We start from the raw sequence: 57,391 nt of genomic DNA, 5'->3' as shown, positions 1-57,391 counted from the left end.
TCAGCATGTTCGGGATGGCCGGATTCGTGCTGGCGATCGCGTACGTGCCGAGCTATGCCGCGGTCGTCGTCGTGGTGGCGCTGGCCGGTGCGGTCGGGCAGTTCTATCGGCCGGCTTCGGCCGCGCTGCTGACCGAGCTGACGCCGCAGAACCGGCAGGTGATGACGTTCGCGATCTACCGGCTGGCGATGAACCTCGGTACGACGGCCGCGCCGCTCATCGGTGCCGCTCTCGTCGCGGTGTCGTGGAACCTGCTGTTCATCGGCGAAGCGGTCGCCGCTCTCGCCTATGCAGCAGTCGCCATCGTCGCGTTGCCTCGGCGGACGAAACCTGTCTCCGAGGTGTCGGCCGCGGAACCACAGCCGAAGGGCAGCTACGTCGCCGTACTGCGGGATCACAAGTACGTGCTGTTCCTCGTCTGCATGTTCATCAACGCGGCGATCTACATGCAGTACCTCGCGGTGCTGCCGCTGCACATGAACGTCGAGGGATTCTCGACCTGGTGGTACAGCGCGATGGTCGCCCTGAACGGGTTCATCGTGATCACCTGCGAGTTGCTGGTGACCAAGGTCGTGCAGAACAAACCGGCCCGGACGGTCGCGATGGTCGGCTTCGTGCTGCTCGGTGGTGGACTCGCGTTCTACGCGCTGCCGGGCGGGCTGGCGATCTTCGTGATCGGCACACTGCTCTGGACACTGGCCGAGATCGTCGGCGGCCCGACCATGTTCGCCTATCCCGGCATGGCCGCGCCCAAACCGTTGCTCGGCCGGTACGTCGGTGGGGCGCACGCGATGTTCGGTCTCGGATCGGCGCTCGGCCCGTTCCTCGGGGTCTGGGTGTGGAACAGCGCCGGGACCCAGGTGTGGCTGTGGTGCGGTGTGCTCGCTGCGATCGGACTCGTCCTCGCGTACTTCGGGATGGCTCCGGCGCGGGCTGAAGAGACCACCGAGCTCGCACCCATCACCGAAGTTGCCGAAGTCGCCGAAGGAGGCAAGGCATGAGCGAATACACGATCATCGTGGATCCGTTGTCCACAGGTCAGGAGTATCCGGCCGCGTTCCGTGCGGCGGGGCGGAAGCCGGTCGCCGTACTGAGCGGTCTGGAGCCACCACCGGCGTACACGACTTCGTGGAACCCGGAGGATTTCGATCACGTCCACTACTTCACCGGTGATGTGGTGGCGTTGGCCGAGGAGCTGCGGCAGTACGAGCCGACGTACTTGGTGCCGGGCGCGGAGAGCGGGGTCGAACTTTGTGATCAGCTGATCGAGATCCTGCTGCCGGGGACGGGCAACGTGCCGGCGCTGGCATCGGCCCGGCGCGACAAGTGGGAGATGGCGCAGGCTCTGTCGGCGGCGGGTGTGCCGCGGCTGCGGCAGGTGCTGACCGCCGACGAGGCCGAGGCCGAGGAATGGTTGCGGGCCAACGACCTGCTCGGCCGCCGGCTGGTGATCAAGCCACCGAAGAGTGCCGCCGGCGACGAGGTGTACGTCGTCTTCGAGGGCGGCGACTGGCGCGAGCGCTTCCACCGGGTGCTCGGCCGGGCGAACAAGATGGGGCTGATCAACGACGCCGTCCTCATCCAGGAGTACGCCGAAGGAACGGAGTACCTGGTCGACACCTACAGCGTCGACGGCGTGCACGCGCTCGTCGACGTCTGCCGGTACACGAAGGTCGGGCGCGGCGACAAGATCGGCATCTACCGCCGGATCGACTTCCTCGCCGAGGACGACCCGGAGGTCCAGGCACTCTGGCCGTACACCCGCGACGTCCTCGACGCCGTCGGCATCCGGATCGGCTGCGGCCACGTCGAAGTGATGATGACCGCCGAAGGCCCCCGGCTGATCGAGGTAGCCGCCCGACCCGCCGGCGGCGGTCACCAGATGGTCAGCGAACTGGCCACCGGCGACAACCACATCAAGCGAACCGTCGCCCACCGCGTCCGCGGTGAGGTGCGGTCCGGCTTCGACCTCGTTCAGCATCTGCGCGGCATCTTCATCATCGCGCCGTCCGAGGGCTACTTCCGCAACCGCGAGGTCTTCGACGGCATCGAAGACCTCAAGTCGTTCCACTGGTGGAAGGTCCTCCACGAGGAAGACGCGGTCGTCCCCGCGACCGTCGACCTCTTCACCTGCCTGGCCTGGGTCATCCTCATCCACAGCGACCCCGAGACCCTCGACGAGGACTACCAACGTGTACTGGAAATGGAGGCCGACATCATCATCGAGACCCCCTAGTACGCCGTACGGGTCCGGGCGGACCACCAACCGCCCGGCCCCACTCTGCGAGAATCTTGTTTATGCCAGGCCCGACCACGCCCTGCCCTTGCGGCCTACCCGCGACCTACGCCGAGTGCTGCGGCGCCCTCCACAACGGCACCCGTACGGCGACCACCGCCGAGCAACTGATGCGCTCCCGCTACACCGCCTTCGTAGTCGGCGACACGGCGTACCTGCTCCGCACCTGGCACTCCACCACCCGCCCACCGGTTTTGGAGCTCTCCCCCAACATCCGCTGGACCGGCCTAGAGATCCTGGCGACCACCAACGGCACCCCCTTCCACACCGAAGGCACCGTAGAATTCCGCGCCAGCTACGCGGGCGGCGCGCAACAGGAAAACAGCCACTTCACCCGCGAAAACGGCGACTGGACCTACGTCAGCCCCGTCCGCTGAAGGTGGTAAACCCCACCCGCGGGCGCTTGTCGCGGCGCGAGTGATGTTCCCCGCCCACGCCCGGCGGCCGTGACCCGCCGCGGGCAGCTGAAGGCGGGTGGGTGGTGGCGACGCCAACGACACGTAGTAGTCCCGGAACCAGGCGCTCGCTGAGCGTGCCCGGCACGCACCGGCACCGCCCACGAGGTACTACTACGTGTCCGTACCGACACCGCCGGACGGAACTGCCGAACGACAGGACGTATACGCCCAGTAGATACCGCCGACACGCTCACCGAGCCAAGTGCCGACACCAGATCCAGCCACACCTCCTGTCCTTCGGCAGATCGCCCACCGAAGGTGTGTTGCGCTCAGCAACGACCTTGCGGTGCCGGGTCCCGACGCTCCCCCTCGAGGTCAATCCCGCAGCCGACGCCGTCGGCGCCGTCGGGCGTCTACGGCTGGGGCAACACCAAGGGCACCGGCCCGATCGGCACCTTCCAGAAACTCGTCGTACCAGTGCTCAGCGACTCCGGCGGTCCCTTGGTCCTGAAACGGCCGTTGACCCACCCGGCCGGTCACCAGTCCGGTTGGAAGCCTTTGCCACACAGGCCTCTGGGTTACACAGACCCCGCCCGCGGGCGGGGTCTGTGCGTGCCTCTACAGCGACGGCGCCGGGACGTAGCCGGTGGTTCGGGTGGTGAAGGTTCCCCGGCCCTGGGTCCGGCTGCGCAACTGCGTCGCGTAGCCGAACAACTCAGCCAGCGGCACGGTGGCGACGATCACCATCGCCCCGGACCTCGCGGTCGAACCCGAGATCCGGCCACGCCGTGCCGCCAGGTCGCCGAGTACGCCGCCCATGGCATCCTCAGGCACGGTCGCCGTGACCTCGGCGACCGGCTCCAGGAGCACCATCGCGCTCGCACGCAACGCTTCCCGGAGCCCCAACCTGCCCGCCGTACGGAATGCCAACTCCGAGGAGTCCTTCGGATGGGTGGCCCCGTCCGTCAGGGTGACGCGCACTCCGGTCACCGGGTGCCCGCCGAGGGGTCCTTCGGCCAGAGCATCCCGGCAGCCTGCCTCGACTGCGCGGACGTACTCCTGCGGCACTCGCCCACCGACCACGACCGACTGGAAGGCGAAGTCATCAGTGACCTCCAGCGGTTCGACATCGAGAGTGATGTGGGCGAACTGACCGGCACCGCCGTCCTGCTTGACGTGCCGATACACCAGCCCGGACACCCCGCGAGCGACTGTTTCGCGGTAGGTCACCTGTGGCCGACCGACTCCGATCTCCAACCCGTGAGCACGACGTACCTTCTCCACCGCGACCTCGAGATGCAGCTCGCCCAGGCCCGACAACAGCGTCTGACCGGTCTCGGAATCGGTCCGGACCGTCAACGACGGGTCCTCCTCGACCAGCCGCGTCAGTGCTGCCGCAAGGCGGTCGTTGTCGGTGCTCCTGCGAGCCTCGACTGCCACGGAGACGACCGGGTCGGTCACCACTGGTGCCTCGAGCAACAGGGGTGCCGCCGGCGCGCACAGCGTGGCGCCGCTGCGGGCGGACTTCGGTCCGACGACCGCGACGATGTCACCGGCGACCGCCTGCTCGACCTCAGCGTGCTGGTCGGCCTGCACCCGCAGGATCCGGCTGATCCGCTCGGTGCGTCCCGCGCCTACGTCCACCACTGTCCCTCCCTTCCGAATCGTTCCCGAATACACCCGCAGGTACGTCAGCCGGCCAGTAGCGGTCGAGTTCACCTTGAACACGAGTGCCGCGAACGGCGCCATCGGGTCGGCAACCCGCTCCTGCACCACTCCATCCGCCGTACCGCGCACTGCCGGAACCTCGGCCGGAGAAGGTAGATAGGCGACGACGGCGTCCAGCAACGGCTCGATCCCGCGGTTGCGGTACGCCGATCCGCACAGGACCACGACTCCGGCACCGGACCGGGTCAGGTCCCGCAGCGCGGCAGTCAGCGTCTCCGCCGAGACCGATGACCGCTCATAGAACTCCTCCAGTACGTCGGGGTGGAGCTCAGCGACTGTCTCCTCGAGCAGCCGGCGCCGTCGCCTCGCCTGTTCCAGCAGGGCTTCCGGCACCGCGATCTCCGCGAAGGTGTCGTCGTTCCAGACGTACGCCCGCATCGTGACCAGGTCGATCACTCCGCTGAACTCGGTCTCGCTCCCGATCGGCAACTGCACCACGAGCGGGGTCACGTGCAACCGCTCGCGGATCGACGCCACCGCGGTATCGAGATCGGCGCCGGGGCGGTCCATCTTGTTGACGAACGCGATCCGCGGTACGCCGTACCGGTCGGCCTGCCGCCAGACCGACTCACTCTGCGGTTCGACTCCCGCGACCGCGTCGAGCAGTGCCACAGCACCGTCGAGCACCCGCAGCGACCGCTCCACCTCGTCGGAGAAGTCGACGTGGCCCGGAGTGTCGATCAGGTTGATCGAGTGCCCGTCCCAGTCGCAACTCACGGCGGCGGCGAAAATCGTGATCCCACGAGAGCGTTCCTGCGGGTCGAAGTCGGTGACAGTCGTGCCGTCGTGGACTTCACCGCGCTTGTGAATGGTGCCGGTCAGATACAGGACCCGTTCGGTGACGGTGGTCTTACCGGCATCGACGTGGGCGAGGATGCCGACATTGCGCAGGCCGGCGAGCGGGTGGTGTTGTCGACAGTGGTCAAGGTTCGTACGCATGGCCGATGGCCTTTCGGATGATCCGGATCAGGGCAGCGCAATTCGCGGACGAACCGGCCTCCGGGCAGCAGCCAGGATCAGTTCGTCACGAACAGGTGCCGGCCGCGCAGCCGGGACCTGACGCACGAAGACACCAGGATCACGTCGTACCGTGACAGGGGAACTCGCACAGCGATGCTGTAACGCACGGCCGAGCTCCCCTCAGTAGTCGAACGCCCACCGCGCTGTCGCGGCAGTACGGACTTCGGTCCAAGCGTAGGAGCAACGGCGACACCGAGCCACCGAATTCCCGCCGTACCGGGGAATGCCGGGGCCCGACTGCTGGGCGTTGGAGCGGATTCGCCCAGCAGTCTGAGCCCACTTGGGTCTCGTCGGTCAGCGGCGGGTTACGGCGGCCCAGGCGTCGACGATGCCGTGGCCGTAGAAGCCGTTGAAGTTGCGGGTGCCTTCGCAGAGTGCGTTGAACTCCGCGGGACGTCCCTCGTTGGTGTAGGTCAGCAACGGTGGGTTCGGGCAGGCACGGGACTGGGCGGTGTCCATCAGAATCCGGCCGACCTTGTCCGGGTCCATGCCGAAGCCACCCGGGCGCCCCTTGCCGTACTGGCTGACGATCAGGGCAGCCACACCGGTGGCGTGCGGTGATGCCATCGAGGTGCCTTGGAGCGGGAAGTAGTAGCCGCACTTGGTGTAGTCGGTGACTCCGGCCGGGCACTGCTTCTGTGCCCCGAGGGCGATACCGGCGGGAGTGAGCTCGCCGGCGGCGTCGACGCTACCGTTCGCCTGCAGGGTGTTGACCGGGTACGTCGACAGGATCAGGTTGCCGTTGGTCCGGAACTGCGGCGTACCGAAGAAGTCGCGGAACCAGCCGCCGGGCGCGGACACCTCGATCTGCTCGGTGCCGTAGTTGGAGTAGTCGGCCTTGGTGCTCGACGGACCGAGCGCCGACACACCGATCACGTGCGGACCCTCGACTGGCAGGTCGACACAGGTCGCGTTGTCGATCGGCCGCGGGTACTCCGTGCCCGCCGGGAAGTCCGGGCTCGAGAGGTCAGTGCGCGGTTTGCCGAGATCCTCGTGGTTGTTGCCGAGCGAACCGACCAGCGTCACACCATGCCGGTGCGCGTAGTTCAGGGCGCGGGTCATCGCCCGGATGATGGTGCGCTGTTCGGCCTGTGCCTCCGGGCTGTCCGCCGGGTTGGCGGTGCAGTTGTAGAGCCACGGGTCGACGTAGAACGACATGTTGACGACATCGAGTCCGACATCACCGGCGTACGTCAGAGCATCTGTGACCGGGCCGAGGAACAGGTACCCGCTGTCCTGACCACCGCGGATCTCTACCAGCGTCACGTTCGGCGCAACCCCGGAAACGCCAACACCGTTGACCGCGGCACCAATCGTGCCGGCCACGTGCGTCCCGTGCCCGCTGTCGTCCCAGCCAACCGGGTCGACACAACCACTGAACTCACACACTCCGTCGATCTCGGGAATGTCCGGCGCGAAGTTCCGCGACAACTTCCAGTCGAAGTTCGGCGCGATGTCCGGGTTGCGTGCATCGATCCCCGAATCGAGCACACCGACCTTGACCGCCTTCTTGCCCGGCTGAACCCGTCGCGCCAAATCCGACCGAACCATCCGCAGCCCCCACAACTGCGCATCCAGCGGATCCATCCCAACAACCTTCTTGCCCGCGGCGGCCTTTCCACTTCCGCCGTTCTCAGACTCCACACTGAGCGGCTTCTCCACCCGCGGCACAGTCCCGATCGGCCGACTACGCGCCGCCCCCTCAATCGCACTAGAAGCCGACACCCGACCAACAAATCCAGACGCGGCCGCACGCACAGTCAACGTGCCCAGGTTCGCGTTCTCCTTAACAACTTCACCGCCAGCCGCCTTAACCGCCGCAACGGCCTGACTCCGATCCGCACCCTCCTCCAGCAGAACCAGGTACTCGGTGTCGCCCCCAGCAACACCCGCCCCAGCCCCAACCGGCGCCACAACCGCACCAGCCACCAGGACAAGCGCCCCAGTCATCGCCAGCAACCCTCTCCGAACATCTCGCATGAGCGAATCCCTCCCCTGAATACCCACGGACGAGCCTCACGCTAGGTCCACATACCCCACCCGAGAAGACGACGACGTTGTCACCACGTACCGCACTCGGCCAACCACCCAAGGTGGATGAGTTCGCCAACGACAGGACGTATACGCCCAGCACATGCCGCCGTCACGCTCACCGGGCCGAGTTCCGACACCGGATCCGGCGACACCTCCTGTCCTTCGGCAGATCGCCCAGCGAACGCCTGCGAGTAGGCCCACAGACGGGGAGCTCCAGGTGCGTGGTTGAGCAGCGCCGGTACGACGGCGGCGGAGCCCTCGGCGTACTGCTTGATCGCCGAGGGGTCCGCGGGGTGGCTCAGCCCTTGAAGCGGCGGCAGGGGTCGCCGACCCAGGCCGTCCTACCGCGGTCGACGGTGACGTCGCGAGAGCCGAGAAGGTTGCCGCCCTTGGTGTAGCAGCTCAGCTTCCAGCTCTCCTTGACACCGGTGTACGACGCGGGCGTCGGCGGGGCGAACTCGACCGAGCCGGTCCAGTCGGCCGTCTCACCACCGTCGAAGTTCTCCACCTGGACCGTGTACTGGCCGGGCACCGGGTCGAGCAGGACAGCGACCTCCGGGTCGGCCAGCGACGCCGCCTGGGCGACCCGTTTGCCGTCCGGTCCGTAGATGTAGACGTCCCAGTCGACGTCCGGCTTGTTCCAGCCGATCTTGATCGTGGCCTTGCCGTTGTCGGCCTCCGGCGGCGCCTTGATCGTGAACGTGGCAGTCTCGGACTGGCCCTTGACCGGGATCCCGTCCGGGTTGGTCAACGTGACCGACGGCTGGGTCGGTGCGACCGGGTCACGGCCCCAACGGCCGGCGACGTACGGGCGGGTGGACGGGTTGACCGACCACTTGAACGCGCCGAGACCGGTGGTCAGCGTCGACTCGAGCTTGTCGGTGTAGATGATCGGGTCCTTCGCCGTGCCGTCCGGCTGGACCACCGGCGAGGTCGGCGTCTGGAAGGTCTTCGCGATCTTCAGCGTGCGGCCGGGTGTGGTCGCGCCGAGGAGGGTCGAGTGCAGCTTGGCGTTACCGGTGGCCTCGCTCATCGTCAGCAGGGCCTCGCGGTTACCGCCGGTACCCGCACCCGGCGCCGGCGCCTGGCCGAGGTAGTGCGCGATGACCCCTTCGGCGTACGGCGGATGGAACGACGAGCCGATCTCGAACGTGAACCCGAAGCCGCCGGTTGCCCAGTAGCTCCAGTCCTCGGTCGAACCGGTGGTGTCGTACAGCTGGTAGCTCGGCTGGTTGGTGTAGCCGTTGTCTACCGCCAGCGATGCTCCGAGAGCCTTGTACGCCGGCTCGTCCGGGGGTGCGCCCACGGCCATCACGCCCGGCGGACGCAGGATCAGGTTCCCGAAGGTGTGCAGGGTGATCAGTCCGGTCACCTGGCGGTTGGAGACGACCCAGCGGACGTTCTGCACCTCGGGCAGGATGGACGGCCCGTCACCGCGGTAGGTCTCGCTGCGGTAGTTGGTGCTCGCGCCCGGTCCACCCCAGAAGCCCGGGTAGTTCCGGTTGGGGTCAGTACCGCGCTGCACGCCCTGCGGGTTGTTGCCGCAGTCGCCGCCGAGCTCCTCGGGCAGCGTCTTGGCCGTCACCTCACACGTCTTGCGCTTCATCTCGTAGTCGAACTTGCTGAAGTCACCCTTGGGAGCGGCCTCGCGCGAAGTGTTGTAGCCGTCGACGTTGATGATCGGTACGACGATGGTGCGCGTGTTCTGCACGATCGACGTGATCCGCTTGTTCTTGCCGTAGTTCTTGGTGAGGTCGAAGGCGTACTCGATCGCGGTCTCCGCCGACGGCCACTCGCGGGCGTGGTGCGCGCCGATCAGGAGGAAGACGGGCTTGCCGTCGCTCACGTTCTGCGGGTTGGTGGTGATCTCGACACCCCGGACCGTGCGGCCCTCGCCGGTCTTGTAGGGCAGCGTGATCGGCTTGACCAGCCTCGGGTACTTCTTGGCCAGCAGGGTCAGATCCGCCTCGTAGTCGGCCAGCCGACGGTAGGTGTCGCGCCCGCTGGGCAGCGGTGAGACAGCGGTCTTGGCCGCATAGTCGGCGTCCTTGGCGCGGTCGAGACGGTTCTGCTCCTCAACATCGGCGACCTTGACGGTCCACTCGTAGCCGGCGGACTTCAGCAGGCTCCGCTCGCGGGCGTCCCCGGCGAACACCGTGACGGAGTCGGCGTCGGCCTGCTCGGTGACGTCGAATCCGAGCTTGAGCAGCTTCTCTTTGTCTGCGCGGGTCGGCGTGCTCACGTCGAGCAGCTGTGACCTGTTGTCCGGCGGCGGATCGGCCTGGGCCGGGGCAGGCAGCCCCTGTAACCCGGCGACCACCGCGGCGACGGCGGCCGCGCAACCCACCACGGCGGTGCGACGGCGCATGGTCCAGTTCATTTCGGGCGTACCCCCACTCTGTCGGACCGCGGGCGGCAGGCTGCCTGTCAGGCGGCGCGGTGCGACTCGTCCGCACATGCTCACCCGAGACGGACCCGAAGTCGAGCCGATTCACGAGATCCACGCAGAACACCGCTGGACGCGGTCACCCCGCCGCATCTGCCTACGGACAGGACGTATAGACCTACTACCCAGCACGCGCACGCTCAGCGCGTCCGGCAGAGGCGTGGAACCGACCGACACCTCCTGTCGTTCCGCAGATCGTCAGGCAGGCTGGAGGTTCTTCAGGTCGGCGAGGAGTCCAGGGTGTTTGGGTTCCCAGCCGAGGGTTCGGCGGGTCTGGTCGCTCGACGAGGGCTGGTCGGCGGCGAAGATCTGACCCAGCGGGCCGAAGTCTTCGATGGAAACGGCTTTGACGGGGAGGTTGAGGCGGCGGGCGATGACGTCGACGATGTCGGTGACTCGGTCGCCTTCGTCGGCTACGGCATGCCAGTAGGTGCCGGGCTCGGCCTTCTCCAGGGCGAGGCGGAAGAGGACGGCTGCGTCGAGGGCGTGGACGGCGGGCCAGCGCTGGGTGCCGTCGCCGGGATAGGTGACGACCCCAGAACCGCGGGCAATGGTGGTCAGCAAACCGGCGAATCCACCGTCGCCGTTGTTGTGCACAGTTCGCGGGAGGCGGACGGCTGAGCTGCGGACACCGCGTTCGGCGAGGGCCACGACGGCTGCGACCGCGCGACTGCGGCCGCCGACCAGCCCCTCGCTCGACAGCTCGTCCGCCTCCGTCGACGGACGGCCGGGCGCGGTCGGCGTACCGGAGACAGTGACGAACGGTTTGCCGGTGCCGGCCAGCGCTTCGCCGATGGCTTCGAGCGCCGCGGTCTCCTCGGCGACGGACGCCGCCACTGCCGCCGCCGTGCTGAAGTCGTGGCCGAAGGCAAGGTGGATGACTCCGTCGGCCTTGGCGGCGCCTGCCCGGAGGACGTCCAGGTCGGAGAGCGACCCACGAATCACCTCGGCACCAGCCTGTACGGCGGCCTGGGCGGAGGCGTCGGACCTGGCCAGCGCGAGGACGGTGTGCTCGTTGGCGAGCAGTTCGCCGACGACTGCGGAGCCGACCAGGCCGGTGCCGCCGGTGAGGAAGACGTGCATGATGTTCTCCAGAAAGTGATGGGACCTTTGTCCCATCACAGTAGCACTGCGATGGGACAAGAGTCCCGTCACTATGATGGTGCCATGAGTCGCTGGGAACCGGGAGCGCGCGAACGCCTCGTCGTGGCCGCCGTCGACCTGTTCACCGAGCAGGGCTACGACGCGACGACCGTGGCCCAGATCGCCGACCGCGCGGGCGTCACCAAGAGCACGTTCTTCCGGCACTTCCCGGACAAGCGCGAACTGCTCGCCGCCGGCCAGGAAGCCCTGAGCCGCCTCCTGACCGAGGGCATCGCCGAAGCACCCGCCACCGCGACCCCCCTCGAAGCAGTCGCGAACGGCCTCGAGCGAGCCGCAACCGTGATGGGCCCGATGAACCGCGAACTGGCCCCCCGCCTGAAAGCAGCCATCGCCGCGAGCACCGAACTCCAGGAACGCGACGCCCTCAAAACAGTCGGCCTCACCGCCGCCATGGCCGAAGCCCTGACCGCCCGCGGCATCGCCGACCCCGTCGCAGCCCTGGCCGCCGAACTAGGCGCCCTGGCCTTCAAACGCGGCTTCGTCACCTGGTCCGAATCCGACCGCCCCACCGACCCCTTCGCCCCCCACGCCCTAGCCGCCCTAGCCGAACTCCGAGCCGCCAGCGCATCCCTCGGCTAACCGGCCGCCTCCAGCGCCATCCCCCACGGAAAGGCGGCCAACGCAGAGCTACCAGTCCGAGGCGGATGCGGCTCAAGCTCCCCCGGCCCGAACAGCACGCGAACTCCAGCCGCTCGGAGACTCTCGACGCTCCGAAGGAACACCGCATTCGCCGCCAGAGCCTGGTTGACGAACGGAACAGCGACGACACGTACGCCGGCTCCCGTCAACTCGGCAAGCTGAGTCAACGCATAGTTGTCTGCCGCACCTGCCGCCCACTTGTTGATCGTGTTGTAGGTAGCCGGCGCCACGATCACCGCGTCCGCAGGCGGCACCGGCCCGTCACCCTCAACACGATAAGTAGTACGCACCTGATGCCCAGAGACCTTCCGGAGCTCGTCAAGATCAACGAAGTGCTCAGCCGCAGCCGCGGTCACGATGCAGTACGTATCCCAGCCATCCTGTCGCGCCAAATCGATCATGTCCGCAACCCGCTCCGCGGGGCCAGCGCCGCAAACGATCAAATGCAGAACACGGCTCACGCCTCAACTCCTGCCCGCAAAGCCATGGTCCGAACGGAACCGGCCAACGCCCCACTGGTGTTGCTCGCCAGCGCCCGTAGCATCCCATGGGCCAGCGGCCGGCACTGCAAACCAACCCGCCATTTGGGACTCTCCTGCTCGATGTGTGGGTGGTACGACGTAGTCGCCGGGCACGGTGGCTTCAGTCGCACCCCTGGCGGTGCGGCCCGATCGTCGACTGTGAGGAATTGGTCGCCGGCAACCGATTGCCGGCGACAGGGAAGCCACAGTCGGCAGCAGCTCACCACACTCGCACGGATCTGCATGCCCGGGAGTTACCGGTGGAGTTACCGGTGATGGAGGTTATTCGTGGTGAACCGGTCTGATGGGCGATGAGGCCGAGGATGGCTGAGACGGTGCGAAAGCCCGGGCCAGATGATGGTTGGTGTACTCGGATGACCTGGGCTGATATTCGCGACTTCTAATCCGTTGGTCGCAGGTACGGGCCTTGCACGCGGCTCTTGGTCGAGCGAACGCTCGGGCCCCTTCCTGCCGAGGGGCACCGGGCTGCAAACCTGCCAGCCGTTGACTGCAAATCTGCCGATTACCTAGAGCTGCAGATCTGCAGTTGCGGCGACCGTCGACAATCGTCCCGACCGCCCGGTCTCGGGCAATCCTGCCGGCGTCCTGTACCGAGCAGACCAACCAACCACGCCATCACCGAACTCAGAACCAACTCGATCCCGAAAAGCCGCCACGTACTACCCACCCGACGATCAGATGCTCGCACCCGGTCACCACCTGCCGGGCGTGGGCGGGCAACACCACCTGAACACGACAGGCGTGCACGGGTGGGGTTGACTACCTCAGCCGGGTTAGCGGCGGCGGCGCCAGGGGCCGGTGATGGCGTAGGTGATGCCGGGGTTGTAGACGTTGAAGAACATGGTGCGGCCGTCGGCGGAGAAGCCGGCGCCGGTCAGTTCGCCGTACTCGGGTTCTTCGGGGGTGCCGATATTCGCCGTGTTCTTGGCGAATTTGAAGACTTTGCCGTCTTCGGTGGTGCCGAGGATGTGTTGGTCGCCAATGCCGTCCTCGCACATCATCAGGCCGCCGTACGGCGACATGGTGATGTTGTCGGGGGCGTCGAACTCGGGGTTGTCGGAGCCGGGCTTGTCGCGTTTGAAGATGACTTCGAGGCGGAGGGTGTGTTTGCGGGGGTCGTAGCGCCAGACCTGGCCGTCGTGGTCGATCTTGGGGCCTAGTTCGGTGCGGGCGAAGGAGGAGACGAAGTAGACGCAGCGGTCTCGGGTTCCCCACCAGCAACCCTCCAGCTTGTAGCCGCCGGTGATGGGCTTGGAGTAGGCCTGGGCGCGGACCGACTCGGTGGTCGCCAAGGGGTCGGGGACCTTGACCCATTGGACACCGTGGAAGATGGCGCCGGCTTCCTGGACGGTGGACATGTCCAGCAGACCTGGGATGTGCATCGCCTGCAGTTCGCCGCCGGCGCGCAGGGAGCCCCAGCCGCCGCGGGGGCGGTTCGGGAGGAAGCGGTAGAAACCGCCGAGTGGCGCGACGAAGGCGTCTTCGGTCTCGTAGACGATGCCGGTTGCCGGGTCGATCGCTACGGCCTCGTGCTGGAAGCGGCCCATCTCCTTGAGCGGGAAGGGGTTGTTGTTGCGGCGGTCGTCGTACGGGTCGACCTCGAAGATGAAGCCGTGGTCCTTGGTGTAACCGCTCTGACCGGCCTTGAGCTCGGTCTCCTCACAGGTCAACCACGTCCGCCACGGGGTGATCCCGCCGGAACAGTTGATCGCCGTACCGCCGAGGCTCACGTATTCCTTCAGAGTGCGGTGGTGCCGGTTCACGACCAGCGTGCTGGTACCGCCCGCGCCGCCCGGGTCGTAGGTGCGCTCCGGCGGTGCGACGACCTTGATCTTCGAGGTCGGGCTGCACTCGTGGTTGCGGACCAGGTGCGCGCCACCGTCGCGCGCGGCGAACGTGCCCATCCCATCGAAGCGACTCGGCACAGCCAACCCGTCCGAACGGATGGTGCCTTCCCGGGACAGGATGTCGTACCGGAATCCGTGCGGCAGGTCGAGCATCCCGTCCGGATCCGGGATCAGCGGCCCGTAGCCGATCTTCGGCCCGGACGTCCCGAGCGCCGGAGCCGCCGTATAGAGCGCCTCCACCGAGCCGGCCACTGTGACGGCGGCTCCCGCCGCTGCGGCCGTACCGACGAACTGACGCCTGGACAACTGAGACATGAGGGCGGCCTCCGCGAACTCGAGGGACAAGCAGTGGTCGCCAGTGAACGTACGGTAAACACAGGACAAACCACAAGAGAACGCGTGTCACCGAGGCGTCGGTAGGTACTCGACGGAGAGCGGGCTCGCCACCACGAGACGCCGGCCCCGCAGGTCTGCGGCATAGGTCGTCCGGGCCATCCCGCTCAGCCAGGCGGCGCTGTCATCGGGTGCTGTCCGGCGGAGCTCCTGGATCAACCGCAGGTACTGGCGGGCCGTCGATCCGCGTCCAGCGCCGTCGTCGACGGCGCTAGGGTATTTGGAACTGCCGGCCGACATCGACGGCCTCCTGCCCTCCGAAGGCCCGCTGGCGGTACGTCGAATCAGGTGCTCCGGCGAGCCGTGCAGCAGTAGCTGCGCCGACCGCTCGTCGTGGGGGTCCTCGCGTCCCCAGAAGAACAGCACCGGCTCCCCCGGGACGAACCACTCATCACTCCGTACGGCGAACGCCAGGCGCGTCTCGAACCGGATCCACTCCCCCGGCTGCGGCTTCGGCTCCGCGGCCCACCAGCGGACCCGCCACTTCGACCGGATGTGCTTCTCGGCCTGGTCGAGGGTGGCCATCGTAGCGGCGGCTGTCCGGGCGGCGTCGTACGCGAGTCCGGCCTCGACGGCGGGCAGGCCGAGCCCCGCCGTCGAGATCTTGAAGGTGCCGCCGAGGCCGGCGCGCTTGCTCGCGGGCTTGCGGAACTGCTGGAGTTTGGCCTCCGACAGGTAGACGAGTTCTCGCATCGTCAAACGCTCCTCGGGGCGCGTGCACCGGTTACTGGTAGCAGGGTTTGGTGAACTCGTGCTTCTCGGCGGTCTTTCCGGTGAAGAAGTCCTTCTCGACCTTCACTCCGGTCGGGGCCGACGGGTCCACCTTGGAGATGATGCTCTGCCGGAACACGCGTTCGCTCGGCGTGCCGCTGAACTTGCCGGCCGCTGCCGGGAGCATCCCTTCGTAGTCCACCGTCTCCAGCGATTTTACCGCGGCCAGCAGCCCGGCCCGGGTGATGTCCTTGGCGTCGACGGCCTTCTGCAGGGCTGCCTTCATCGGGTAGGACCAGACCCATCCGGCCGTGTAGCCGTCGTTCGGCGCCGCCTTGAACGTCGCCTGGTCGATCGCGCCAGCGAGGGCCTTGTGCCCGGCCGTGTCGGTCCCGTACGGCGCCCAAGGGCCCGACTGCCGGTATAGCGCGGTGAGTGCGGGCGCGGCCGGGCTCTTCAGCAAAGCCGGGTTCCAGGTCGGGCTGGTGCCGATGAACTGACCCTTGAACCCGTTCTGCGCAGCGCCACCGACGATGGTTGCGGCCTCGGTCGGGCCGGTGCTCAGGATGACCAGGTCAGGCTTGGCCGCGAGCAGCTTCTGGATCGCCGCCCCCTGGTTCTCCTGCCCCGGCGCGGTCGGGATATCGGTGAACGTCATCCCGTTCGCCGCCGCCGCGATCTTCGTGCCGGCCGCCGCGTCGTCGCCGTAGTCACCCGGGAAGTGCACTGCCGCGACGGTCTTCGACTTCAGCGTCTCGGCGGCGAAGTCGACCGAGTTCATCGACTCGAAGCAGTAGTTCGTGCCCGACTCCAGGATCACGTCCTCGAACGCCCAGGCTGACGTCCACGACGCCGGTACGCCGATCACGTTGCTGGACTTGAGATCGCCGAGGATGGCCGCGGTGGTCGGCGAACCGAGGGTCTGCGCCAGGCCCAGTACGTCGGGCTTGATCTCGGCGTACACCTCGTTGTGGATCTGCGGGTTGTACTTGTTGTCCTTGACGTACTTGGTCGCGTCGACCTCGAAGGCCCCGATCCCGCCGGACTCGTTGACGCGCTTCCAGAACGCCTTCTGGCTCTCGGTGATCGGCACCCCGAGCGCCTTGAACGGGCCCTCGGTCAGGTCCGAGATCGAGCCGAGGTAGATACAGCCCTTGGCCTTGTCGATCGCGGCCGGGCAGGGCTCCTTGGTGACCCCGACGTCGAACTTGACGCCCGAACCACCCTCCTGTGTCTGCGGGGCGTCGTTGCGGCACCCCACCAGCAAGGTCAGCGCCGCGACCAGCGCGACGGTGAATCCCTTCCGAATGCTCATCGAAACTCCTTAGTGCGAGAACGGCCAGGATTTCCAGTAGGTGCGGAGCCGGATCCAGATCCCGAACAGCCCGCGCGGTTCGAAGATCAGGAACCCGATGATCAACAGGCCGTAGAGGATCGTCTCGACCTGGAAGACCGTGATACCGCCGGACCCGGAACTGCTGCTGATGAACGGCAGCACGGCCGGGAGCTCGCGGGTGATCCGCGGCAGCAGCGTGATGAACAGCGCGCCGAGCACGGATCCCGAGATGGTGCCGACGCCGCCGATCAGGATCATCGCGATGTACTGCACCGACATCCCGAGGTTGAACGACCCCGGTTCGACGAAGCCGATCATCACGTACAGCAGGGCGCCCGCAACGCCCGCATAGAACGACGACACCGCGAATGCGATCATCTTGTACCGCGTCACGTCGACGCCGATCACCTCGGCGGCCAGATCCCGATCCCGTACGGCGGCCAGCGCGCGGCCGGTCCGCGACCGGACGAGATTGCGAGCCAGTACGCCGAAGATCACCAGCAGCACGAGCATCAGCAGATAGAGCTTCTGCGCCTTCGTGAACATCGCCCCGTCGACCGCGAACTGGAACCCGAACAACTCCGGTACGGCGGCCGGTCGCCCCACGCCGACTCCGCCGGTGAGCTCGCGCCAGTGCTTGAAGATGTGCTCGCCGATGAACACCAGCCCGAGTGTCACTACGGCCAGGTACAACCCGCGCAACCGCGCTGCCAACGGCGCCACGATCAGTCCCGCCAACCCGGCGACCAGACCGGCCGCGAGCAACCAGACCGGCAGCGAGGTGATCCCGAACCCGATCAACCGCGTGCTGTCCGGATCACCCGAAATCGCCGCCGCGGTGTACGCACCGATCGCCAGGAAGAACGCGTGCCCGAGCGACACCTGACCGCCGTACCCGGTGACGATGTTCAGGCCGATCGCGCCGATCGCTGCGACACAAGCCGTCGCCAGTACGACGAGCAGGTCGTCCGTCAGCACGAATGGCAACAAGACCGCGCCGACCGCCAGCGCTATCGTCCAGCCACGCTTGGCGGGTGTGTTGAGCAAGGCCATGTCCTGCTTGTAGGACAGGTAGAGCAGCGGGCGGCTCATATCCGCTCCACCTCCCTGGTGCCGAACAAGCCGTACGGTCTGACGAGCAGGACGAGCAGCATCAGCAGGTAGGGCACGACCAGGAAGAAGTCCCCGCCGAACACCGGATGCAGGTCGCCGCCGTAGCTGCCGACCAGCGCCTCGACGACGCCGATCGAGAGCCCGGCGACCACTGCTCCGCCCAGCGAATCCAGTCCGCCGAGAATGATCACCGGAAGCGCCTTCAGAGCGGTCAGCCAGAGGTTCTGCTCGAGTCCGATCCCGGTCGACAAGAACACTCCGGCGAGACCGGCCAGAGCCGCCGCGAGAGCCCAGGACAGCGAGAACACCCGCCCGACCGAGACGCCTTGGGCCAGCGCGACCTCCTGGTCCGACGACGCCGCCCGCATCGCCAGACCGGTCCGCGACCAGCGGTAGAACGCGAACAGCGCGGCCACCACGACCAGCGTCGTCACGAGCGTGGCCAAGTGCCGCTGGTCGATCTTCACCCCCAGTACGCCGACCTGCCCCAGCCCCCACGGGTCGCCCATCTGCCGGATGTCCAGGCCGATGAACGAGTTCACGACCGTGCGGATCACGATGTCGACGCCGAGCGTGATGATCGCGATCACGAACACCGGCTTGCCGATCATCGGCCGCAGGGCCAGCCGCTCCACGCCTGCCCCGAGTAGCGCGGTCAGCAGCAGCGCAACAATCACAGCGAGGAAGAAGTTGAGAGAGACGACGAGGTAGCTGACCAGCAACGCGCCCGCCATCATGAAGGCCGGTTGGGCGAAACTGATCACCCGCATGGACTTGTAGACGATCACGAAACCCAAGGCCAGCAAGGCATAAATCGATCCGTTGCCGAGCCCACGGACCACTGTGGCGACGAACTCGTTCACCTGGCACCCCCGGCGTACATGGACTCGACCAGCTCCTCGAACGACCGCATCACCGCGTTGCGCTTCAGCTTCTGGGTGGCGGTCAGTTCGCCGTCCTCGTGGTCCAGCAGCTTCGGCAGCAGCCGGAACGACCGCACCTGTTCGACCGTGGCGAGCCGGTCGTTGACCTCGTCCACCAGGGTTTGCACCAGCGCGATCACCTCGGGCTTCGCGGACAGATCGGCGTACGTCGAATAGGCGAGCCGCCGTTGTTGCGCCCAGTGGCCGACCGTGTCCGGCTCGATGCCGATCAGCGCGGCGAGGAAGCGGCGCCGGTCGCCGACCACCAGGACTTCCTTGATGTACGGCGAGGCTTTCAGCGCGTTCTCGATCTCCGACGGGGCGATGTTCTTGCCACCCGCGGTGATGATGATGTCCTTCATCCGGTCGGTGATCCGCAGATGCGTCCCGTCGACCCACTCCCCCACATCGCCCGTATGTAACCAACCGGTTGGTTCGAGCACCGCGGCGGTCGCGGCCCGGTCCCGCCAGTAGCCGGCGAACGTCCCCGGGTGCCGGGTGAGGATCTCGCCGGTCACCTCGTCGATCCGCACCTCGACCCCGGCATGCGGCTCACCGACGGTCCCGACCTTGACCCGGCCCGGGCGGTTCGCGGTCGCCACCGCGGTGTTCTCGGTCATCCCGTACACCTCGTGCATCGGCAGCCCGAGCCCCATGAAGAACCGCAGTACCTCGGGTGCGATCGGCGCGGCACCCGAGGCGGCGTACCGGACCTTGCGCAGCCCGACGCGATCCTTCAGTGCGCGGTAGCAGAACAACCAGCCGACGGCATAGACCGCTCGCGATGCCGCGGTGTGCCGACCTCCGTTGGCAGTCAGTACGTCGCCGATCCACTCCGCGCGGCGGAGCCAGAAGCCGCCGATCCGGCGCTTGATCGGGTCGGCGGACTCGATCCGGATCTGGACGCCGGCCGCGATCTTCTCCCAGATCCGCGGTACCCCGAACAGGATCGTCGGCTGGACCTCGTGCAGGTTCACCGCCACGGTCTCGATCGATTCGGCGAAGTGCACGCAGACCCCGGCACCCGCGCCGAACCAGCAGCTGAAGATCCGCTCGGCGACGTGGCACAACGGCAGATAGGACAGCACGCTGTCGCGGGGTGACGGTGGCGGCGCGGTGAACCCGCCGCGCTCGACCAGTTCCTGGATCGCGAAGTCGACGTTCGCCGCGGTGAGCATCGCGCCCTTCGGCGGGCCGGTCGTGCCGGAGGTGTAGACGAGCGTCACCACATCGTCCGGTGTGGCGGTCTCCATCCGCTGCGTCACCGCGTCCGGATGTTCGACCCGATGCTGCTTGCCCAGGGCAAGGAAGTCGGGCCAGGCGAGCAGCCGCGGATCGTCGTACCGGTTCCGGATTCCACGCGGTTCGACGTACACGATGTGGGTCAGGTCGGGCAGGTCCTCGATCGCGAGCGCTTTGTCGACCTGTTCCTGGTCCTCCGCGATCAGCACCTTCGCGCCGCAGTGACGCAGCAAGTAGCCGACCTCGGCGACCGGGTTCGTCGGGTACAGACCGACCGTCGACGCCCGTGCGGCGACCGTCCCGACGTCGGCGTACAGCCACTCGCGCCGGTTCTCGGAGTGGATCGCGACCCGGTCGCCGGGTTCGATGCCGAGGGCAATCAAGGCGTGCCCGACCAGCTCGGCGAAGTCCCAGTACCCGGCCCAGTCGACCTGCTGCCAGATCCCCAGATCCTTTTCCCGCAAGGCGATGACGGCCGGCGTGGCAGCGGCCCGCTCCTGCACCCGGGTGGCGATCGTCCTCATGACTGCACCCGGTGTTCCTCGCCGAGATAGGCGCGTACGACGTCTGGGTCGGTCGCCACCTCTTTCGGCGTACCGGTCCGGATCGGGCGGCCGAAGTCGATCACCATGATCCGGTCGGCCAAGTCCATCACCAGGCCCATGTCGTGCTCGACCATCACCACCGGCAGCCCGAAGTCGTCGCGGATGTCGAGGATGAACCGGGCCATATCCTCGGTCTCCTCCAGGTTCATCCCGGCGACCGGCTCGTCCAGCAGCAGCAACTTCGGCTCGGCGGCGAGTGCACGACCGAGCTCGACCCGCTTCTGAACGCCGTACGGGAGCAGGCCGACCGGGAGTCGTCGCCACTGCGCCAGTTCGAGGAAGTCGACGATCTCCTCGACCGCGTGCCGATTCGCCAACTCGTTGCGGCGAGCCTTGCCGATCCACCCGAACGCCGCGAGGACGCCGTACGGGTGATGGTGGTGCCGGCCGAGCATCAGGTTGTCGAGCACGGTGAGGTTGGCGAACAACTCGATGTTCTGGAACGTGCGCGCGATGCCGAGCCGCGCAATCTGGTGCGGCCGTCGGCCGAGCAGGTCCTCATCGCCGAACCGAACCGTGCCACGCTGCGGCCGGTAGACGCCCGACAACACGTTGAAGATCGAGGTCTTCCCAGCACCGTTGGGCCCGATCACCGCGAACAGCTCGCCCGGATCCACGCTGAAGCTGACACCGTCGAGCGCCCGCACCCCGTCGAAGCTGAGCTCGACATCGTCGAACGTCAGTACGGCGGTCATGAGAGCCACCGCTTCCGACGGCGGTAATGTTTCACGTCCCGGAAGGATTTCGCCGACCCCTCGGCGCCGAGGCCCAGGTAGAACTCCCGTACGTCGCCGTCCGCGAGGAGTTCGGCGGCCGGTTTGTCCATCACGATCGTGCCGTTCTCCAGCACGTAGCCGTGCTCCGCGATCGAGAGCGCCATCGCCGCGTTCTGCTCGACCAGCAGCACCGTCGTGCCCTGGCTGTTGATCTGGACGATCACGTCCCTGATCTGCTGCACGATCATCGGCGCCAGGCCGAGACTCGGTTCGTCCAGCAGCAAGTACGTCGGATCAGACATCAGCGCCCGCCCGATCGCGAGCATCTGCTGCTCCCCGCCGGACAGGTACCCGGCGGTCCGATTCCGCCGACCGGCCAGCACAGGGAACAGTTCGTAGGTCCGGTCGAGGTTCGTCCGGATCGAGCGCGGGCTGACGTGACCGCCGATCCGCAGGTTCTCCTCGACGGTCAGATCGGCGAGGATCCGCCGGCCCTCCATGACCTGTTTGATGCCCAGGGCAGCGATCCGGCTGGCGCCGTACGTGTGGATCGGCTCACCGTCGAGGGTGATCGAGCCGCGCCGTACCGCCCCGTCGTGGACGTCGAGCAGGCCGGACAACGCGCGTAGCAGCGTGGACTTGCCCGCGCCGTTGGCACCGAGCAGAGCCACGATGCGGCCTTGCGGGACCTCGAGGCCGACGCCCCGCAGCACCAGCATCACATCGTCGTAGACGACCTCGAGGTTCTTCGCTGCCAGCACCCGGCCTCCCGGATCCCCGTGATTCCCATCACCGCTCAAATGACCTTGGCGAGTGAGTGTGACATCGCCTTCGGACACTGAAAAGGGCTGGCAGCCCGAAAATCGGACACTCCCCCCAAACCGTGACCGACCGGTCGGGGGTAAAACCAGTTAGACAACTGGTACTACAGCGAGCGGACCCAGTTCTCCAGGACGGTCGCGCCGGCGTCGCCGGACTTCTCGGGGTGGAACTGGGTGGCGGTCAGCGGACCGTTCTCGACCGCGGCCACGAAGGCATCACCGCCGTACGTCGTCCAGGTGACCAGCGGCGCGACCGACTCGCGGGCGTCGTTGAGCTCCCACGAACGAACGCCGTACGAGTGGACGAAGTAGAAGCGTTCCTTGTCGACACCCTCGAAGAGCCGCGTGCCGGCCGGTACGTCGATCGTGTTCCACCCCATGTGCGGAACCGGCTGTCCGTCGGAGGGCTGGAGGCGTTCGACCGTGCCCGGCCATTGCTCGCAGCCGTCGGTCTCGACGCCGTGCTCGATCCCCCGGGCGAACAGGATCTGCATGCCGACGCAGATGCCGAGGACCGGGCGGCTGCCGGTCAGCCGGCGGTCGACGATGGCATCGCCGCGGACCGCCTTCAGTCCGGCCATGCAGGCGGCGAACGCGCCGACGCCGGGGACCAGGAGGCCGTCGGCGTTCAGCGCTTCGTCGAAGTCCGAGGTGACGGTGACGTCGGCGCCGACTCGCTGCAGGGCGCGTTCGCCGGAGCGGATGTTGCCCGATCCGTAGTCGAGGAGGACGACCTTCTTGCTCACAGGGCGCCCTTGGTGGACGGGATGCCCGGCTGCCGCGGGTCGAGCTCGGCGGCGTCCCGCAGCGCGCGGGCGAACGCCTTGAACTGCGCCTCGACGATGTGGTGCGGGTCGCGACCGGACAGGACCCGGATGTGGATGCAGATCGCGGCATTGAACGCGAGCGTCTCGAAGACGTGCTGGGTCAGCGAACCGGCGTAGTCGCCGCCGATGATCGCGTAGACCTGACCATCGGGCTCACCGGTGTGCACGCAGTACGGCCGGCCGGACAGGTCGACCGTGCAGTGCACGAGCGCCTCGTCCAGCGGCACGGTCGCGTCGCCGAACCGGCGGATGCCACGCTTGTCGCCCAGGGCTTCCTTCAAGGCCTGGCCGATGCCGATCGCGGTGTCCTCGACCGTGTGGTGCGCGTCGATCTCGAGGTCGCCGACCGTGTTCACGTGCAGGTCGAGCAGCGCGTGCTTGGCCAGCGCGTTGAGCATGTGGTCGTAGAAGCCGACCCCGGTCGAGATGTCCGCCCGACCCGTCCCGTCGAGGTCGAGCTCGACCAGGACCTTGGACTCGCTCGTTTCGCGGTCGATTCGTGCGCTGCGGGTCATGACAACCTTCCCGTGTCTGTCTTGAGAATGCGCTCGAGTGAAGCGCGGAACGCGGCCATCTCCTCGCCCGTACCGATCGAGACCCGCAGCCAGCCGTCCGGGCCGGTTTCGCGGATCAGGATGCCGTCGTCGAGCAGCGCCTGCCAGACCGCGTGCCGGTCGGCGAAAGTACCGAACAGGACGAAGTTCGCATCCGAGTCGACCGCGCGCAGGCCGTGCGCACGCAGCCAAAGAACCGTCTCGTCGCGCTCGATGCGCAACTGCTCGACCCGGCCGAGCAGCTCGTCGGAGTGCCGCAGCGCGGCCCGGGCGACCGCCTGGGTCACCGCCGACAGGTGGTACGGCAGCCGCACGATCCGCAGCGCGTCGACCAATTGGTTGCTCGCGGCAAGGTATCCGACCCGGCCGCCGGCCAGCGCGAACGCCTTCGACATCGTCCGCGCCACCGCGAGATTCGGGTACGACGGGAGCAGCGAGAGCGCACTCGGAGTCCCGGTACGCCGGAATTCGCCGTACGCCTCGTCCACGACCAGGACCGCGCCGATTGCCGCCGTACGAGCGGCTAATGCCTCGACGACCTGGATCGGGAGCGCCGTACCGGTGGGGTTGTTCGGTGAGGCGAGCAGCACCACCGACGGGCGGTGCCGTGAAATCGCGGCGAGCGCCTTGCTCTGGTCGAGCGTGAAATCCTCGGAACGGCGGCCGGTGACCCAGGCGGTGTTGGTGTCGCGGGCATACTCCGGGTACATCGAGTACGTCGGCGCGAACGAGAGCGCCGTACGGCCCGGACCACCGAAGGCCTGCAGCAGGTGCAGCATGACCTCGTTGGAGCCGTTGGCCGCCCAGATCTGCTCGGGCGTGAGGTAGGCGCCGGACTCACGACCGAGGTACGCCGCGAGATCCGCGCGCAGGTCGAGGAACTCGCGGTCGGGGTAGCGGTTGAGCCCACGAGCCGCCGCTGTCACCGACGCTGCGATATCGGCGACGGTCTCCTCGCTCGGCGGATACGGGTTCTCGTTGACGTTGAGCAGGATCGGTACGTCGAACTGCGGCGCGCCGTACGGTTCGAAGCTTTTCAGCTCGTCGCGGATCGGGAGTCCTTCGAAGCGATTCATCCGGGGAACCTCACCGACACCGCAGCGCCGTGGGCCGGCAGATCCTCGGCGTTGGCCAAGGCAACGACGTGGCCCGCGACCTCTTCGAGCGCGTCACGTGAGTAGTTGATGACGTGCACGGCCTTCAGGAAGCTGCGCACGGACAGGCCGGACGAGTGGCACGCACAGCCCGCGGTCGGCAGGACGTGGTTCGACCCGGCGCAGTAGTCGCCGAGCGAAACCGGCGACCAGCCACCGACGAAGATCGCGCCGGCGTTGGTGATCCGAGCCGCCCGCTCCTCGGCGTCGACCGTCTGGATCTCGAGGTGCTCAGCGGCGTACGCATCGACTACCTCCGTGCCCTGCTGAAGATCATCGACCAGTACGACGGCCGACTGCTGGCCGTCGAGCGCCTCGGTCACGCGGTCCTGGTGCTTGGTCTTGGCGACTTGGATCGGCAGCGCTTTTTCGACAGCCGCGGCGAGGGTTTCGCTCGGCGTGACCAGGACGCTGGCCGCCATCGGGTCGTGCTCAGCCTGGCTGATGAGGTCTGCGGCCACGTGCTCGGCGTTGGCGGAATCGTCGGCCAGGATCGCGATCTCGGTCGGGCCGGCCTCGGAGTCGATACCGACCTCACTTTGGAGGAATCGCTTCGCTGCAACGACGTAGATGTTGCCGGGGCCGGTGACCAGGTTGACCTTGCGGCAACCCTCGAAGCCGTACGCGAAGCCGGCGATCGCCTGCGCGCCGCCCATCGCGTAAACCTCGCTGATGCCCAGCATCGCGCAGACCGCGAGCACCGTCGGGTGCGGCAGGCCACCGAACTCCTTCTGCGGCGGGGATGCCACCGCGAGCGAAGGCACGCCAGCAACCTGAGCCGGTACGACGTTCATCACGACACTCGACGCCAGCGGCGCGCGGCCGCCCGGGACATAGAGGCCGACGCGCTGCACCGGCACGAAACGCTGGGTGACCCGGCCACCTGGCGCCGGCTCGGACGCGATGTCGGCGGTCTTCTCGTCCTCGCTCACCTCGCGGACGCGACGGATCGACTCCTCGAACGCGGCCCGAACGGTCGGGTCCAACTCCTCCAGCGCCGACTTCAGCGCCGCCTCCGGGACCCGGACGTCATCCACGTGCACATGATCGAACTTCTCGCCGTACTCCTGAATGGCTGCCAGTCCGCGATGACGGACGTCCAGACAGATGGGTCGGACGACGTCGAGAGCCTTCTCGACGTCGAACACGGCTCGGGGGACGAGGGCGTTCACTTCGGCTTGGAGGTCGGACACCTCACCGGCCGCCACTCGGCCCCGCAGGTCGACGCGGCGAATCATGGCCTCAGTCTAGTGGTGACACGCCGTGCCTCCGACCGCATATCCAGGGATCGAGCGTCACGCGCTGTCACGCCACGTACTGAGATGACTTGTCCACTACGCTCCTTGTATGGACTCCCGCCTGCCGTTGCTCACTGTCGACACGGTGATCTTCCCTGGGCTGGTGCTCCCGATCCCGGTCACCGACGTCCAGGGCCGCGCAGTCATCCGCGACCTGGTCGAAAACGGTGGCGAAATGATGTGCGGCGCCCTCGCGGTCCGCGACGGGTACGAACTGGGTGAGCGCGTCTTCCGCTCCCTGTACGGCACCGGCTGCTCCGCGACCATCTCCGAGATCCGCCTGGACGCGGATGACGACGGGCCTGTCGAGATCACCCTCACGGGGAGCCACCGGTTCAAGGTCGCCGAGCTCGACGGTGGCGGGGACTACTTGGTCGCGGACGTCGAGTGGCTCGACGAGGAGCTCGGGGAGGACCCGCTTGGTGCGGCCACGATTGCGGTCGGTCGCTTCCGGCGGTACGCCGAGGCCGTGTCGGCGATCAGTCGGCCTGGTCTGCATCTCGGCGAACTGCCCGACGACCCCAGTACCCTGTCGTACCTGATGTCGGCCGCCATGACGTTGCTGACGCCAGACCGCCAGAAACTCCTCGAGGCCACGGACGTCACCGACCGCCTCACTCAGCTGGTCGGCCTCCTGGACGCCGAACTGTCGGCCATCACCGCTCTCCCTTCACTTCCGGCCACCGAACTCAGCTGGTCCTCAATGTCCCCGAACTGATTCTGCCTGCAACTGGCAGCCACCCCACCCACCCAACGTCCGAAAAACCGGAGGGCCCACCTCCTGTTAAGGGCCCGCCTCCGAATGTTCGGACGCCAAGGGAACCTGCAGCGAACAGGTCGCCGAATCCGCCCCAAACCGGTTCGGGGCGGATCCGCGACGCATTCGGGGGGGCGATCCTCCCCACATCCCCTCGCGGACGGTGCCAGCCCTCCCCCAAACCGGTTTGGGGTGGATCCGCGACGGAATCGGGCGGTGGATCCTCCCCACATCCCCTCGTGGGGGGAGGCAGTTCTCCCCGAACCGGTTTGGGGAGGAAACTGAGCCGGTCAGGGCGAACATCCACCCCACCCTCCAGCAACGGTCACTTGTCAGGCGACGGGAACTCAACTTCCCCAGCCAAAGCCCGTCAGCCCCAAGCAACGTCAAGCCGCGGTCGCCGACCTCGCCATCCGGCTCAGCCACCGCGGCGCCCAGCCACGCTGTCTTTGTAGTCGGCCGGTCGCGGTGATCAGCCACAGCGCACGTCCCCGGCCGAGAACCTTTCGCGCCTCAACCCACTCGACCGCCAAAGGCGGCCGACAAAACCAGAGGGCGAGCCGAGTGGATGGCTGAGCCGGATGGCGAGGCCGGTGACCGCGGTTCCACGTTGCCTGAGGCTGACGGGCTGTGGCTGAGGTACGTGCCGCCCGAGATCTGCACTATCCGAGGGATTTTGGGGACTCGGTGACGAAAATCCATCGGGTAACGCACCCGGGCAGCCCCTGGACCCCGAGGTCGCGGGCCGGCGATCACTTTGAGCACCCATCAACCACGCGAGCCCCGCCGAAACGGTTGGACGGTGCTCAAGGTCGACCGGCCGGGTCACTTTGAGTGCTCGTCGACCACGTGAGGCCCGCGCAGATGGTTGAGCCGTGCTCAACGTCGTACCGGCCGGTCTTACCATCGTGAATCCCGGTGCGGTATGGTTTTGGTATGAGTAAGCAGATCACAGTGCGGTTGCCGGACGAACTGGTCGACTTCATGGACCAGTTGGTGGCGACCGACAAGGCGACCAGCCGGGCCTCGGTGGTGGCTCGGGCGATGGAGCGTGAGCGGCGGCGGGAGTTGGCTGCGCGCGATCTGGCGATTCTGGCCGAGTACGGCGATTATCCGGAGTTCGAGGGGTTGGCGTCGGCCGCTTCCGGGACTGCGTTGAGCGATCTGGACTGAGATGCGGCCGCTGCACATTGCCCGGCTGGACAAGCCGCGGCCTGTTGTCGTGCTGACTCGCGAGCTGATCCGGCCGCGGTTGACGAACGTCACCGTCGCGCCGATCACCAGCACCATTCGTGGGCTCTCCACCGAGGTGCTCGTCGGCCCGCAAAACGGGCTCGACCACGCGAGCGCGATCTCACTCGACAATATTCAGACCATCCCGAAGGCACACCTCGGCCGCCTGATCGGCTACCTCCACCCCGACCAGGAACCAGCCCTGGCCGAGGCCATCAGTCTCGCCTTCGACCTCGAGATCTAACAATCAGCCGAGCTTGGTGACATCCCGTACGGCGCCCTTGTCGGCGCTGGTGGCCATGGCGGCGTAGGCGCGCAACGCCTGGGACACCTTGCGTTCGCGGGAGCGCGGGGCGTAGACACCACCTTGTGCGGTACGGCGGGTGTCCAGCTCGGCGTCGTCGACCAGGAGCTCGATCGAGCGGTTCGGGATGTCGATGCGGATCTGGTCGCCGTCCTGGACGAGGGCGATCGTGCCACCCGAGGCGGCTTCCGGGGATGCGTGGCCGATCGACAGGCCCGACGTACCGCCGGAGAAGCGGCCGTCGGTGACCAGGGCGCAGACCTTGCCCAGACCGCGGCCCTTCAGGAACGAGGTCGGGTAGAGCATCTCCTGCATGCCCGGCCCACCCTTCGGGCCTTCGTAGCGGATCACCACGACGTCGCCTGGCTGGATCTGCTTGGCCAGGATCTTGTCGACGGCCTCCTCCTGCGACTCGCAGACGACCGCGGGTCCCTGGAACGTCCAGATCGACTCGTCCACGCCGGCTGTCTTCACGACGCAGCCGTCGACGGCCAGGTTGCCCTTCAGTACGGCGAGGCCGCCATCGGCCGAGTAGGCGTGCTCGAGGTCGCGGATGCAGCCGCCGGCAGCGTCGGTGTCCAGCGTGTCCCAGCGCTCCGACTGCGAGAACGCGGTCGCCGACCGCTTGCAGCCCGGCGCCGCGTGCCACAGCTCGACGGCCTCGGCGGACGGGGATCCACTGCGCACGTCCCAGTTCTTGAGCCAGTCGCCGATCGAGGCGCTGTGCACGGTGTGGATGTCCTCGTTCAGCAGGCCGGCCCGGTACAGCTCGCCGAGGATGGCCGGGATTCCACCGGCGCGGTGGACGTCCTCCATGTAGTACGTGCCGCCGGGTGCGACGTTCGGCGCGACCTTGGCCAGGCACGGGACCCGGCGCGAGACCGCGTTGATGTCGTCCAGGTCGAAGTCGACCTCGGCCTCCTGGGCCGCGGCGAGCAGATGCAGGATGGTGTTCGTCGAACCGCCCATCGCGATATCGAGCGCCATCGCGTTCTCGAACGCGGCCCGCGACGCGACGGTCCGCGGCAACACCGTCTCGTCGTCAGTTTCGTAGTACCGCTTGGTGATCTCGACGACCGTGCGGCCGGCGTTCTCGTACAGGGCCTTGCGGGCAGTGTGGGTGGCGAGGACCGAACCGTTGCCGGGCAGCGACAGGCCGATCGCCTCGGTCAGGCAGTTCATCGAGTTCGCGGTGAACATGCCCGAACACGAACCGCAGGTCGGGCAGGCGTTCTCCTCGATCCGCTGGATGTCGGCGTCCGACACGTTCTCATTGACGGCCTCGGACATCGCGTCGATCAGGTCCAGCTTGCGCACGGTCCCGTCGACCAGGGTCGCCCGGCCGGCCTCCATCGGACCGCCGGAGACGAACACGGTCGGGATGTTCAGCCGCAGTGCGGCCATCAGCATGCCCGGGGTGATCTTGTCGCAGTTCGAGATACAGACCAGCGCGTCGGCGCAGTGCGCCTCGACCATGTACTCGACCGAGTCCGCGATCAGGTCCCGCGACGGGAGGCTGTAGAGCATGCCGCCGTGCCCCATCGCGATCCCGTCGTCGACGGCGATCGTGTTGAACTCGCGCGCGATCCCACCGGCCTGCTTGATCGCCTCCGACACGATCCGCCCGACCGGCGCCAGGTGGGTGTGCCCGGGGACGAACTCGGTGAAGCTGTTCGCGACCGCGATGATCGGCTTCCCGAAGTCTCCGCGGTCGACGCCGGAGGCCATCATGAGGGCGCGGGCGCCCGCCATGTTGCGGCCGTGGGTGACGGTACGGGACCTCAGATCAGGCACGACGATCTCCAAAACTCGAGCCGGGGACGACGCCGTCCATGGTGCCACTCGCGTCCCGAATGCCGAAACGCCGGTCCCGCATGACGGATTCCGCGGACGCCAGGAGCAGCGTCACCGCGGCCGGCGGAGCACGTATCCCGGCCGATGCAGCCCGTATCGCTGCGGGAGCTGTGCGTATCGTGGAGGTATGGGACGCTCCACACCGCCCCGCGTCGCGGTGGACGACTCCGAGCTGGTGCGAGCCGCTCAGGGCGGTGACATCGGTGCGCTGGGCACGTTGCTGGCCGGGCATCGGGCCGGTATGACGGCGGTCGCGGTCTCGGTCCTTGGCGCGGGACCGGATGCGGACGACGCCGTGCAGGAGGCGATGACCGTCGCGCTGGCGCGGATCGGCGACGTACGGGATCCAAACGCAGTCGGCCCGTGGCTCCGCCAAGTGGTGCGGAATGCTTGCCGCACGCAACTGCGTGCCCGGCGACCACTCCCCCTCGACGACCAACTGCACGCCGTACTGCCGTCGACCGAGCCCGATCCGGCTGAACTCCTGGAGCGGCACGCCACGAGGGACTGGGTCTGGCGTGCGCTGGAAGACCTGTCGCCGCCACTGCGGCTCGTGATGATGCTGCGGCACTTCAGCGGGGTGACGGCGTACCAGGACATTGCAGAGGCCTGCGGCATCCCAGTCGGTACCGTCCGCAGCCGGCTGGCCAAAGGACGCGGTCAACTGACCGCGAGCCTGCTGGCAACCGCGGACGACCAGTACGGCGACGTGGCCGCGCAGACCGCCGTACGACGGCGCGAGATCGAGGACACGATGGTTGCGGCCGAGCGGGGGACGCTGGCTGAGGTACTGGCGACGTACTGGCGGCCGGATGCCCAGTTCAGCTGGTCGGGCGGGGGCGGTGGCGCCGACTGGTTCCTGCGCGGGATGTACCAGGACATCGAGGACGGCGTCCGGGGGCGCGTGACGAACGTGATCGCCGGCCGGGAGATAGCGGTCTGCGAGATCGAGCTGATCAATCCAGCCGAGAACCCGTTCCACTGTCCACCGGGCGTGGTCTGGATCCAGCACCTGCTGGGCGGGCGAACCAGCCGGCTCCGGTTCTTCCACCCTCCGCGGAGCGTGCAGGCCATCCCGGCGTGACTCAGGTCACTGTCACTCCAGTGAACTTCGGCTCCGCTCTTGCATCCTGTCAGCGTGAGTAACCAAGACGATCAACTCGCACGATTCGCTCTGGCCGGCCAGGCCCGCGACGTGGTCAAGGCCTGGGTCGACGGCGCTCAGGTCCTCTCCCTGGTGACGGCGCTCCGCAACAAAGGCTGGACGACGTACCTGACCGAACCGCGCACGCTCGACGCGCTGACCGCCTTCTCCGGACTGCCGCCGGAGCGCGTCGCTGACCTGGTCGGCGCGCTTGAGGCGAACGGTGTGGTCACGTACGACGAGACGGTCCAGCTGACCGACTCGTTCGCGGCACTCGTGGCTGACGACGCGTACATCGGTCTGGACGACGCGCTGGACCAGTCCGAGCTGCTGACTCGGATGGTGCGGACAGCAGCCGAGAATCCCGGCCCGTTGCCACTGTCCGCGCCGGACGCGCTCGTCACCGCGCGAGCCACGGGCGGAAAGGCCAGCCCGGTCACCCGTGCGCTGTACGACAAGCTCTTCCTCCCGCAGATCCCAGAGCTGGCCGAACTGATCCACACCGACCGCTTCCTCGATGTCGGCTGTGGTGTCGCCGGTGCGACCACGACACTGGCCGGACTGTTCCCGGACCTGCGCGGTACGGCGCTCGAGCTCATCCCGACGGTCGCAGCGGAAACGCAGCGCCGGATCAACGCACTGGGCGTGGGCGACCGGGTCGACCTCAAGGTGATGGATGCGCGGGACTTCGACGAGAAGGACGCGTTCGGCTCGGCCTTCTGGGCGCAGCCGTTCTTCCCGGCGGAGACTCGGCAGGCGACGCTCGAGATGATCCTGCGGGCGCTGCGCCCCGGCGGCATCCTGTTCGTGCAGGAGATGGAGCCGGTGCCCGACGAGGCCGGGCGGCCGTCGTACGCGCTCCGCAAGCTGGTCGCCCAAGGCTGGGGTGTGCCGTTCGGCCGCACCGCCGAGGAACTGACCGAGGAGGCGGTGGCGGTCGGGTTCGAACTGATCCGGATCGCGCAGACGGACTTCGGCCGCATGGTTCTTGTCGGTAGGCCGCTCTAGCCTGGGGGCATGGTCGGGTTCACGCACGTTCATCGTGAAGTGCACCCTGCCCTGCGCCCGTTCGTCGGTGACCTCAGCGGCTACGCGTACGACGGTGATCCGCCGGACCTGCATCGCGGTTTGCCCTCGCAGTACCTGACGCTCGTCATCACCATGGACGAGCCGCTCGGGATCACCTGGCCGGGTGAGCCGACCGGCAAGTACGACGCGGGTGTCGGCGGGCTGCATTCACGCGCAGTCCACGTCGGCGGGTCGCCGAGTCGAGCAGGTGTCCAGGTGGCGCTCACTCCGGCGGGGTCGCGCGCACTGTTCGGGTTGCCGCCAGGTGAGTTGGCCTGGCGGGTGGTCGAGCTCGACGAGTTCCTCGGACCGTCAGCACACCGTTTGGTGGAGCAGATGCGCGAGGGCGAGAGCTGGGAGTCGCGGTTCGAGCTGCTGGAGACCGCGTTGCTGCGGCGATGGGCCGCTCCCCCAGCCCTCGACGTACGGGCTGAGGTGGGTTGGGCTTGGCGGCGGTTGCGCGAGACGGGTGGCACGGTCGGGGTGCAGGAGCTTGCGGCCGAGGTCGGGTGGAGTCGGCGGCATCTGACTGAGCGGTTCACGACGGAGTTCGGGCTTGCGCCGAAGGTGGCGGGGCGGGTGCTGCGTTTCGAGCAGGCGGTCGCGCGGTTGCGGCAGCAGCCCACTGCGAGGTTGGCCGACCTCGCCGCCGACGTCGGGTACGCCGATCAGGCGCATCTGACCCGGGAGTGGCAGGCGATCGCGGGGTGCTCGCCGCGGCAGTGGATCGCGGAGGAGCTCCCAAACGTTCAAGACCCGTCGAGCCTGGAGGTCGCACAGTCAGGGATATGACCTCATTGACGAAGACAGTCGGCGTCTGGCCGACGCTGGTGTACCTGAACGGCCAGGCTGCGCTGCAGTTCCTGACCAACGGCCTCGGCTTCGAGCTGGTCGCGTCGTACCCGGGTGCGGCCGACGGTTCGGTCGCACACGCCGAGCTGACCTGGCCGGCCGGTGGCGGTGTGATGGTGAGTTCGACGGATGCACAGTCCGAGCCGAACGAATTCACCCTGCTCGCGGACCAGGCGCAGTCCGTGTACCTCGTGCACCACGATCCGGACGCGTTGATCGGACGAGCGATCGGGGCCGGAGCGGTCGTCGTACGGGGATTGCAGGACAGCGACTACGGATCCCGGGGCTTCACCGTCCGCGATCCGGAGGGGAATCTGTGGAGTATCGGAACTTATGCGGGCGAGTAAGGGATTTCCGGCGATTCGGGCTCGGCGAGCTGCCTAGAATCGCGGGGTGACGGAAACAGCTGCGCTGCCCAGTGAAGCCCTGGACGTCCTGCGCCGTGTCTTCGGGTACGACGCTTTTCGCGGCGAGCAAGGCGACATCATCGACACCGTGATCGGCGGCGGGGACGCGCTGGTGCTGATGCCGACCGGTGGCGGCAAGTCGCTGTGCTACCAGATTCCTTCGCTGGTCCGATCTGGTGTCGGGGTGGTGATCTCACCGCTGATCGCGCTGATGCAGGACCAGGTCGACGCGTTGACCGCGCTCGGTGTCCGGGCCGGCTTCCTGAACTCGACGCAGGACTTCGAGCAGCGGCGTGAGGTCGAGCAGGCGTTCCTGGCCGGTGAGCTGGATCTGCTCTACCTCGCGCCGGAGCGGCTGCGGGTCGAGGCGACCGTGCGGCTGCTCGACCAGGGCAAGATCGCGCTGTTCGCGATCGACGAGGCGCACTGTGTCTCCCAGTGGGGCCACGACTTCCGGCCCGACTACCTGATGCTGTCGGAGCTGCACGAGCGCTGGCCCGACGTACCGCGGATCGCACTGACCGCCACCGCGACCGAGGCGACCCATCAGGAGATCGCCACCCGGCTGAAGCTGGACGACGCGAAGCACTTCGTCGCGAGCTTCGACCGGCCGAACATCCACTACCGGATCGTGCCGAAGGACAACCCGCAGCGGCAGCTCCTCGACCTGCTGCGCACCGAGCACCCCGGTGACGCGGGCATCGTCTATTGCCTGTCCCGCAACAGTGTCGAGAAGACCGCCGCCTTCCTGACCCAGAACGGGATCGAGGCCGTTCCGTACCACGCGGGTCTCGACAGCCGGGTCCGTTCGCGCAATCAGGCGCGGTTCCTGCGCGAAGACGGTCTGGTCGTGGTCGCGACGATCGCGTTCGGGATGGGGATCGACAAGCCGGACGTCCGGTTCGTGGCCCACCTCGATCTGCCGAAGTCGGTCGAGGGCTACTACCAGGAGACCGGCCGCGCGGGGCGTGACGGTCTGCCGTCGACTGCTTGGCTCGCCTACGGTCTGCAGGACGTCGTCCAGCAGCGCAAGATGATCGACACCTCCGAGGGCGACCTCGCGCACCGCCGCCGCCTCAGCGCACATCTCGACGCGATGCTCGCCCTGTGCGAAACCGTGCAGTGCCGGCGTTCCCAGCTGCTCGCCTACTTCGGCCAGCACGGCGACGCCTGCGGCAACTGCGACACCTGCAACACACCCCCGGAGGCGTGGGACGGCACGATCCCCGCGCAGAAGCTGCTCTCGACCGTCTATCGCCTGCAGCACGAGCGCGGCCAGAAGTTCGGCGCCGGCCAGCTGATCGACATCCTGCTCGGCAAGGAGACCGAGAAGGTCAAACAGTTCCGCCACGAACAACTGTCCGTCTTCGGCATCGGCACCGAGCTCAATGACACCCAGTGGCGCGGCGTCATCCGCCAACTCCTCGCACTCCGCCTCCTCACCGTCGAAGGCGACTACGGCACCCTCGTCCTCACCGAGGACAGCGCCGAAGTCCTCGGCCGCCGCCGCGACGTGATGATGCGCCGCGAACCCGAGCGCACCAAGTCCAAGTCCCGCTCCAGCAGCGGCAAGAAGGCCGCCGTCGACCTCCCCGCCGAGGCCGCCCCGGTCTTCGAGCGCCTCCGCACCTGGCGCGCCGCCGTCGCCAAGGAACAAGGCGTCCCCGCCTACGTCATCTTCCACGACGCCACCCTCCGCCAGATCGCCGTCGACCTGCCCACCACCCTGGCCGCCCTCGGCACCATCAGCGGCATCGGCGAAAACAAACTCGCCAAGTACGGCGAAGGCGTCCTCGAAACCCTAGCCGCCGACTGACCACCCCCGCCTCACCTCCCCTCCCCTCGACAACACCAACGGATATCCGGCTCTCCTGACCCATCCGTGGGTAGCTCGCGGGTCTGTCAGGCCGGCGGGCACCTGCGATCGCCGGGGCTCGGCCGGTGTGATCGCCGAATGTGGGGAGTGCGTCGCCGACTGAAAGAACTCTGCAGCTGGATATCGATTTCTAGCGGCAATCTCCTTTCACTCGACACCCGGCCGGCTGTTACTGCACGGCGAGCGAAGCCACCGTGCCGACCGGTGCGAGGGGAGTTGGCCGGAAGAGGCTGGACACAGGCGCAGGTCCGCTCCGGGTAGTCGGCGGGACACAACTCGGGGGTGCATACCGCGCGCGGGGCCCTTGAACAGGTCATGCCTTGTTCAAGGCCACCATGTCCTGTTCACACCCCCAGCAACTGCTCGGCGCGGCCACGCCGAACCACCCACGGACAAGTCACAAGAGCCGGATATCCGTCCGTGTTGCCCGTTCTCACCCCCGTATCCGACCGTAGGAGGGGCGCTTCGGGGGGATATCCGTTCTTGTTGCTGCGGGGGTGGGGGTGTCGAAATGGAGGGTTGTCGTACGACGTGTTGGTGGGAGCGCGGAGGGGCCGCGCGGTAGGCGAGGAGTGGTGATGGGCGTTTCGGTGTTGTTGATGTCTGTGTCGGTTGACGGGTTCATTGCGGGTCCGAACGATGTGCCGGGGAATCCTGGTGGGGACGGGTTCATGCGGTTGCACGACTGGTACCAGCGGGCGGATGGGTCGTTCGGTCGGCCGGATGGACCGGCGGGCGCGGTTTGGGACGAGATGCACGACACGGGCGCGGTGTTCGTCGGGCGTCGTACGGCGGAGCAGGTGGATTACTACGGCGGCACGCATCACGGCGTACCGCTGTTCGTGCTCACGCGTCGGGAGCCGGATCCGCAGTTCCCGCAGGTGCACTTCGTGAGTGATGTCGCGGAAGGCATGGCGGCGGCGAAGGCTGCGGCTGGTGAGCGGGACGTGTTGGTGCACGGGGCCGAGGCGGCGCGGACCGCGTTGGAGGCCGGCGTACTCGATGAGTTGCAGATCGATCAGGTGCCGGTGTTGCTCGGGGCGGGTCGGCGGCTGTTCGACGTACTGCCCGAGCGCATCGAGCTGGAGATTGCGCGGGTGATCGACACGCCGGCTGCGACCCACGTCCGGTATCGCGTGGTCAGGTGAGTAGCGGCTGCACGGCGGTGAGGAACTGCGTCATCGTGGCGTCGACATTCTTGTTGCCATCAGCAAGCAGTATGGCGACGGAGACATTGCTGCCGACGACCAGCAGGCTGGTGTGGTCGGGCATTTGACCGCGATGACCGTAGGACGGGAGAAGCGGTGGGAACTGGTGCTCGAAGAGCATCGTGCCGAGACCGTACTGGCCCATGTTGGGCGTCATCTGGTCGACCAGCTCCTGCGGTATGACGTGGCCGTAGTACAGCTGGTATCCCCAGAGGGCGACGGTCGGGGCGTCGGCGGCGAGCCCGGCGTTCGCGGCGGACAGGCTGGCGACGGCCCGGCATGGGAGGTAGCCGTCCGGCGGACCGCAGACCGGATTGGTGTCCTCGGCCACCGGCGGTTGCGGCTTCTCGCCGTCCTGGAAGGCCGCGTGCTTCAGGCCGGCGGGGGTGGCGAGGTCGCGGCGCAGGACGGTCGCGAGCGGTTTCCCGGTGACCTTCTCGATCAGCAGACCGAGCAGCTGGAAGCTGGGGTTGCTGTAGTTGAAGGTGCCCGGGGCGCCGACCGGCGCGGAGTCGTAGCCGAGCGCCTGCTCCGGCGTCCAGTGCTTGGCCGGCCCCGCCTTGATCACCTGGTCCATCCGGCTGTAGTCGCCGGGCAGATAGTTCGGTACGCCGGAAGTCATCGACAGGTGTTGTCGGACGGTCGCGCCGTTCGCGGTCAGCTTGTGTTTCACGTACGTCGAGAGCGGCGCATCGAGGTCGACCTTGCCGGCCTTGACCAGCAGCATGATTTCGGCGGCCACGAACGTCTTCGTGATACTCGCGACGCCCATCGCGGTCGTCGGGCGGAGCGGCGTACCGACGGCGTCCTTTCCGGCCGCGCCCGACCACGTCCACTGATGGCCGACCACTGCGGCCGTCACGCCGCGGGCACCCGACTCGAGGGCCTGGTCGGCCACGATCTTGTCGAGAGCAGCCTGCAGCTTCGCAGCCTTGTCCGGCGCGAGGGTGGCCGTCGCGGCCTCCGGAAACTCCCAGTCCCCGGTCGTTTCCCCCGCCCCCGGCTCTCCGTCCCCCGCGCAAGCGCTCAGCGCCACCAGCAGAACTGCGATCGTCCCCCAGAGTTTCATCGTCCGATGATCCCATTCAACGGGTCATGGTCCAGTCGACTGTGCCCGCCAGGGCAGCGAACTCCTGGATCGACCGGGAGCGGCGGGAGGCGAGCCAGGCCAGGCAGACCTTGTTGAGGGCGATGTCGTTCACCGGTACGGCGCTCACGTCCGCGCGCTGATAGAACCTCGCCACCGACAGCGGCAGGATCGAGACGCCACGACCGCTCGCAACGTGTTCCAGCTTCTCCTCCACACTGGTCATTTCGGAGAAGCGGCGCGACCGGCTTGAGCGCAGCTCGACGGCGATGTCGCGCCACTCCGGGACCTGGTCGGGGTGCTGCATGAGGTGCTCGTCGGCGAGATCGCCGATGTCGAGCGACGGCTTGCCCGCCAGTCGGTGGTCGGCGGGCAGCATGGCGAGGCGCGGTTCCTCGAACAGCGGCCGGATACTCAACCCCCGCTGCTCGACCGGCAGGCGCACCACGCTCACGTCGGCGCGGCCGTCGTACAGGACCTGCACCTGGTCGAAGGTCGTCGTCCGGAGTACCTCGACCTCGAGGTCCGGGCGGAGCGCCTCGAACGCCCGCACGGCCGGAGTCACGGTGATCCCCGGCATGAAGCCGATCGTGAAGGTCCGCGGACCGCGCGCGGCTTGGGCGACCCGCCGCTTGAGCGCCTCGGCCGAGCTGAGCAGTGGACGGGCATCGTCGAGCAGTTGCCGGCCTGCCGCGGTCAGCTCGGTGGAACGCTTGGTGCGGGCGAAGAGCTGCGCGCCGAGCTCGTGTTCGAGGGCGCGGATCTGCCGAGACAGCACCGGCTGGGCAATGTGCAGGCGCTCCGCCGCGCGCCCGAAATGCAGCTCCTCGGCGACAGCGACGAAGTACCGGAGCTTGCGGAGATCGACATCCATAATACCTTCAGGGTATTACAGAGCGCGAAACAGGTCTTGGACCGCGAGCACCGCGCGGGCGCATCGTGGCAGGGAATCCACACCAGGAAAGGCGAATCCTCATGACCCTGCACGACCAGCGCGTCGTCCTCCTCGGCGGTACGTCGGGAATCGGGCTGGCCACCGCCCGGCTCGCCGCCGACCAGGGCGCGACCGTGATCGTTGCCTCCAGCAACCCAACCTCGGTCCAGCGGGCTCTGGCCGAGCTGCCCGCATCGGCCATCGGCTCAGCCGTCGACCTGACCGACCCGGCGGCTGTCGAAGCGTTCTTCGCCGGGCTCGATCCGTTCGACCACCTCGTCTACACCGCCGGTGAAGCGCTCAGCCTGCTCGAGGTCCGGTCGCTCGACCTCGTCCGCGCCCGGCAGGCCTTCGAACTCCGGTACTTCGGCGCCCTCAGCGCGATCCACGCCGCCGTACCGAAGATCCGCGCCGGCGGTTCCGTCGTCCTCACCAGCGGCACCGCGGCCGACCGTCCCCTACCCGGCTGGTCCGTCGCGGCCAGCATCTGCGGCGCCGCCGACTCCCTCGTCCGCGCCCTCGCCGTCGAACTCGCGCCGATCCGGGTCAACGCCGTCAAACCCGGCGTCGTCCGAACCCCCTTGTGGCCCGACGGTTTCGACTACGACGCCGCCGCCGAATCCCTCCCGGTCGGCCGCATCGGCGAACCCGAAGACATCGCCGAGGCCTACGTCTTCCTGATGAACCAGCCCTACGCCACCGGCTCCATCGTCACCGTCGGCGGCGGCAACGTCCTCGTCTGACCCGAACCACCCCGAGCACGAACCAGTCCCCCGCGCCCCCGATCCGCGACCAAACCAACACACCTCGCCCCCTTGAGCACGACTCAACCACCCGCCCCCACCCAACCCGGTCGGCCGGCGCCCAAAGTGACGATCGGTGCCCAAGGCAGCTCGCCGCGAACACCTTGAGCACGGATCAGTCGCCCACGCGGACACAACCTGGTCGACCGGTGCCCAAGGCAGCTCGCCGCGAACACCTCGAGCACGGATCAGTCGCCCACGCGGACACAACCTGGTCGACCGGTGCCCAAGGTGACTCGGCGGGGTGGCCATTGCCGTTCGACGGATATCCACCTCGTACGGCGAGCCGGGTGCGCCTGGGCGCAGATCCTCCCCGAACCAGTTTGGGGTGGATACCGGACACATCCGGGGGGCCGATCGTCCCCAAAGCGGTTTGGGGTGGGATGGGGCCGCTCCCCGAACCGGTTTGGGGTGGTTGGCGGACGCATTCCTCCCCGGATCGGTTGGGGAGGGATTGTCTGCTTCCCGAAGCGGTTTGGGGAGGGGCACGACGGGCTGGGGCGGCTGGGGGATTGCTTAGTCCTGGACGGTGTAGAGGGTGTTGTTGTCGGGGTCCTGGAAGGTGAACATGGGCGGGATGCCGGGCCAGGAGAGGAGGTCGCCGACGGTGACCTTGTTGTCGGTGAGGTGTTGGTGGGTGGCGGCGGCGTCGGGGGTGCCGAGGCGGATGCCGGTGTCGAGGCCGGTCTCGGTGGCTGGGGTGAGGGCGAGGCTGGCGCCGCTGGGGGCGGCGACGACGATCCAGCGGCCGCCTAGTTGGGGCAGCGGGGTGTCGGCGACCAGGGTGAAGCCGAGGGTCTTGGTGTAGAACTCCAGGGCTCGGTCCTGGTCGGTGACCGGGATGCCGACGGTGTGGACACTCGTGAAGTGGGTCATGGTCTCTCCTCGGGGTGAAAAGTGCTTTCACTCAGGAGGTAGAGACCGCTCCCGAGATTTCGACATCGGCGGGCAAAGGATTTTCGAGCCCGTACAGCACGAGGTACTGATCCGGCGTGTCCAGTACGGCGAGCACCTCGTGTCGAACCGTCAGAATCCCGAGCACCGGGTGGTTGAGCCGCCGTACCCCGGACACGTGCCGCCTCACATCCCGCCGCGGCCACCGCTCGGCGAACTCCGGAATCGCGAGCAGTTCCTCGACCAGTACGGCGTACTCCGGATCGTCGACGAGATGTCCGGCGGCGGCGCGGAGGTGGGCGACGACGTCGTCCGCGACCTCGTCCCAGTCCAGGTAGAGCTCGCGGGCCGCGGTACCGAAGGCGTAGCGCGCATTGTGCGGTCGCGGCCCCGACGAGAAGCGCCCGGGGAACAGGAAGGCGGCCGCGTCGTTCCAGGCCAGTACTTCGCCGATCCGGCCGAGTACCACCGCCGCGGTCGGGACGACGAGGAAGTTCATCGTGCGGAGCGCCGACTCCGACACGGTCTGCGCCTCGATCGCGGGCGTCTCCGCGTCGGCGGCCAGGGCCTTGAGGTGATCGGACTCGTCATCGGTCAACCCGAGGGCGCGGATCAGCGCGTCGAGCACGCTGTCCGACGGGTGCGGGGCGCGGCCCTGTTCGAGCCGCGTGTAGTACCCGACGCTCACCCCGGCCAGGTCGGCCAGCTCCGCGCGCCGCAGACCGGGCGTCCGGCGCGGCTCGTCGGCGGCCGGAGGCGTCAGGCGCCCACGGCGCTCCCGCAAGAACTCGCCCAGCTCCCGCCGCCTTGCCGATCGCACCTCGTCCTCCAACCTGGGTGTCCCTGTCAGGTCCCCCCAGCAACCTTGGGCAACCTGATCCGCGGGTCCACGGTAGTAGTTGTGCCTCTTCGACGTTCCGCGACGACCGCAGCTGCCTTGTCCTTCTTCCTGATCACGCTCAACGCCTCGACGGTCACCACGGCGTTGCCGGTGATCGGACGCGACCTCAACGCGCACGCGGGACTGGCCTGGGTACTCACCGGCTACTCGCTCGTCTTCGCCCTCGCGCTGCTTCCGGCCGGGGCGTGGGCTGATCGAATCGGTGCCCGGCGAGCGTTCGTGGCCGGGCTGACCTTGTTCGCCGCGACTTCCGCGGTTTGCGCGCTCGCCACCGACCTCACGATCCTGCTCGCGGCACGCGCGGTCCAAGGAGTCGCGGCAGCCGTCATCCTGCCGTCGGGTCTGTCGATGCTCAACGCGACCCATCCCGAACCGTCGGAGCGCGGGAAGGCAATCGGCCGCTGGAGCGCGGCCGGCGCGATCGCCCTGGTCATCGGCTCGCCGCTCGGTGGAGCGATCACCTCGGCGATCGGCTGGCAGGGCACGTTCTGGATCAACATCCCGCCCACCCTGCTCGCCTTGGCCGTCGCCCTCGGCGTCCCCGCTGCACCGCGACCACAGCCGGTACGGCGGACGTCGTACCGGGAGCTGGTCACCGCGCCGGCGGTCGTGCTGAGCTCGGCAACCGGGTTCGCGCTGAACTTCGCGACGTACGGGACGATCTTCGTCGTGACGCTGTTCCTGCAGCAGGACCGCGGTCAGTCCGCGTGGGTGAGCGGCCTGGTGTTCATCCCGATGACCCTGCTCATCATCCCAGCGAACCTTCTGACCGGCCGCCTGGCCGCCCGATTCGGGATCCGGCGAACCTTCCTACTCGGTCAGTTCCTGATGGCCGCCGGACTGGCCGGTCTGCTGCTCGGCGGTCCGGCCTGGGCCTTCGCCCTCTGGCTCCTCCCGCTCGGCATCGGCGGCGGCCTGATCGCGCCGACCACCACCTCCCTGATGCTCAGCGGCCTACCGCCAACCCACAGCGGCTTCGGCGCCGGCCTCCTCAACGCGATCCGCCAACTCGGCAGCGCCGCGGCCCCCGTCGTACTGGCTCCACTCGGCTTCCGGATCAGCATGATCCTGTCCGCGATCGTCATCGTCGCGCCCGCACTCCTCGGAAGGAAGCAATGCCTACCGTCGTCCTCCCCAACGGCCGATTCCACTACGAGGACGCCGGCGGCCACGGGCAGCCAGTCCTAGCCCTACATGGCGTCTTCGGTCGCGGCCAAACCTTCGCCGCCCTCGCCGAACGGCTGCAAACGCAACCGCGGCGTCTGGTGGGCCGTGAGCTGTCCGGTGTTGTTGCTACGGGCAACTAACGGCTTCCTGTTGTCCGTGGCGCAGGCGGACGAGATGGTACGACGGCGGCCGGGCACCGGGCAGGTGGTGTTCGAGGGCAGCGGGCACTGGATTCATCGAGAAGGCCCGGACGGTTGTGGTGCTGCCGTCCGGGTCTTCTTCGGTGGAGCTGCTACTTCGCGACGACTCGGAGGGTGAACTCGCCCTCGAAGTTGCCGGTGTTGCGGGCGACCATGCCGGCCGAGCGGAGTGCCTTCACGTCGGCGTTGGACTTCTCGCCCATCGCCTCGAGGGCGCCGTTCAGGCCGTCGAAGTCGACGTAGGCGATTCCCGTGGCGCCCGACACGTCCGGGAGCGCGAGCTTGAAGCTCTCCGAGTTGCCGAGGTTGCCGTTCTCGAGGATCTTGGCGGCGTACTCCTTGTCGGTCGAGACGACCAGGGTGTCACCGTCCTTGGCGGTCTCGATCGGGACCTGGACCGGCGACTGCTGCCGCAGGAGCGTGGTCAGCTTCGCGATCACCGGCTCGGCCTTGGCCGGGTCGGTTTCCAGGCGGGCGGCGATCTTCGGGCCGGCCGAGGCGTCCTTGTCGACGACGAGCGACAGGTTCTTGCCGAGCAGGGCCTTCAGGTCGTCCGGCAGCTTCAGGCCGGTCTGCTCCGCGAAGCCCTGGACGATCTCGCCGATCTCACCGGTCTTCTCGAGGTTCTTCCACAGCGTGTCGATCGACGAGTCGACCCCCGACACGCTGATCGCCGCGGCGGTCGTGTCCGGCAACTTGGTGACGAGCTCGCTCGCGTCGGACGCCTTCGCCACGATCTCCTGGTCGGCGCGGACGAAGCCCTTCAGCTCGACGTACTGCGCGTCGAAGCGCAGTGCCGCAGCCATGCTGCCGTTGCCGATCGGGTTGACCTTGGCCGGTCCCATCTCACCGACCACCTTGGTCAGACCGGCGAAGTCCGCCCACAGGGTCGCGAAACCCGGCTCGCCGAGCTTCTCCAGATCCGCCTTGTACTGCGTGTTGTCCGCCAGCGGGCTGGTCTTCGCGGTCGCGATCGCCGAGTCGAGCTCGGGCTTGGTCTCGGCGACCACCATGTAGCCGTCGGTGAACGCGTAGACGGGATCGTCGGCCTCCTTGGGCCCCTTCTCCATCGCCTTGGCGGCGGCCTTCTCGTCCTTCACCTGCACCGCGAAGACGAGACTCGGCTCCTTCTTCTTGGCATCAGCGGGCGGCAGTGCGGCCAGACCGATCCGGTCGCCGAGCCACGGCTCGACGTCCTTGGCGTAGTCGACGTCCTTCAGGTCGTCGTCATCGGCCTTGATCGCCTCGAAGATCTTCTGCCGCAGGTCGTCCTTGTCGCCGGTCAGCTTCAGCTTGTCCTTGGCGGACGGGAACTTCATCAGGAACCGCAACGCGGCGAGCTTCTGGCCGGCCGACGGGTTCAGATCCACCCGCAGGTAGCCGATCGCCGTACCGGGCAGCACGGTGTCCGGCTGCTTGCCGCCGTTGAGCTTGCCGTAGGCAAAGATTCCGCCGCCGGCGACGACCAGCACCATGGCCAGGGCCGCGACGATCGGAATCAGCTTGCCCCGCTTGGGCTTCGGCGCCTCCGGCTGCCATCCGCCGCCCATCTGCACCTGCTCATAGGGAGCATTCGGTGCCTGGTACTGGGCCTGATTCTGGGGCGGGTACTGCGCACCACCCTGACCCGGGAACTGCGGGCCGGGCGGAGTGTTCTGGTCAGACATCAACTTCCCCCTCGTACGGACCGGTGGCCTCACCCACCGGACCAGGACACCCTAGTGCACCGGCGGGTGGCCTTCTGACGCAACAGGTTTCGAACCGGTTGCATCTGGTTCGGAGCGCCACGTCGTGGCCGAAATCACCGCTGCAGCAAGCGCCGCACCGACCAACCAGGCCACCGCAGGCGTCCACGTGTGCAGCTCAAGAGGTGCCGCAACGAGATCACCCGGCTTCGCCGCCTGGAGCCGATCGTTCAGCGAGTCGTGCCCCAGCAGCATCCCGACACCCCACGACACCCCGGAGCCCAGGCAAGCACCCAGTACGACGATCGCCACCGACCACGGGCCGTAGTTCCGCAGCCACCAGAACAGCGCGCCGCCGAGCAGAAAAGCAGCCACGAACCCGATCGCGGTGAACGTGCCGTCCGGCCCGAACACCCGGGTCATCTGCTCCTCCCCCAGCGCCCCACCCTGCTCGTCCACCGTGTACTGCGCGAGCGGCGAGAACTGCTGCCAAGCCCACCCGCCGACCACCCCGGCCACCAGGAACACCACCACCGTGACCAGAATCGCCTTGGCCCACGGCATCTCCGGCTCCGGCGCCGGCGGCGCCGCGAACGGATTCATCGACGGCGGCGCAATATAAGGCCCCGGCTGTCCGTACACCGGCCGCGGGGGCAAGGAGTCACTCACCTCGACAGTGTGCCGTATGCCTGGTCGTCCCGCTCCAGCACCCATCCAGCGAGCCGCGGACCAGACGTCTCACGGGCGCTCAAGGAGCACGGCAGGCACTCGGCTGACCGTCTCGATGCGCTCGCTGAGTCGTGGGGAAATACGGCCGGCAACGTCGAGGACGCGAGCATGCTCTGCCGCCAGATCCCAGCCGTGGATCGGCTCGTGATGCGCGATCCGGTTTCGCAGACGTCGAAGCTCATTCAGCTCGGAATGCAAGCGGGCTCGGCGTACTGGGCCGTCGAATGCGTGCTGAAGGCACGGCTGCCACAGGCGACGGTTGTACTCGTCCGAGAGGAGCGACCACCAGAAGCCCAGCATGAGCTCGGCAACCACCTTGCCGTGAAGCTCAGACTGTCCACCTCGGGCCGCATTACTCCGCGCCACTTCTACCTTGCGGCGAGTTGGTGGGGTCAGCGGTACCCGAAGGTCGCGGTACCACGGCAGTTCGGCTCCCAACGCGGTGGCCCAAGACGCCAACTGTCCGTCCATCGCATTCCGAAGCCCGACCTCGACGTAATGCAGGACCTCCTGGAACGCAGCGCTGACTTGAGCGTTCCAGTGATAGAGGTGATGAGCGCCGGTGAGGCTTCCGTCGGTGGCGAGCAGGTATGGCCCGAGTCGAGCCTCGGACAGGAGACTTTCGAGCGTCCAGGGCAGCCTACGCGGGGTCTGAGGCTGCAATCGATACTCGCTGTTCATCACATCTGTACCTTTTCGGACACCGAGCCGCGCTGATATGCTGGCTCTGCACGAGAGCCCCGGGAATCACGGTGTACCGGCTTAGGCCAGGGAAACCCCCCGGGGCCTTTGCATGTCCAGCCCCTTTCCTCCATTTCCCTTCCCCTCCCCTCGATCGCTACCCAGCCAGGCAGGAGGGGCCGAGCAGGGCCTTCAGGTCTGCCATCAGGGACGAGGTGGGGGTGACGCGGAAGCGGTCGCCGATCCGCATGACGGTGGTCTTCTGGCGGGCTTCCAGGCGGAGCTGGACCTCCGTCATACCGGGGTGGGACTGGAGGACGTCGCGGAGTTGGTCGACCACGGGCTTGGTGCAGCGGGTGACCGGCATGGTGATGACGACTGGGCCGCTAGGGCCTTCGGTGAGGTCGGGGACGACGACCTCGTCGCCGCTCAGCTCGACGCGGTCCTCGCGACGGCGGATCCGGCCCTTCATCAGGATGATCGCGTCGTTGCTGAGCAGGTGCGCGTGCAGCTGGTACGCCGAGGAGAACATCATCACCTCGATCGAACCTTCGAGGTCCTCGATGGTGACGATCGCGTAGATGTCACCGCGCTTGTTCACCTTGCGCTGGACCGCGGTGACCAGGCCGCCGATGGTGACCCGGGTGCCGTCGGGGCGGTCCTCGTCACCGAGAAGCTGCCCGATCGTGCAGTCGGTGCCGTTGGTGAGCACGTGCTCGACGCCGAACAGCGGGTGGTCGGAGACGTACAGACCGAGCATGTCGCGCTCGTGCGCGAGCTTGGTGGCCTTGTCCCACTCCTCGATCTCGGGCACCCGCACCGACAGCCGGCTGTTCACCTCGCCGTCGGCACCGGCCGGCTCCTCGTCGCCCATCGAGAACAGGTCGAACTGGCCGTGCGCCTCGTTCCGCTTGAGGTCGATGGCTTCGTCCACCGCCTGCTCGTGGACCGCGACGACCGCTCGCCGGGCGTGGTTCATCGAGTCGAACGAACCGGCCTTGGCCAGCGACTCGATGACGCGCTTGTTGCAGACCGGCAGCGAGACCTTGTCGATGAAGTCGACGAAGTCGGTGAACCGGCCCTTCTCCTCGCGGGCCGCCACGATCTCGGCCACCACGTTGACGCCGACGTTCCGGATCCCGGACAGGCCGAAGCGGACGTCGGTCCCGACCGGCGTGAAGTTCGAGTCGGACTCGTTCACATCCGGCGGGAGCACCTTGATGCCCATCCGGCGGCACTCGTTCAGGTAGATGGCCATCTTGTCCTTGTCGTCCTTCACGGACGTCAGAACGGCAGCCATGTACTCGGCCGGGTAGTTCGCCTTCAGGTACGCCGTCCAGTACGAGACCAGCCCGTACGCCGCGGAGTGCGCCTTGTTGAACGCGTAGTCGGAGAACGGGAGCAGGACGTCCCACAGCGCCTTGACCGACTGCTCGGAGAAGCCGTTCGACTTCATGCCCTCGGCGAAGCCGACGTACTCCGCGTCCAGCACCTCGCGCTTCTTCTTACCCATCGCCCGGCGGAGCAGGTCCGCCTTGCCCAGCGAGTAGCCGGCCAGGCGCTGGGCGATCTCCATCACCTGCTCCTGATAGACGATCAGGCCGTAGGTGATGCCGAGGATCGGCTCGAGGGCGACCGCGAGCTCGTCGTGCGGGTAGCTGATCTCCTGCTGCTTGTTCTTCCGCAGGGCGTAGTTGGTGTGGCTGTTCGCACCCATCGGACCCGGCCGGTAGAGCGCGCCGACCGCGGAGATGTCCTCGAAGTTGTCCGGCTTCATCAGTCGCAGCAGCGCCCGCATCGGGCCGCCGTCGAACTGGAAGACGCCGAGGGTGTCACCGCGGCCGAGCAGCTCGAAGGTCGGGCCGTCGTCGAGGGTCTGGGCCAGCTCGTCGAGGTTCAGGCTGATCCCGCGACTGGCCTCGACGTTCTTGACCGCGTCGTCCATGATCGTCAGGTTGCGCAGACCCAGGAAGTCCATCTTGGCCAGGCCGAGCGTCTCGCAGCTCGGGTAGTCGAACTGGGTGATGATCTGGCCGTCCTGGTCGCGGCGCATGATCGGGATCAGGTCGATCAGCGGCTCGCTGGACATGATCACGCCGGCCGCGTGCACACCCCACTGGCGCTTCAGGTTCTCCAGGCCGCGGGCGGTGTCGACGATCTTGCGGACGTCCTGGTCCTGCTCGTACAGCTGGCGGAACTCGCCGGCCTCGGAGTAGCGCTTGTGGCCGGTGTCGAAGATCCCGGACAGCGGGATGTCCTTGCCCATCACCGACGGCGGCATCGCCTTGGTGATCCGGTCCCCCATCGCGAACGGGTAGTCGAGCACCCGGCCGGCGTCCTTGATCGCCTGCTTGGCCTTGATCGTTCCGTAGGTGACGATCATCGCGACCCGGTCGTCGCCGTACTTCTCGGTGACGTAGCGGATCACCTCGGGGCGGCGGCGGTCGTCGAAGTCGATGTCGAAGTCGGGCATCGACATGCGTTCCGGGTTCAGGAAGCGCTCGAAGATCAGACCGTGCTGGAGCGGGTCCAGGTCGGTGATCCGCATCGCGTACGCGCACATCGAACCGGCGCCGGAGCCACGGCCCGGGCCGACCCGGATGCCGTGCTCCTTGGCCCAGTTGATGAAGTCGGCGACGACCAGGAAGTAGCCCGCGTACCCCTTCGAGGTGATGACCTCGATCTCGTACTCCGCCTGCTTGCGGACGTGGTCCGGGACCCCGGCCGGGTAGCGCTTGTGCAGCCCGGTCTCGACCTCGGCGACGAACCAGGACTCCTCGTTGTGCCCGTCCGGGCAGGGGAAGCGCGGCATGAACCGGCCCTCCCCCTCGGTGAAGCTGACGTCGCACTGCTCGGCGATCAGCAGCGTGTTGTCACACGCCTCGGGGAAGTCCTTCCAGACCTCGCGCATCTCGGCCGCGGTCTTCACGTAGAACTCGTTCGCGTCGAACTTGAACCGGTTCGGGTCCGACAGCGTCGAGCCGGACTGCACACACAGCAGCGCCGCGTGCGAGGTGGCGTCCTCGGCCTTGGTGTAGTGCAGGTCGTTGGTGGCCACCAGCGGCAGCCCGAGCTCCTTGGCCAGCCGTAGCAGGTCGCCCTGGATGTTTCGCTCGATGCCGAGACCGTGGTCCATCAGCTCGCAGTAGAAGTTCTCCTTGCCGAAGATGTCGCGGAACTCCGAGGCCGCCTTGATGGCCTCGTCGTACTGACCCAGGCGGAGCCGCGTCTGCACCTCGCCCGACGGGCAGCCGGTGGTCGCGATCAGGCCCTGGCCGTACGTGTTCAGCAGCTCGCGGTCCATCCGGGGCTTGAAGTAGTAGCCCTCGAGACTCGCGAGCGAGCTCATCTTGAACAGGTTGTGCATACCGGAGGTGTTCTTCGCCAGCAGCGTCATGTGCGTGTACGCACCCGAACCCGAGACGTCGTCGCGGCCCGAGTTCGCATCGCCCCACTTGACCCGCTTGCGCTCGGTCCGGTGGGTGTGCGGCGTCAGGTACGCCTCGACGCCGATGATCGGCTTGACGTCGTACTTCTTCGCGGTCTTCCAGAACTCGTACGCCCCGAAGACGAAACCGTGGTCGGTGGTCGCGATCGCCGGCTGGCCCATCTCCTGGGCCGTTTTGAACAACTCGTCGATCCTTGCCGCGCCATCCAGCATCGAGTACTCGGTGTGCACGTGGAGATGCACAAAACTGTCGCTGGACCCCATATCGGCGCGGACCTCCCAGGGCGTGAGTGAACGGGACGAGGAGCAGCCTAGTTCGCCCCTCAGACAGTTTCCGAATGGCGCACCGGCCGTGGAATCGCCTGCCCGGTATCCGGTCGTGGACGACACCAGTTCCGCACCAGTCAGTCGAGTACGGCGGTCGCCTCGACCTCGACCATCAGGTCCGGCTCACCGAGGCCGCCGACGCTGATCAGGGTGATGGGTTTGACCGGATCGACGCCGAGAATCGCCGCCGCACGCGCAACACCCTCCCCGAGCAGCGGGAACTTCTCCGGGCTCCAATCGACGACGTACACGGTCAGCTTCGCCACGTCGTCGAACGAGCCGCCGATCTCCTTCAGCGCGTTGCCGATGTTCAGGTAGGCCTGCTCGACCTGCGCGATGGACAACTGCCGGTAGACGTCGGGCTTGGGCAGGCGTTCGGGGTTGATCAGCGTGACGGCCATGACGGGCTCCGCACGCGGCAGCCAGTCACCCTGCGATCGCTGGTCGACGGCACCGGGGTGTCGACGATGGCCGTCTACACCTATTTCGACGGCATCGACGGCCTCTGGAAGGCCGTGCGGCAGGAGGGCTTCACCCGGCTCGCGGCCGCCCTCACCGAGCTCACCCACACGACCGACCTGGTCCGGGACCTCGCTGCCCAGACCTGGGTCGTCGGCCACGGCCTGGCATCCCTCACGGTCATCGGCCCACTACCACGCGAGGCCCTCGCCTACGCCGTACCAATGCTGACCGCCCTCTTCACCCAAGCCGGCGACACCCGCGCACACCAGTCAGTAGCAGCAGGATGGACGCTCTGACCCGTCAGCTTCCGGCCAGGAAGACCCGCGGCAGTCAATGCGGCCGAAGAATTGCGGGATGAGCGAGTTGACCTGTTGGTACTGCGGGCGCCGACCGGCAGTGCCCGCGGTTGTTCACTACGTGCCGCTCAAGCGCGACGAGAAGGAGCTGCCGCTCATCGTGGCGACCATCACGACCGGGCAGGTTGTCGAGGTCACGGTTCCCCGCTGCCGACCGTGCTGGTGGTCCAACCTCATCTACTACGCCTTCATGAAGCTGAGACAGTTCGCGCTCGGGATTCTCGTCATCATGCTGGTTGCGGACATCTGGATCACCATCGACCGTCGAAGCTTCGCGTGGTTCTTCGAGGGCGGTTACACGGTGGCTCTGGCGGTGTTCGGCTTCTGGGCCGCCGTCCTGCTGCCGCTGTGGACCTTCATCAGGCTGCGTCCGCGCCGCGGCCCGCACGAGTACCCGCCGGTCGCGGAGTTGCTGAACGACGGCTGGATCCTCGGGCGCCTGACCGATCTGCCGTGGGATCACCGGTGAGGTCGAACTATTGACATGATGTTGTCAATACGACATGATGTTGTCATGACCGAGAACAGCGCCACCACCGTCCACGTCGCCGTCTACGACACCTACTCCGACTGGGAAGTCGGCTACGCCACGTCCCACATCAACGGGCCGAGCTGGCAGCGGAAGCCCGGCCGGTACGTCGTCCGCACGGTCGGCGCGAGTCTCGATCCGATCCGGACCAGCGGCGGCATGCGGGTCCTGCCGGACGTGACGCTCGACGAGCTGACACCGGCCGAGAGCGCGATGCTGATCCTGCCGGGCAATGACCTGTTCCCGACTCCGGCGTACGAGCCGTTCATCGCGAAAGCCCGCGAGTTCCTGGCGGCCGACGTACCGGTGGCTGCGATCTGCGGGGCGACTGGCGGGCTGGCGATGGCGGGGTTGCTGGACAACCGCGCGCACACCAGCAACGCGCTCGAGTTCCTGCAGAGCCTCGGGTACGGCGGCTCGGCGTTCTACCGCGATGAGCTCGCGGTGACCGATGGTCCGCTGATCACCGGGAAGGCGCAGGCGCCGGTCGAGTTCGCCAGGGAGATCCTGGCGAAGCTCGAGGTGTACGAACCCGCCGTGCTCGACTCCTGGTACAAGCTGTACGGCTCGAAGGACCCGGCGGGGTTCTACGAGTTGATGTCAGTGTGAGTCGGCGAGCTTGTCGAGGGCCTGGTCCAGGTCCTCGGGGTACTGCGAGGTGAACTCGACGTATTGCCCGGTGCCCGGGTGGTCGAAGCCGAGCCGCATGGCGTGCAGCCACTGCCGGCTGAGCTGCAATTTCTCGGCCAGCACCGGGTCGGCGCCGTACGTGAGGTCGCCGCAGCACGGGTGACCGATCGCGGACATGTGGACGCGGATCTGGTGCGTGCGACCCGTCTCGAGGGTGATCTCGAGGAGGGTCGCGTACCGGAAGGCCTCGAGCGTCTCGTAGTGCGTGACGCTGGGCTTGCCGCCCGCGATGACACCGAACTTGTAGTCGTGGTGCGGATGCCGGTCGATCGGGGCGTCCACGGTGCCGGTGAAGGGGTCGGGGTGACCCTGGACCAGCGCGTGGTAGATCTTCTTGACCGTCCGCTCCTTGAAGGCACGCTTCAGGACGGTGTACGCGTACTCCGTCTTGGCGACGACCATCAGGCCGGACGTGCCGACGTCGAGCCGGTGCACGATGCCCTTGCGCTCGGCGGCACCGCTCGTGGAGATGCTGAAACCGGCGCCGGCCAGGTGACCGATCACGGTCGGACCGGTCCAGCCCGGGGACGGGTGCGCGGCGACACCGACCGGTTTGTCGACCACGATGATCTCGTCGTCGTCGTACACGATCCGCAGGTTGTCGACGGTCTCCGGTACGACGGTCACCTCGGCCGGCGGCGGTGGGAGCTCGACATCGAGCATCACGCCGGCGGTCACGCGCGAGGACTTGAGCGCGGTCGAACCGTCCATCTGGACCAGGCCGGCCTCGATCATCTCGGCGGCCTTGGTGCGGGAAACGCCGAACAGGCGGGACAGCGCGGCGTCGAGCCGCTCACCGGCCAGGCCGTCCGGGACCATCAGGGTGCGGGAGCTCACTTGCGCTGCTCCTTGGTGCCGTCGAGTCGGATGCCGCGCAAGGTCTGGATCACCAGCAGGATCGCGGCCGAGGTGACGGCCATGTCCGCGACATTGAAGATCGCCCAGTGCGGCGTCTGCAGGAAGTCGACCACATGTCCGTGGAACGGCGACGGCGCGCGGAAGATCCGGTCGGTGATGTTGCCGACCGCGCCACCGAACAGCAGCCCGAACGCAACCGCCCACCCGACCGAACCGAGCCGGCGGGACAGGTAGACCACGCCGATCGCAATCACGATCTGGATCGCGCTGATCACCGGCGTGTACCCGGCACCCAGGCTGAACGCGGCACCCGAGTTCCGGATCAGGTTGAACCGCAGCAGGCTGCCGATCACATCCACCGGCTCCCCCGGCGTCAAATGCGCCAACGCCAAAGCCTTCGTCAACTGATCAAGCCCGAGCACCACAATCCCGGCAACCGCGAACAACACCATCCACTTCCGCGACCGGACGACCGGTGGTGCGGTGTCTTCAGGAGACGACGGAGAACCGGCCGAGTCGAGGTCGGCCGGTTCTGGGGTGGTTTCGTCGTTCAGCGACGTTCTTCGCGTTCTTTGCATGAGACGCACAGTGTCGCACGCGGGAATGCTTGCAGCCGACCCTTGCCGATGGCCTTGCCGCAGGACTCGCAGACGCCGTAGGTGCCGTCCTCGATCCGGGACAGGGCGCGCTCGTCCTGGTCGAGCATGTCGCGGGCGTTGTTGGCCAGGGACATCTCGTGGTCGCGCTCCAGCGTCGTGGAGCCGACGTCCGCCTGGTCGTTGCCGGCGCCGTCGCCGCCGTCACGGAGCAGGCCGACGATCTCCTGCTCGGCGCTCTTGATCTCGTCGCGCAGGTGCACCACGTCGGCTTCCAGCTCGGCCCGGAGCTCGGCCAGCTCGGCCGCGGTCCACGGAGTCTCGCCGTCCTTCACCGGGAGGGTGTCGGCCTTGTGCACCGGCGTCTTGGCCGGCGCTGTCGCCGGTGTCCGGTTCTCGTTCGTCTTCATGGCCACCCTCTTCTTCGCCGGTGCCTTACGGGTCGTCGTCGTTGACTCGCTGGTTCCCGAGGCACTCTTCTTGGCCGCGGTCTTGCGTGTGGGGGCGGACTTCCTGGGAGCCGTAGCCATGGGCAGCTACCCCCTCTTGTCGGAGACTGAAGCGGACTGGTCGCCAGACACTAGGCCAGCTCGCCGAGCCTGGCCAGTCCGACGCGCAGACCGTGGACATACGGTAGTCGCTTCTTCAAGTTCACTCGATGTTCCGCGCGTCACAGCCGGATCTCAGCCGTCACCCTCGGTGACATTTCCATGAACATCACGAAGCATTCTCACGGCTGTACCCCTCAACAGCCACTCATTAACGATTCGTAGTTGCCTGGTACGACGCCGTACACTGAGGACCGCGAGCAGCAAGGCAGTGATGGGGCCATCACCCCGGAGCCGCCGGAAGAACAGTCCGTGGCGACCTATTAGAACCGGCAGCGGCGCGCGAAGGAAGTGGGTGACTACCCCTTGAACCATCGAGGGGGTCGCCAAGGAGGGTGGTACCGCGCGGTGCCCGGCCGGAAGGCCCCGGGCATTCCGTCCCTCGTCGAGCAGTCAACGGCGACGAAGGAACGGAACAATGGCGGCAGAGAACCCCGGAACCGGCTGGCGGCAGGTCCCGGCACAGGTTGACTTCCCCGCGCTGGAGCGCGACGTGCTGACCCACTGGGACGAGCACGACACCTTCGCCAAGAGTCTCGAGCAGTCCGCCGGCGGTACGCCGTGGACGTTCTTCGAGGGTCCCCCGACCGCGAACGGGATGCCCGGCACGCACCACATCGAGGCCCGCGTCTTCAAGGACGTCTTCCCGCGCTACCGGACCATGAAGGGTTTCTCGGTCGAGCGCAAAGCCGGCTGGGACTGCCACGGCCTGCCGGTCGAGGTCGCGGTCGAGAAGGAGCTCGGCTTCAACGGCAAGAACGACATCGAGGCCTACGGGATCGCCGAGTTCAACGCCAAGTGCCGCGAGTCCGTGCTCCGGCATGTCGACGCGTTCGCCGAGCTGACCACCCGGATGGGCTACTGGGTGGACATGGAACACCCGTACCGGACGATGGACCCGGAGTACGTCCAGTCGGTCTGGTGGTCGCTCAAGCAGATCCACGACAAGGGTCTCCTGGTCGAGGACTACCGCATCACGCCGTACTGCCCGCGCTGTGGCACCGGTCTGTCCGACCACGAGCTCGCTCAGGGCTACGAGACGGTCGTCGACCCGTCGGTCTACGTCCGCTTCCCGCTCACCTCGGGCCCCCTGGCCGGTACGGCGTCGCTGCTCGTCTGGACGACGACCCCCTGGACCCTGGTGTCCAACACCGCCGTCGCCGTGCACCCCGACGTCCAGTACGTCGTCGCTACCGACGGAACCGAGTCACTCGTGGTGGCCGAGCCGCTGCTCGACCGCCTCGGTGAGGGCTGGACCGTCACCGGCCAGTACGTCGGCCGGGACATGGAGCGCTGGACGTACCAGCGGCCGTTCGAGCTGGTGGAATTCCCCGAGCCGGCGCACTACGTCGTACTGGCTGAGTATGTGACCACCGAGGACGGCACCGGTCTGGTGCACCAGTCCCCCGCGTTCGGTGCGGACGACCTCATCGTCTGCCGTGCGTACGGTCTGCCGGTTGTGAAGCCCGTCGAGGCCGACGGCACGTTCTCCGCGGACATCCCGCTGGTGGGCGGCCAGTTCTTCAAGAAGGCCGACGCGGACCTGGTCAAGGACCTGGACGCCCGCGGTGCGCTGTTCAAGCACGTGCCCTACGAGCACCCGTACCCGCACTGCTGGCGCTGCCACACGCCGGTCATGTACTACGCGCTCCCCTCCTGGTACATCCGCACCACCCAGGTGAAGGACGCACTGCTCCGGGAGAACGAGAAGACCAACTGGTACCCGGAGTCGGTCCAGTGGGGCCGGTACGGCGACTGGTTGCGCAACAACATCGACTGGGCCGTCTCCCGTTCCCGCTACTGGGGGACGCCGCTGCCGATCTGGCGGTGCGAGGAGGACCACCAGGTGTGCGTCGGCTCGCTGGCCGAGCTCGGTGAGCTGGCCGGGCAGGACCTGAGCGCCACCGACCCGCACCGGCCGTACGTCGACGACATCACGTTCGCGTGCCCGACCTGTGGCGGCGAGTCGCGCCGGGTCGCCGAGGTGATCGACGCCTGGTACGACTCCGGCGCGATGCCGTTCGCGCAGTGGGGCTACCCGTGGGCGGACGGGTCGAAGGAGAAGTTCGAGAAGGCCTACCCGGCCGACTTCATCTCCGAGGCGATCGACCAGACCCGCGGCTGGTTCTACACACTGATGGCGATCGGCACGCTGGTGTTCGACGAGTCGTCGTACCGCAATGTCGTCTGCCTCGGGCACATCATGGCCGAGGACGGCCGGAAGATGTCCAAGCACCTCGGCAACATCCTGGAGCCGATCCCGCTGATGGACGACCACAGCGCGGATGCGGTGCGCTGGTTCATGGCCGCCTCCGGGTCGCCGTGGAAGGCGCGCGGTATCGGGCCGAACGTGCTGAACGAGATCGTCCGGAAGGTGCTGCTCACCTACTGGAACACGGCCGCGTTCCACTCGCTGTACGCGCGGCTGGCCGACTGGTCGCCGTCCGACGTGCCCCCGGTGGCGGAGCGCTCGGTGCTGGACCGCTGGCTGGTGAGCGAGACACACCGGCTGGTCCGCGACACCGACGAGGCCTACGCGGCGTACGACACGCAGAAGCTCGGTCTGCTGATCAACTCGTTCGTCGACACGCTCTCGAACTGGTACGTCCGGCGGTCGCGGCGGCGGTTCTGGGCCGGTGACTCCGGTGCGCTGGCGACGCTGCACGAGACGCTGGACGTGCTGACGCGCGTGATGGCACCACTGACGCCGTTCGTGACCGAGCGGGTCTGGCAGGACGTGTTCCGGCCGGTCACGCCGTCACTGGCGGAGTCCGTGCACCTGTCGCAGTTCCCGACGTACGACGCTGAACTGATCGACGACGTACTGGCGCAGCACGTGTCGATGGCCAAGCGGGTCGTCGAGCTCGGCCGGTCGGCACGGGCCGAGGCCAAGGTCCGGACGCGGCAGCCGCTGTCCCGGGCGCTGGTCGGGTCGGCCGCGATCGCGGATCTGTCACCGGAGCTGCTGCAGGAGATCGCGGACGAGCTGAACGTCGGCTCGGTCGAGCCACTGTCGTCGGCGGGTGCTGACCTGGTCGAGTTCTCGGCGAAGGGCAACTTCCGCGAGCTCGGCAAGCGGTTCGCCAAGCAGACCCCGGTGGTCGCGGCCGCAATCGCCGCGGCGGATGCGGCTCAACTGGCGGCTTCGCTCAAGGCCTCCGGTACGGCGGTTGTCGTGGTCGACGGCGCGGATGTCGAGGTGACCGAGGCCGACGTACTGCTGTCCGAGCGGCCGAAGGAAGGCTGGTCGGTGGTGAACGAGCAGGGCGAGACCGTTGCCCTCGACCTCGAAATCACCCCGGAGCTCAAGCAGGCCGGCCTCGCCCGCGAGGTGGTCCGTACGTTGCAGGAGGCCCGCAAGACGGCCGGCCTCGAGGTCTCCGACCGCATCAAGGTCTGGCTCACCACCACCGACGCCGAACTGGCCGATGCCCTAGGCAAACACGGCGAGGACCTCGCCAAGGAAGTCCTCGCCGTCGAGCTCACCCACTCCACCCCCGCCGACCCAGCACCCCTTGCCACCGGCACCGAGCCCGACCTCAACCTCACCTACTGGCTAACCAAGGCCTAACCCACCCCCCACCCCGCTCTCCCCGCCGACTGTCAAATGGGGTTAGCGGGGTGGGTGGGCCGTGCGTGTGCGGAGGACGGGTTGGCTCGACCCAGCGCCCCCAGCTCAGTGGTTATCCCCTCAGTTGGGGGGTTGCCCATCGAGAATCTGAGTGGGCAACCCCCCAACTCGATAGGCAACCCGAAGACCCCGCGGCCGAGGAGGACCGGTCTCCGGACGTTCGGACGTTGGGGAAGTCAAGGGAACGCCGCTGCCGAATCCCCTCCCCAAACCGGTTCGGGGTGGATCCGCGACGGATTCGGGCGGTGGATCCTCCCCACATCCCCTCGCGGACGGTGCGATGCCTCCCCAAACC

At 67.6% G+C, this 57,391-nt stretch carries 49 protein-coding genes (1 of these 49 running past the window's edge); 19 read left to right on the top strand and 30 right to left on the bottom strand.

Features of this window, described 5'->3' with window-relative positions; genetic code table 11:
- The 3 genes from ABD231_RS15120 to ABD231_RS15110 all read left to right on the top strand — a co-directional run.
- Nucleotides 1-1,001, top strand: the 3' portion of a protein-coding gene (locus tag ABD231_RS15120; protein WP_344151002.1) for an MFS transporter. It extends 268 nt beyond the left edge of the window; 1,001 of the gene's 1,269 nt are visible here — the last part of the coding sequence; the start codon falls outside the window, past its left edge; it ends in the stop codon at nt 999-1,001.
- Complete coding sequence (locus tag ABD231_RS15115) at nt 998-2,236, top strand: ATP-grasp domain-containing protein (protein ID WP_344150999.1); 1,239 nt, start codon at nt 998-1,000, stop codon at nt 2,234-2,236. Before ABD231_RS15120 ends, ABD231_RS15115 begins: the two co-directional genes overlap by 4 nt.
- Nucleotides 2,237-2,298: 62 nt before the next feature.
- The gene (locus ABD231_RS15110) at nt 2,299-2,673 is read left to right on the top strand and encodes a YchJ family protein (protein ID WP_344150996.1); all 375 of its coding nucleotides are present in this window, start codon (nt 2,299-2,301) and stop codon (nt 2,671-2,673) included.
- 639 nt (nt 2,674-3,312) lie between these two features.
- Here the strand turns inward: ABD231_RS15110 and fusA are convergent.
- From fusA to ABD231_RS15090, 4 genes are all read right to left on the bottom strand, one after another.
- On the bottom strand, nt 3,313-5,361 hold the full coding sequence (gene fusA, locus ABD231_RS15105) for an elongation factor G (RefSeq protein ID WP_344150994.1): 2,049 nt from the start codon (nt 5,359-5,361) through the stop codon (nt 3,313-3,315).
- Between the two features lie 375 nt (nt 5,362-5,736).
- The gene (locus tag ABD231_RS15100; RefSeq protein WP_344150991.1) at nt 5,737-7,392 is read right to left on the bottom strand and encodes a S8 family peptidase; all 1,656 of its coding nucleotides are present in this window, start codon (nt 7,390-7,392) and stop codon (nt 5,737-5,739) included.
- A gap of 382 nt (nt 7,393-7,774) precedes the next feature.
- On the bottom strand, nt 7,775-9,844 hold the full coding sequence (locus ABD231_RS15095) for a M14 family zinc carboxypeptidase (RefSeq protein ID WP_344150988.1): 2,070 nt from the start codon (nt 9,842-9,844) through the stop codon (nt 7,775-7,777).
- A gap of 276 nt (nt 9,845-10,120) precedes the next feature.
- Nucleotides 10,121-11,005, bottom strand: coding sequence for an SDR family oxidoreductase (locus ABD231_RS15090; RefSeq protein WP_344150985.1), 885 nt, complete (start codon nt 11,003-11,005; stop codon nt 10,121-10,123).
- A gap of 84 nt (nt 11,006-11,089) precedes the next feature.
- Between ABD231_RS15090 and ABD231_RS15085 the strand changes: the two genes are divergently transcribed.
- Entirely contained in the window at nt 11,090-11,665 is a 576-nt protein-coding gene (locus tag ABD231_RS15085) for a TetR/AcrR family transcriptional regulator (protein WP_344150982.1), read from the top strand.
- Here the strand turns inward: ABD231_RS15085 and ABD231_RS15080 are convergent.
- From ABD231_RS15080 to hisD, 13 genes are all read right to left on the bottom strand, one after another.
- Entirely contained in the window at nt 11,662-12,186 is a 525-nt protein-coding gene (locus ABD231_RS15080; protein ID WP_344150981.1) for a flavoprotein, read from the bottom strand. The two genes, ABD231_RS15085 and ABD231_RS15080, sit on opposite strands and share 4 nt — an antisense overlap.
- An 854-nt stretch (nt 12,187-13,040) precedes the next feature.
- Nucleotides 13,041-14,429: an alkaline phosphatase PhoX gene (locus ABD231_RS15075; RefSeq protein WP_344150979.1), complete on the bottom strand. Its 1,389-nt coding sequence runs from the start codon at nt 14,427-14,429 to the stop codon at nt 13,041-13,043.
- An 87-nt stretch (nt 14,430-14,516) separates the two neighbouring features.
- The gene (locus ABD231_RS15070; RefSeq protein WP_344150977.1) at nt 14,517-15,200 is read right to left on the bottom strand and encodes an SAVMC3_10250 family protein; all 684 of its coding nucleotides are present in this window, start codon (nt 15,198-15,200) and stop codon (nt 14,517-14,519) included.
- A gap of 31 nt (nt 15,201-15,231) precedes the next feature.
- Nucleotides 15,232-16,533 (bottom strand): ABC transporter substrate-binding protein, encoded by a 1,302-nt coding sequence (locus ABD231_RS15065; RefSeq protein ID WP_344150974.1) that lies wholly within the window; start codon nt 16,531-16,533, stop codon nt 15,232-15,234.
- 9 nt (nt 16,534-16,542) lie between these two features.
- Entirely contained in the window at nt 16,543-17,646 is a 1,104-nt protein-coding gene (locus tag ABD231_RS15060) for a branched-chain amino acid ABC transporter permease (protein WP_344150972.1), read from the bottom strand.
- Complete coding sequence (locus ABD231_RS15055) at nt 17,643-18,530, bottom strand: branched-chain amino acid ABC transporter permease (protein WP_344150970.1); 888 nt, start codon at nt 18,528-18,530, stop codon at nt 17,643-17,645. Before ABD231_RS15055 ends, ABD231_RS15060 begins: the two co-directional genes overlap by 4 nt.
- Nucleotides 18,527-20,356: an AMP-dependent synthetase/ligase gene (locus ABD231_RS15050; protein ID WP_344150968.1), complete on the bottom strand. Its 1,830-nt coding sequence runs from the start codon at nt 20,354-20,356 to the stop codon at nt 18,527-18,529. Before ABD231_RS15050 ends, ABD231_RS15055 begins: the two co-directional genes overlap by 4 nt.
- On the bottom strand, nt 20,353-21,132 hold the full coding sequence (locus ABD231_RS15045; protein ID WP_344150966.1) for an ABC transporter ATP-binding protein: 780 nt from the start codon (nt 21,130-21,132) through the stop codon (nt 20,353-20,355). Before ABD231_RS15045 ends, ABD231_RS15050 begins: the two co-directional genes overlap by 4 nt.
- Nucleotides 21,129-21,914 (bottom strand): ABC transporter ATP-binding protein, encoded by a 786-nt coding sequence (locus tag ABD231_RS15040; protein WP_344150963.1) that lies wholly within the window; start codon nt 21,912-21,914, stop codon nt 21,129-21,131. The genes ABD231_RS15045 and ABD231_RS15040 overlap by 4 nt, the downstream gene beginning before the upstream one ends.
- Nucleotides 21,915-22,078: 164 nt before the next feature.
- Nucleotides 22,079-22,720, bottom strand: coding sequence for an imidazole glycerol phosphate synthase subunit HisH (gene hisH / locus ABD231_RS15035; RefSeq protein ID WP_344150960.1), 642 nt, complete (start codon nt 22,718-22,720; stop codon nt 22,079-22,081).
- Entirely contained in the window at nt 22,717-23,316 is a 600-nt protein-coding gene (hisB, locus tag ABD231_RS15030; RefSeq protein ID WP_344150957.1) for an imidazoleglycerol-phosphate dehydratase HisB, read from the bottom strand. Before hisB ends, hisH begins: the two co-directional genes overlap by 4 nt.
- Nucleotides 23,313-24,431, bottom strand: coding sequence for a histidinol-phosphate transaminase (locus ABD231_RS15025; protein ID WP_344150954.1), 1,119 nt, complete (start codon nt 24,429-24,431; stop codon nt 23,313-23,315). The genes hisB and ABD231_RS15025 overlap by 4 nt, the downstream gene beginning before the upstream one ends.
- Nucleotides 24,428-25,747 carry a histidinol dehydrogenase gene (gene hisD / locus ABD231_RS15020; protein ID WP_344150951.1) on the bottom strand — a complete coding sequence of 440 codons (1,320 nt, stop codon included), beginning with the start codon at nt 25,745-25,747 and terminating at the stop codon, nt 24,428-24,430. Before hisD ends, ABD231_RS15025 begins: the two co-directional genes overlap by 4 nt.
- 109 nt (nt 25,748-25,856) lie before the next feature.
- Between hisD and ABD231_RS15015 the strand changes: the two genes are divergently transcribed.
- The 3 genes from ABD231_RS15015 (at nt 25,857) to ABD231_RS15005 (ending at nt 28,041) form a co-directional block, all read left to right on the top strand.
- The gene (locus tag ABD231_RS15015; protein WP_344150948.1) at nt 25,857-26,525 is read left to right on the top strand and encodes an LON peptidase substrate-binding domain-containing protein; all 669 of its coding nucleotides are present in this window, start codon (nt 25,857-25,859) and stop codon (nt 26,523-26,525) included.
- 975 nt (nt 26,526-27,500) lie between these two features.
- Entirely contained in the window at nt 27,501-27,737 is a 237-nt protein-coding gene (locus tag ABD231_RS15010; protein WP_344150945.1) for a ribbon-helix-helix domain-containing protein, read from the top strand.
- Nucleotide 27,738: 1 nt separating this feature from the next.
- Nucleotides 27,739-28,041 (top strand): type II toxin-antitoxin system PemK/MazF family toxin, encoded by a 303-nt coding sequence (locus ABD231_RS15005; RefSeq protein ID WP_344150942.1) that lies wholly within the window; start codon nt 27,739-27,741, stop codon nt 28,039-28,041.
- 3 nt (nt 28,042-28,044) lie between these two features.
- On the opposite strand, the gene ilvD is transcribed toward ABD231_RS15005, so the two are convergent.
- Nucleotides 28,045-29,895: a dihydroxy-acid dehydratase gene (ilvD, locus tag ABD231_RS15000; protein WP_344150939.1), complete on the bottom strand. Its 1,851-nt coding sequence runs from the start codon at nt 29,893-29,895 to the stop codon at nt 28,045-28,047.
- Nucleotides 29,896-30,082: 187 nt separating this feature from the next.
- Between ilvD and ABD231_RS14995 the strand changes: the two genes are divergently transcribed.
- The 6 genes from ABD231_RS14995 to ABD231_RS14970 all read left to right on the top strand — a co-directional run bounded on the left by ABD231_RS14995 (nt 30,083) and on the right by ABD231_RS14970 (nt 36,450).
- Nucleotides 30,083-31,039, top strand: coding sequence for an RNA polymerase sigma factor (locus tag ABD231_RS14995; protein ID WP_344150936.1), 957 nt, complete (start codon nt 30,083-30,085; stop codon nt 31,037-31,039).
- A 54-nt stretch (nt 31,040-31,093) separates the two neighbouring features.
- Entirely contained in the window at nt 31,094-32,107 is a 1,014-nt protein-coding gene (locus ABD231_RS14990; RefSeq protein WP_344150933.1) for an SAM-dependent methyltransferase, read from the top strand.
- Between the two features lie 9 nt (nt 32,108-32,116).
- Nucleotides 32,117-32,959 (top strand): AraC family transcriptional regulator, encoded by an 843-nt coding sequence (locus ABD231_RS14985; RefSeq protein ID WP_344150930.1) that lies wholly within the window; start codon nt 32,117-32,119, stop codon nt 32,957-32,959.
- Entirely contained in the window at nt 32,956-33,366 is a 411-nt protein-coding gene (locus ABD231_RS14980; protein WP_344150927.1) for a VOC family protein, read from the top strand. The genes ABD231_RS14985 and ABD231_RS14980 overlap by 4 nt, the downstream gene beginning before the upstream one ends.
- 46 nt (nt 33,367-33,412) lie before the next feature.
- Entirely contained in the window at nt 33,413-35,242 is a 1,830-nt protein-coding gene (gene recQ / locus ABD231_RS14975) for a DNA helicase RecQ (protein ID WP_344150924.1), read from the top strand.
- 659 nt (nt 35,243-35,901) lie between these two features.
- A complete protein-coding gene (locus ABD231_RS14970) occupies nt 35,902-36,450 on the top strand; it encodes a dihydrofolate reductase family protein (protein ID WP_344150921.1) in 549 nt (182 codons plus the stop codon).
- Here the strand turns inward: ABD231_RS14970 and ABD231_RS14965 are convergent.
- A complete protein-coding gene (locus tag ABD231_RS14965; protein ID WP_344150918.1) occupies nt 36,443-37,579 on the bottom strand; it encodes a serine hydrolase domain-containing protein in 1,137 nt (378 codons plus the stop codon). The genes ABD231_RS14970 and ABD231_RS14965 overlap by 8 nt on opposite strands.
- Before the next feature lie 16 nt (nt 37,580-37,595).
- The gene (locus ABD231_RS14960) at nt 37,596-38,471 is read right to left on the bottom strand and encodes a LysR family transcriptional regulator (protein ID WP_344150915.1); all 876 of its coding nucleotides are present in this window, start codon (nt 38,469-38,471) and stop codon (nt 37,596-37,598) included.
- A gap of 101 nt (nt 38,472-38,572) precedes the next feature.
- On the opposite strand from ABD231_RS14960, the gene ABD231_RS14955 reads away from it, so the two are divergent.
- The gene (locus tag ABD231_RS14955) at nt 38,573-39,274 is read left to right on the top strand and encodes an SDR family oxidoreductase (RefSeq protein WP_344150912.1); all 702 of its coding nucleotides are present in this window, start codon (nt 38,573-38,575) and stop codon (nt 39,272-39,274) included.
- Nucleotides 39,275-39,850: 576 nt separating this feature from the next.
- On the opposite strand, the gene ABD231_RS14950 is transcribed toward ABD231_RS14955, so the two are convergent.
- Both ABD231_RS14950 and ABD231_RS14945 read right to left on the bottom strand, forming a co-directional pair.
- Entirely contained in the window at nt 39,851-40,210 is a 360-nt protein-coding gene (locus tag ABD231_RS14950) for a VOC family protein (protein WP_344150909.1), read from the bottom strand.
- A gap of 31 nt (nt 40,211-40,241) precedes the next feature.
- A complete protein-coding gene (locus ABD231_RS14945; protein ID WP_344150906.1) occupies nt 40,242-41,048 on the bottom strand; it encodes a helix-turn-helix transcriptional regulator in 807 nt (268 codons plus the stop codon).
- An 81-nt stretch (nt 41,049-41,129) separates the two neighbouring features.
- On the opposite strand from ABD231_RS14945, the gene ABD231_RS14940 reads away from it, so the two are divergent.
- Nucleotides 41,130-42,317: an MFS transporter gene (locus tag ABD231_RS14940; protein WP_344150903.1), complete on the top strand. Its 1,188-nt coding sequence runs from the start codon at nt 41,130-41,132 to the stop codon at nt 42,315-42,317.
- 271 nt (nt 42,318-42,588) lie between these two features.
- On the opposite strand, the gene ABD231_RS14935 is transcribed toward ABD231_RS14940, so the two are convergent.
- The 5 genes from ABD231_RS14935 to ABD231_RS14915 all read right to left on the bottom strand — a co-directional run bounded on the left by ABD231_RS14935 (nt 42,589) and on the right by ABD231_RS14915 (nt 49,767).
- Nucleotides 42,589-44,163 carry a DUF3352 domain-containing protein gene (locus ABD231_RS14935; RefSeq protein WP_344150900.1) on the bottom strand — a complete coding sequence of 525 codons (1,575 nt, stop codon included), beginning with the start codon at nt 44,161-44,163 and terminating at the stop codon, nt 42,589-42,591.
- Nucleotides 44,164-44,214: 51 nt separating this feature from the next.
- The gene (locus ABD231_RS14930; protein ID WP_344150897.1) at nt 44,215-44,850 is read right to left on the bottom strand and encodes a hypothetical protein; all 636 of its coding nucleotides are present in this window, start codon (nt 44,848-44,850) and stop codon (nt 44,215-44,217) included.
- Nucleotides 44,851-44,919: 69 nt separating this feature from the next.
- Nucleotides 44,920-45,594, bottom strand: coding sequence for a hypothetical protein (locus ABD231_RS14925; protein ID WP_344150894.1), 675 nt, complete (start codon nt 45,592-45,594; stop codon nt 44,920-44,922).
- 154 nt (nt 45,595-45,748) lie between these two features.
- On the bottom strand, nt 45,749-49,303 hold the full coding sequence (dnaE, locus tag ABD231_RS14920; RefSeq protein ID WP_344150891.1) for a DNA polymerase III subunit alpha: 3,555 nt from the start codon (nt 49,301-49,303) through the stop codon (nt 45,749-45,751).
- 140 nt (nt 49,304-49,443) lie between these two features.
- A complete protein-coding gene (locus tag ABD231_RS14915) occupies nt 49,444-49,767 on the bottom strand; it encodes a RidA family protein (protein ID WP_344150888.1) in 324 nt (107 codons plus the stop codon).
- A gap of 66 nt (nt 49,768-49,833) precedes the next feature.
- On the opposite strand from ABD231_RS14915, the gene ABD231_RS14910 reads away from it, so the two are divergent.
- From ABD231_RS14910 to ABD231_RS14900, 3 genes are read left to right on the top strand one after another with little or no spacing between them, the layout of a single operon-like run.
- On the top strand, nt 49,834-50,124 hold the full coding sequence (locus ABD231_RS14910) for a hypothetical protein (RefSeq protein ID WP_344150885.1): 291 nt from the start codon (nt 49,834-49,836) through the stop codon (nt 50,122-50,124).
- 58 nt (nt 50,125-50,182) lie between these two features.
- Nucleotides 50,183-50,653, top strand: coding sequence for a hypothetical protein (locus ABD231_RS14905; RefSeq protein ID WP_344150882.1), 471 nt, complete (start codon nt 50,183-50,185; stop codon nt 50,651-50,653).
- Between the two features lie 45 nt (nt 50,654-50,698).
- Entirely contained in the window at nt 50,699-51,322 is a 624-nt protein-coding gene (locus ABD231_RS14900; protein WP_344150879.1) for a type 1 glutamine amidotransferase family protein, read from the top strand.
- Here ABD231_RS14900 and ABD231_RS14895 read toward each other — a convergent pair.
- The 3 genes from ABD231_RS14895 to ABD231_RS14885 are packed head-to-tail and all read right to left on the bottom strand — an operon-like array spanning nt 51,314 to nt 53,267.
- Nucleotides 51,314-52,222, bottom strand: a complete 909-nt coding sequence (locus tag ABD231_RS14895) for an RluA family pseudouridine synthase (RefSeq protein ID WP_344151230.1) — start codon at nt 52,220-52,222, stop codon at nt 51,314-51,316. The genes ABD231_RS14900 and ABD231_RS14895 overlap by 9 nt on opposite strands.
- Nucleotides 52,223-52,236: 14 nt before the next feature.
- Nucleotides 52,237-52,839: a signal peptidase II gene (gene lspA, locus ABD231_RS14890; RefSeq protein ID WP_344150876.1), complete on the bottom strand. Its 603-nt coding sequence runs from the start codon at nt 52,837-52,839 to the stop codon at nt 52,237-52,239.
- Nucleotides 52,812-53,267, bottom strand: coding sequence for a TraR/DksA family transcriptional regulator (locus tag ABD231_RS14885; protein ID WP_344150873.1), 456 nt, complete (start codon nt 53,265-53,267; stop codon nt 52,812-52,814). Before ABD231_RS14885 ends, lspA begins: the two co-directional genes overlap by 28 nt.
- Before the next feature lie 616 nt (nt 53,268-53,883).
- Here ABD231_RS14885 and ileS point away from each other — a divergent pair.
- Nucleotides 53,884-57,036: an isoleucine--tRNA ligase gene (gene ileS / locus ABD231_RS14880; protein ID WP_344150870.1), complete on the top strand. Its 3,153-nt coding sequence runs from the start codon at nt 53,884-53,886 to the stop codon at nt 57,034-57,036.
- Nucleotides 57,037-57,391: the final 355 nt, after the last annotated feature.

Source organism: Kribbella yunnanensis, assembly GCF_039529655.1.
Lineage (GTDB): Bacteria > Actinomycetota > Actinomycetes > Propionibacteriales > Kribbellaceae > Kribbella > Kribbella yunnanensis.
Note: the sequence above shows the minus strand (reverse complement) of the source record. Positions and strands in the feature narration are given on the sequence as shown.

Bases quoted from the DNA above. Each gene is read 5' to 3' on its own strand.
- ABD231_RS15115 (WP_344150999.1), top strand. From the start codon at position 998: ATGAGCGAATACACGATCATCGTGGATCCGTTGTCCACAGGTCAGGAG.
- ABD231_RS15110 (WP_344150996.1), top strand. From the start codon at position 2,299: ATGCCAGGCCCGACCACGCCCTGCCCTTGCGGCCTACCCGCGACCTAC.
- fusA (WP_344150994.1), bottom strand. From the start codon at position 5,361: ATGCGTACGAACCTTGACCACTGTCGACAACACCACCCGCTCGCCGGC.
- ABD231_RS15100 (WP_344150991.1), bottom strand. From the start codon at position 7,392: ATGACTGGGGCGCTTGTCCTGGTGGCTGGTGCGGTTGTGGCGCCGGTT.
- ABD231_RS15095 (WP_344150988.1), bottom strand. From the start codon at position 9,844: ATGCGCCGTCGCACCGCCGTGGTGGGTTGCGCGGCCGCCGTCGCCGCG.
- ABD231_RS15090 (WP_344150985.1), bottom strand. From the start codon at position 11,005: ATGCACGTCTTCCTCACCGGCGGCACCGGCCTGGTCGGCTCCGCAGTC.
- ABD231_RS15085 (WP_344150982.1), top strand. From the start codon at position 11,090: ATGAGTCGCTGGGAACCGGGAGCGCGCGAACGCCTCGTCGTGGCCGCC.
- ABD231_RS15075 (WP_344150979.1), bottom strand. From the start codon at position 14,429: ATGTCTCAGTTGTCCAGGCGTCAGTTCGTCGGTACGGCCGCAGCGGCG.
- ABD231_RS15070 (WP_344150977.1), bottom strand. From the start codon at position 15,200: ATGCGAGAACTCGTCTACCTGTCGGAGGCCAAACTCCAGCAGTTCCGC.
- ABD231_RS15065 (WP_344150974.1), bottom strand. From the start codon at position 16,533: ATGAGCATTCGGAAGGGATTCACCGTCGCGCTGGTCGCGGCGCTGACC.
- ABD231_RS15060 (WP_344150972.1), bottom strand. From the start codon at position 17,646: ATGAGCCGCCCGCTGCTCTACCTGTCCTACAAGCAGGACATGGCCTTG.
- ABD231_RS15050 (WP_344150968.1), bottom strand. From the start codon at position 20,356: ATGAGGACGATCGCCACCCGGGTGCAGGAGCGGGCCGCTGCCACGCCG.
- ABD231_RS15045 (WP_344150966.1), bottom strand. From the start codon at position 21,132: ATGACCGCCGTACTGACGTTCGACGATGTCGAGCTCAGCTTCGACGGG.
- hisB (WP_344150957.1), bottom strand. From the start codon at position 23,316: ATGACCCGCAGCGCACGAATCGACCGCGAAACGAGCGAGTCCAAGGTC.
- ABD231_RS15025 (WP_344150954.1), bottom strand. From the start codon at position 24,431: ATGAATCGCTTCGAAGGACTCCCGATCCGCGACGAGCTGAAAAGCTTC.
- hisD (WP_344150951.1), bottom strand. From the start codon at position 25,747: ATGATTCGCCGCGTCGACCTGCGGGGCCGAGTGGCGGCCGGTGAGGTG.
- ABD231_RS15015 (WP_344150948.1), top strand. From the start codon at position 25,857: ATGGACTCCCGCCTGCCGTTGCTCACTGTCGACACGGTGATCTTCCCT.
- ABD231_RS15010 (WP_344150945.1), top strand. From the start codon at position 27,501: ATGAGTAAGCAGATCACAGTGCGGTTGCCGGACGAACTGGTCGACTTC.
- ABD231_RS15005 (WP_344150942.1), top strand. From the start codon at position 27,739: ATGCGGCCGCTGCACATTGCCCGGCTGGACAAGCCGCGGCCTGTTGTC.
- ABD231_RS14995 (WP_344150936.1), top strand. From the start codon at position 30,083: ATGGGACGCTCCACACCGCCCCGCGTCGCGGTGGACGACTCCGAGCTG.
- ABD231_RS14985 (WP_344150930.1), top strand. From the start codon at position 32,117: ATGGTCGGGTTCACGCACGTTCATCGTGAAGTGCACCCTGCCCTGCGC.
- ABD231_RS14980 (WP_344150927.1), top strand. From the start codon at position 32,956: ATGACCTCATTGACGAAGACAGTCGGCGTCTGGCCGACGCTGGTGTAC.
- ABD231_RS14970 (WP_344150921.1), top strand. From the start codon at position 35,902: ATGTCTGTGTCGGTTGACGGGTTCATTGCGGGTCCGAACGATGTGCCG.
- ABD231_RS14965 (WP_344150918.1), bottom strand. From the start codon at position 37,579: ATGAAACTCTGGGGGACGATCGCAGTTCTGCTGGTGGCGCTGAGCGCT.
- ABD231_RS14960 (WP_344150915.1), bottom strand. From the start codon at position 38,471: ATGGATGTCGATCTCCGCAAGCTCCGGTACTTCGTCGCTGTCGCCGAG.
- ABD231_RS14955 (WP_344150912.1), top strand. From the start codon at position 38,573: ATGACCCTGCACGACCAGCGCGTCGTCCTCCTCGGCGGTACGTCGGGA.
- ABD231_RS14950 (WP_344150909.1), bottom strand. From the start codon at position 40,210: ATGACCCACTTCACGAGTGTCCACACCGTCGGCATCCCGGTCACCGAC.
- ABD231_RS14935 (WP_344150900.1), bottom strand. From the start codon at position 44,163: ATGTCTGACCAGAACACTCCGCCCGGCCCGCAGTTCCCGGGTCAGGGT.
- dnaE (WP_344150891.1), bottom strand. From the start codon at position 49,303: ATGGGGTCCAGCGACAGTTTTGTGCATCTCCACGTGCACACCGAGTAC.
- ABD231_RS14915 (WP_344150888.1), bottom strand. From the start codon at position 49,767: ATGGCCGTCACGCTGATCAACCCCGAACGCCTGCCCAAGCCCGACGTC.
- ABD231_RS14910 (WP_344150885.1), top strand. From the start codon at position 49,834: ATGGCCGTCTACACCTATTTCGACGGCATCGACGGCCTCTGGAAGGCC.
- ABD231_RS14905 (WP_344150882.1), top strand. From the start codon at position 50,183: ATGAGCGAGTTGACCTGTTGGTACTGCGGGCGCCGACCGGCAGTGCCC.
- ABD231_RS14900 (WP_344150879.1), top strand. From the start codon at position 50,699: ATGACCGAGAACAGCGCCACCACCGTCCACGTCGCCGTCTACGACACC.
- ABD231_RS14895 (WP_344151230.1), bottom strand. From the start codon at position 52,222: ATGGTCCCGGACGGCCTGGCCGGTGAGCGGCTCGACGCCGCGCTGTCC.
- lspA (WP_344150876.1), bottom strand. From the start codon at position 52,839: ATGCAAAGAACGCGAAGAACGTCGCTGAACGACGAAACCACCCCAGAA.
- ABD231_RS14885 (WP_344150873.1), bottom strand. From the start codon at position 53,267: ATGAAGACGAACGAGAACCGGACACCGGCGACAGCGCCGGCCAAGACG.
- ileS (WP_344150870.1), top strand. From the start codon at position 53,884: ATGGCGGCAGAGAACCCCGGAACCGGCTGGCGGCAGGTCCCGGCACAG.